At 60.3% G+C, this 57,671-nt stretch carries 47 protein-coding genes, 2 tRNA genes and 1 riboswitch (1 of these 50 cut by a window edge); of the genes, 21 read left to right on the top strand and 28 right to left on the bottom strand.

The genetic code is table 11. The features are described from left to right. The 6 genes in view from GC119_RS05315 to GC119_RS05340 are tightly spaced (at most 53 nt apart) and all read right to left on the bottom strand, a layout consistent with a single transcriptional unit that may run on beyond the window. Positions 1-149, bottom strand: partial view of a helix-turn-helix domain-containing protein gene (locus GC119_RS05315; RefSeq protein WP_193215624.1) — the beginning only. Its footprint begins 1,711 nt before the window's first position; only the first 149 of its 1,860 coding nucleotides appear in the window; the start codon lies at positions 147-149; the stop codon falls past the left edge of the window. 43 nt (positions 150-192) lie between these two features. Next, a complete protein-coding gene (locus tag GC119_RS05320; RefSeq protein ID WP_226829278.1) occupies positions 193-1,497 on the bottom strand; it encodes a DUF445 domain-containing protein in 1,305 nt (434 codons plus the stop codon). Positions 1,498-1,550: 53 nt separating this feature from the next. Further along, the gene (locus GC119_RS05325; RefSeq protein WP_151952634.1) at positions 1,551-2,459 is read right to left on the bottom strand and encodes an energy-coupling factor transporter transmembrane component T family protein; all 909 of its coding nucleotides are present in this window, start codon (positions 2,457-2,459) and stop codon (positions 1,551-1,553) included. Then, positions 2,446-3,912, bottom strand: coding sequence for an ABC transporter ATP-binding protein (locus GC119_RS05330; RefSeq protein ID WP_151952635.1), 1,467 nt, complete (start codon positions 3,910-3,912; stop codon positions 2,446-2,448). The genes GC119_RS05325 and GC119_RS05330 overlap by 14 nt, the downstream gene beginning before the upstream one ends. Further along, on the bottom strand, positions 3,909-4,601 hold the full coding sequence (locus tag GC119_RS05335) for an ECF transporter S component (RefSeq protein ID WP_151952636.1): 693 nt from the start codon (positions 4,599-4,601) through the stop codon (positions 3,909-3,911). The genes GC119_RS05330 and GC119_RS05335 overlap by 4 nt, the downstream gene beginning before the upstream one ends. Before the next feature lie 14 nt (positions 4,602-4,615). After that, entirely contained in the window at positions 4,616-5,362 is a 747-nt protein-coding gene (locus GC119_RS05340) for an ECF transporter S component (protein ID WP_151952637.1), read from the bottom strand. Between the two features lie 25 nt (positions 5,363-5,387). Next, positions 5,388-5,513, bottom strand: a riboswitch (TPP riboswitch). Positions 5,514-5,676: 163 nt separating this feature from the next. Here GC119_RS05340 and GC119_RS05345 point away from each other — a divergent pair. Both GC119_RS05345 and GC119_RS05350 read left to right on the top strand, forming a co-directional pair. Next, complete coding sequence (locus tag GC119_RS05345) at positions 5,677-7,248, top strand: AbgT family transporter (RefSeq protein ID WP_151952638.1); 1,572 nt, start codon at positions 5,677-5,679, stop codon at positions 7,246-7,248. A gap of 30 nt (positions 7,249-7,278) precedes the next feature. Further along, positions 7,279-8,433 carry a M20 family metallopeptidase gene (locus GC119_RS05350; protein WP_151952639.1) on the top strand — a complete coding sequence of 385 codons (1,155 nt, stop codon included), beginning with the start codon at positions 7,279-7,281 and terminating at the stop codon, positions 8,431-8,433. Positions 8,434-8,540: 107 nt separating this feature from the next. Here GC119_RS05350 and GC119_RS05355 read toward each other — a convergent pair whose 3' ends face one another. From GC119_RS05355 to GC119_RS05410, 12 genes are all read right to left on the bottom strand, one after another. Further along, a complete protein-coding gene (locus GC119_RS05355) occupies positions 8,541-11,693 on the bottom strand; it encodes a DUF3427 domain-containing protein (protein ID WP_151952640.1) in 3,153 nt (1,050 codons plus the stop codon). Beyond that, complete coding sequence (locus tag GC119_RS05360; protein WP_151952641.1) at positions 11,690-12,106, bottom strand: (deoxy)nucleoside triphosphate pyrophosphohydrolase; 417 nt, start codon at positions 12,104-12,106, stop codon at positions 11,690-11,692. Before GC119_RS05360 ends, GC119_RS05355 begins: the two co-directional genes overlap by 4 nt. A gap of 32 nt (positions 12,107-12,138) precedes the next feature. Then, on the bottom strand, positions 12,139-12,900 hold the full coding sequence (locus GC119_RS05365) for a sulfite exporter TauE/SafE family protein (protein ID WP_151952642.1): 762 nt from the start codon (positions 12,898-12,900) through the stop codon (positions 12,139-12,141). A gap of 126 nt (positions 12,901-13,026) precedes the next feature. Next, a complete protein-coding gene (gene shiA, locus GC119_RS05370) occupies positions 13,027-14,322 on the bottom strand; it encodes a shikimate transporter (protein ID WP_151952643.1) in 1,296 nt (431 codons plus the stop codon). 419 nt (positions 14,323-14,741) lie between these two features. After that, positions 14,742-15,200 (bottom strand): 50S ribosomal protein L9, encoded by a 459-nt coding sequence (rplI, locus tag GC119_RS05375; RefSeq protein WP_070575975.1) that lies wholly within the window; start codon positions 15,198-15,200, stop codon positions 14,742-14,744. A gap of 17 nt (positions 15,201-15,217) precedes the next feature. After that, a complete protein-coding gene (gene rpsR / locus GC119_RS05380) occupies positions 15,218-15,457 on the bottom strand; it encodes a 30S ribosomal protein S18 (RefSeq protein ID WP_019174237.1) in 240 nt (79 codons plus the stop codon). A gap of 73 nt (positions 15,458-15,530) precedes the next feature. Then, on the bottom strand, positions 15,531-16,145 hold the full coding sequence (locus tag GC119_RS05385; RefSeq protein ID WP_070575978.1) for a single-stranded DNA-binding protein: 615 nt from the start codon (positions 16,143-16,145) through the stop codon (positions 15,531-15,533). Positions 16,146-16,186: 41 nt separating this feature from the next. Next, entirely contained in the window at positions 16,187-16,477 is a 291-nt protein-coding gene (rpsF, locus tag GC119_RS05390; RefSeq protein WP_019174235.1) for a 30S ribosomal protein S6, read from the bottom strand. A 118-nt stretch (positions 16,478-16,595) separates the two neighbouring features. Next, the gene (locus GC119_RS05395) at positions 16,596-17,867 is read right to left on the bottom strand and encodes a hypothetical protein (RefSeq protein WP_151952644.1); all 1,272 of its coding nucleotides are present in this window, start codon (positions 17,865-17,867) and stop codon (positions 16,596-16,598) included. A 3-nt stretch (positions 17,868-17,870) separates the two neighbouring features. After that, complete coding sequence (locus GC119_RS05400; protein WP_151952645.1) at positions 17,871-20,153, bottom strand: transglycosylase domain-containing protein; 2,283 nt, start codon at positions 20,151-20,153, stop codon at positions 17,871-17,873. Positions 20,154-20,424: 271 nt separating this feature from the next. After that, the gene (locus GC119_RS05405) at positions 20,425-22,137 is read right to left on the bottom strand and encodes an AMP-binding protein (protein ID WP_151952646.1); all 1,713 of its coding nucleotides are present in this window, start codon (positions 22,135-22,137) and stop codon (positions 20,425-20,427) included. A 46-nt stretch (positions 22,138-22,183) separates the two neighbouring features. Continuing rightward, complete coding sequence (locus GC119_RS05410) at positions 22,184-23,701, bottom strand: CCA tRNA nucleotidyltransferase (RefSeq protein WP_151952647.1); 1,518 nt, start codon at positions 23,699-23,701, stop codon at positions 22,184-22,186. Positions 23,702-23,782: 81 nt separating this feature from the next. On the opposite strand from GC119_RS05410, the gene GC119_RS05415 reads away from it, so the two are divergent. The 7 genes from GC119_RS05415 to GC119_RS05445 all read left to right on the top strand — a co-directional run bounded on the left by GC119_RS05415 (position 23,783) and on the right by GC119_RS05445 (position 33,170). Continuing rightward, a complete protein-coding gene (locus GC119_RS05415; RefSeq protein WP_070575992.1) occupies positions 23,783-24,268 on the top strand; it encodes an NUDIX hydrolase in 486 nt (161 codons plus the stop codon). Then, positions 24,265-26,529, top strand: a complete 2,265-nt coding sequence (locus GC119_RS05420; protein ID WP_151952648.1) for a DUF6049 family protein — start codon at positions 24,265-24,267, stop codon at positions 26,527-26,529. The genes GC119_RS05415 and GC119_RS05420 overlap by 4 nt, the downstream gene beginning before the upstream one ends. A gap of 120 nt (positions 26,530-26,649) precedes the next feature. Beyond that, positions 26,650-28,278, top strand: a complete 1,629-nt coding sequence (murJ, locus tag GC119_RS05425) for a murein biosynthesis integral membrane protein MurJ (RefSeq protein ID WP_083304226.1) — start codon at positions 26,650-26,652, stop codon at positions 28,276-28,278. A gap of 53 nt (positions 28,279-28,331) precedes the next feature. After that, on the top strand, positions 28,332-30,596 hold the full coding sequence (locus tag GC119_RS05430; RefSeq protein ID WP_151952649.1) for a hypothetical protein: 2,265 nt from the start codon (positions 28,332-28,334) through the stop codon (positions 30,594-30,596). Between the two features lie 123 nt (positions 30,597-30,719). Beyond that, positions 30,720-31,649, top strand: a complete 930-nt coding sequence (gene trxB / locus GC119_RS05435) for a thioredoxin-disulfide reductase (protein ID WP_226829304.1) — start codon at positions 30,720-30,722, stop codon at positions 31,647-31,649. Positions 31,650-31,651: 2 nt separating this feature from the next. Further along, positions 31,652-31,972, top strand: coding sequence for a thioredoxin (gene trxA, locus GC119_RS05440; RefSeq protein ID WP_151952651.1), 321 nt, complete (start codon positions 31,652-31,654; stop codon positions 31,970-31,972). 73 nt (positions 31,973-32,045) lie between these two features. Next, entirely contained in the window at positions 32,046-33,170 is a 1,125-nt protein-coding gene (locus GC119_RS05445; RefSeq protein WP_151952652.1) for an N-acetylmuramoyl-L-alanine amidase, read from the top strand. A 560-nt stretch (positions 33,171-33,730) separates the two neighbouring features. Here GC119_RS05445 and GC119_RS05450 read toward each other — a convergent pair. From GC119_RS05450 to rpmH, 8 genes are all read right to left on the bottom strand, one after another. Then, entirely contained in the window at positions 33,731-34,909 is a 1,179-nt protein-coding gene (locus tag GC119_RS05450; protein ID WP_151952653.1) for a ParB/RepB/Spo0J family partition protein, read from the bottom strand. Then, complete coding sequence (locus tag GC119_RS05455; protein ID WP_070576012.1) at positions 34,902-35,801, bottom strand: ParA family protein; 900 nt, start codon at positions 35,799-35,801, stop codon at positions 34,902-34,904. The genes GC119_RS05450 and GC119_RS05455 overlap by 8 nt, the downstream gene beginning before the upstream one ends. 95 nt (positions 35,802-35,896) lie before the next feature. After that, positions 35,897-36,520 (bottom strand): 16S rRNA (guanine(527)-N(7))-methyltransferase RsmG, encoded by a 624-nt coding sequence (gene rsmG, locus GC119_RS05460; RefSeq protein ID WP_151952654.1) that lies wholly within the window; start codon positions 36,518-36,520, stop codon positions 35,897-35,899. Beyond that, complete coding sequence (locus GC119_RS05465; RefSeq protein WP_070776731.1) at positions 36,517-37,020, bottom strand: protein jag; 504 nt, start codon at positions 37,018-37,020, stop codon at positions 36,517-36,519. Before GC119_RS05465 ends, rsmG begins: the two co-directional genes overlap by 4 nt. Positions 37,021-37,026: 6 nt before the next feature. Continuing rightward, positions 37,027-37,971 (bottom strand): membrane protein insertase YidC, encoded by a 945-nt coding sequence (yidC, locus tag GC119_RS05470; protein ID WP_070576016.1) that lies wholly within the window; start codon positions 37,969-37,971, stop codon positions 37,027-37,029. A gap of 23 nt (positions 37,972-37,994) precedes the next feature. Further along, positions 37,995-38,255 (bottom strand): membrane protein insertion efficiency factor YidD, encoded by a 261-nt coding sequence (gene yidD / locus GC119_RS05475; RefSeq protein WP_264291071.1) that lies wholly within the window; start codon positions 38,253-38,255, stop codon positions 37,995-37,997. A gap of 94 nt (positions 38,256-38,349) precedes the next feature. Continuing rightward, positions 38,350-38,688: a ribonuclease P protein component gene (rnpA, locus tag GC119_RS05480; RefSeq protein WP_070576398.1), complete on the bottom strand. Its 339-nt coding sequence runs from the start codon at positions 38,686-38,688 to the stop codon at positions 38,350-38,352. A gap of 1 nt (position 38,689) precedes the next feature. After that, the gene (rpmH, locus tag GC119_RS05485) at positions 38,690-38,827 is read right to left on the bottom strand and encodes a 50S ribosomal protein L34 (RefSeq protein WP_083304228.1); all 138 of its coding nucleotides are present in this window, start codon (positions 38,825-38,827) and stop codon (positions 38,690-38,692) included. Between the two features lie 473 nt (positions 38,828-39,300). Between rpmH and dnaA the strand changes: the two genes are divergently transcribed. The 11 genes from dnaA (at position 39,301) to GC119_RS05540 (ending at position 52,622) form a co-directional block, all read left to right on the top strand. After that, positions 39,301-40,866: a chromosomal replication initiator protein DnaA gene (dnaA, locus tag GC119_RS05490; protein WP_151952656.1), complete on the top strand. Its 1,566-nt coding sequence runs from the start codon at positions 39,301-39,303 to the stop codon at positions 40,864-40,866. Between the two features lie 464 nt (positions 40,867-41,330). After that, the gene (dnaN, locus tag GC119_RS05495; protein WP_176745919.1) at positions 41,331-42,476 is read left to right on the top strand and encodes a DNA polymerase III subunit beta; all 1,146 of its coding nucleotides are present in this window, start codon (positions 41,331-41,333) and stop codon (positions 42,474-42,476) included. A gap of 10 nt (positions 42,477-42,486) precedes the next feature. Further along, positions 42,487-43,698, top strand: coding sequence for a DNA replication/repair protein RecF (gene recF, locus GC119_RS05500; protein WP_151952657.1), 1,212 nt, complete (start codon positions 42,487-42,489; stop codon positions 43,696-43,698). Then, the gene (locus GC119_RS05505; protein ID WP_151952658.1) at positions 43,695-44,201 is read left to right on the top strand and encodes a DUF721 domain-containing protein; all 507 of its coding nucleotides are present in this window, start codon (positions 43,695-43,697) and stop codon (positions 44,199-44,201) included. Before recF ends, GC119_RS05505 begins: the two co-directional genes overlap by 4 nt. Before the next feature lie 229 nt (positions 44,202-44,430). Next, positions 44,431-46,428, top strand: coding sequence for a DNA topoisomerase (ATP-hydrolyzing) subunit B (gene gyrB, locus GC119_RS05510; protein ID WP_070576031.1), 1,998 nt, complete (start codon positions 44,431-44,433; stop codon positions 46,426-46,428). A 159-nt stretch (positions 46,429-46,587) separates the two neighbouring features. Then, a complete protein-coding gene (gene gyrA / locus GC119_RS05515; protein ID WP_226829306.1) occupies positions 46,588-49,158 on the top strand; it encodes a DNA gyrase subunit A in 2,571 nt (856 codons plus the stop codon). Then, complete coding sequence (locus GC119_RS05520) at positions 49,155-50,183, top strand: DUF3566 domain-containing protein (RefSeq protein ID WP_151952660.1); 1,029 nt, start codon at positions 49,155-49,157, stop codon at positions 50,181-50,183. The genes gyrA and GC119_RS05520 overlap by 4 nt, the downstream gene beginning before the upstream one ends. Positions 50,184-50,313: 130 nt before the next feature. Continuing rightward, positions 50,314-50,387 (top strand) — tRNA-Ile (locus tag GC119_RS05525). 161 nt (positions 50,388-50,548) lie between these two features. Further along, positions 50,549-50,621 (top strand) — tRNA-Ala (locus GC119_RS05530). Positions 50,622-51,016: 395 nt separating this feature from the next. Continuing rightward, the gene (locus GC119_RS05535; RefSeq protein ID WP_193215625.1) at positions 51,017-51,634 is read left to right on the top strand and encodes a hypothetical protein; all 618 of its coding nucleotides are present in this window, start codon (positions 51,017-51,019) and stop codon (positions 51,632-51,634) included. Between the two features lie 154 nt (positions 51,635-51,788). Next, the gene (locus GC119_RS05540; protein WP_151952662.1) at positions 51,789-52,622 is read left to right on the top strand and encodes an aldo/keto reductase; all 834 of its coding nucleotides are present in this window, start codon (positions 51,789-51,791) and stop codon (positions 52,620-52,622) included. Between the two features lie 119 nt (positions 52,623-52,741). Here GC119_RS05540 and GC119_RS10940 read toward each other — a convergent pair whose 3' ends face one another. Both GC119_RS10940 and GC119_RS05555 read right to left on the bottom strand, forming a co-directional pair. After that, complete coding sequence (locus tag GC119_RS10940; protein ID WP_193215626.1) at positions 52,742-56,020, bottom strand: type ISP restriction/modification enzyme; 3,279 nt, start codon at positions 56,018-56,020, stop codon at positions 52,742-52,744. 231 nt (positions 56,021-56,251) lie between these two features. Then, positions 56,252-56,992 carry a CBS domain-containing protein gene (locus tag GC119_RS05555; RefSeq protein ID WP_193215627.1) on the bottom strand — a complete coding sequence of 247 codons (741 nt, stop codon included), beginning with the start codon at positions 56,990-56,992 and terminating at the stop codon, positions 56,252-56,254. Positions 56,993-57,084: 92 nt separating this feature from the next. On the opposite strand from GC119_RS05555, the gene GC119_RS05560 reads away from it, so the two are divergent. Continuing rightward, positions 57,085-57,600, top strand: a complete 516-nt coding sequence (locus GC119_RS05560; RefSeq protein WP_151952664.1) for an aldo/keto reductase — start codon at positions 57,085-57,087, stop codon at positions 57,598-57,600. Positions 57,601-57,671 lie beyond the last annotated feature (71 nt).

The raw sequence follows: 57,671 nt of genomic DNA on the forward strand, positions 1-57,671 counted from the left end.
TTGTCGATCTGAGAACGCAGTCGCTCAAGTTCTGCTTCGACCTCATCGCGAAGTCTGTCGTCTAAGCCGTACTGCCTCAAACTGCTCGGACGCCAGCTGTTTTCAGCTTCCGAAGCGCCGGCAACATAGCCGCCCACGGCTTTCAGCATCTCTGCCAGGACTTCTGCGTCGGCAGACTGCAGGCGTCCCATCTCACCCCCCAATAAGCACTGCAACAGTGTGGATGAGCAAGCCCGCCAGGCAGCCGATGACGGTGCCGTTGATGCGGATGTACTGCAGGTCTTTGCCCACGTAGAGTTCGATCTTTTCGGCTGCCTCGCGCGCATCCCAGCTGGCGATGGTGTCGGAGATGACGCTCGTGAGCTCACCGCCGAAGGACTCCGCTCCGTCGGCAACGGCCACGGCCAGAGTGTGGTTCCACTTGTTGGCAAAGGCTTCGTCGTCTGTCATGCGGGCGGCGAATTCGGCCAGTCCTTCGCGCAGCTTCTGCTGGACCGTGCCGTCAGCTTCGAGCACGGAATCGCGCAGAAGGCGGGATGTCGATTCCCACATGGCAACAGCCGAGGTGACCACCGCCTCGCGCGAGAGCATGTCAGCAAGTGTTGCCTCGAACCGCTCAGCAAGAGAAGACTCCTCTTGCAACTGTGTCCCTAGCCCGGTCAGCCACTCGTTGAGCGCTGCCCGAGCGCGGTGGCTGCGGTTGTCGCGCACATCGGCAATCCAGCCGACGATTTCGCGGTGCAGTTTGTCCGACACCATGCGGTTGGCGAACCTGGGCACCCATTCGGGGGCGCGCTGGCTGACGATGTCATCGACCACCTGCGGGTTGTACAGCAGCCAGGAGTGCGCTTCCCCGGCAACGAGGTCGACCAGGTGTTCGTGCGCACCATCGGCGACGATTTCCTGCATGAGTCGGCCCAGCACGGGTGCTTTGCGCACCTGAATAAGCCGGGGAACCAAGACATCGCGGGTGAGGTCGGCAACGGCCTCGTCATCCACCCGATCGAGCACATACTGCAGGGCCATACCGGCACGGCAAACCACTTTGTCCTGTGAAGAGGGCTTGCTCAGCCATGCACCGACTCGCTGTGTGACACGGGCGGATTCCACTTTGGGTGCGACGGTGTCGTAGGTGAGGAAGTTCGAAGCGACAAAGGCCGACAGGCTTTCGCCCAGCACGTCCTTTTTGCGCGGAATGATCGCGGTGTGCGGAATCGGCAGGCCAAGCGGGTGGCGGAAGAGTGCGGTGACGGCAAACCAGTCTGCGAGCGCACCGATCATGGCTGCTTCGGAACCTGATTTGACGAAGCCCCACACGCCCGTGCTGTCAGTGAAGATGACGGTGGCCAGCCAGATGAGTGCGGCGGCTACCAACAGGCCGGTGGCCAGGGTGCGCATGCGTCGCAGCGCTATGCGACGATCTTCTTCTGTCACGGGTGTGTTCTGCTGTGTGCTCACACGCTCATTCTTCCAGTAGTCGCCGGGGTGCTCAGTCACAGTCGCCCCTGCCGCTCACGGCAAGCCGAACCGCTGACCCAGCCCCACCCACCTCACGTGAGAATCAGGTTCCACGTCCCTGCCGCTACAGCCGCACCAATGGCAGCGGCACTCATAAGAACCCCGACCGCCACGATCACAGCGTCCCGCGCATAAAAGCGCGACTGGCGCAGCTGGGTGCGACGGCTGGTGCCGAAACCTCGGCCCTCCATGGCCATCGCCAGGCGGGTGCCGCGGCGGATTGCCTGGACGAGCAGCGCGAAGGCCACCGGGACCACCCCGCCCAGCCGGCGGAGCAGCGTGTCGGGGCCGACACCTCGGGCGCGGCGGGCAAAGGACAGCGTCTGCCATTCGGCAGTGAACAGCGTGACCAGGCGGGTGGCGGCGAGCGCTGACATGACGAACCGCTCCGGCAGGTGCAGCTTCTGCACCAGGGCGTCGGCCAGGTCGGTGGGATCGACGGTCGATGCGATGGCGATTCCGGGCAGGGCGAGCGCCAGCACGCGCACGCCGATCGCGGTACCGGATGCCAGCGATCCGGTGGTGATGAGCAGCGGGCCGATGTGCACCAGTACGTCGCCGGTTTTCTCCGCCAGGATTGTTGTGGCCCATGCGGCGATGAGGGCCGCGCCGGGCAGGAACCACAGGCGTTTGAGCATCGCGCCGATCCGCAGGCCCGTCAGCGGCAGCAGGAGCACCTGGAGGGCCAGCATGACGGATGCGCTGACGATGTCGATGCTGAACAGCACACCGCACATGAGGATGAACGCGAGCGCCGTTTTCGACAGCGGGTTGGCGCGCACAAACGCGGTGCGCCGGCGGATGGGCACCAGCAGGTCCACCTGGACGGGGGCTGCAGACCTGGGCAGGATCACGGCACGAGGCGCCGCCGGACTGCCCGCCACACCCTCACCGGGGGTGGGGGTTGGCTGGGCGGCGGTGTTGTGGTCAGGCGAATTCACAGCGCACCGCCCCGAGTGTGTTGATGAAGGCTTCGTCGTGGCTGACCGTGACGACCGCTTGGCCATCGCGCAGTTCGTCGATGACGAGTTCGGCGAGCGCTCGCCACGTGCGGGCGTCTTGGCCGAAGGTGGGTTCGTCAATGATGAGTATGCGCGGCCTGGCCGCAAGCATTGCGGCTACTGAAAGGCGGCGCTTTTCACCGCCGGAGAGCTGCTGCGGGTGAATGTCAGCCAGATGTTCCAGGCGCAGCGCGGCCAGGAGCTGTTCGGCGCGGTCGTCTGCCGCTTGGGGGTCCCAGCCAGCGCGCTGTGGGCCGAAGCGCAGTTCGTCCAAGACAGTGGCCCGCAGGAACTGGTGTTCGGGTTCTTGGAACACCATGCCGATGCGGGGCACGAGTTCGCGGGAGCTCCACCGGAAAGGGTCACTGTGTTTGGGTGGGCGGACGGTGCCGCCTAGGGTCGTCAGCTGCTGGGCTGCGGTGAGCTGGCCGTATGCGGGTTTGAGCAGACCGGACAGCGTGAGCGCAGTGGTTGATTTTCCTGCACCGTTGCGGCCGGTCAGGGCGAGCGCTGTTCCGGCGTGGATGTCGGCGGTCAGTTCGGCGACCGGTTCGCCGCCTTCGCGCTGAACACCCAGGCCGTCGGCGCTCATGAGTGTTTCGCCAATGCTCGGCGCGTACGAGGCAGGTAGGGCGGCATCGGGCAGCCACAGTCCGGCTGCCTCCAGTGAGGAGCGCAAGGCTTGGTCGCCCAGGATGGCGTCAGGGCTGCCGTCGGCGAGAACACCGCCTGGACCCAGAACCACAATCCGGTCGACGTGTTCGGTCCACACCGGCAGGCGGTGTTCGACGATCAGCATGGTCGCACCCGTGGCTTCTTGTGCGGCGATGATGGAATCGCGCACGGATTCGACGGCTGCCGGGTCGAGGTTCGCGGTGGGTTCATCGAGTACCAGCAGGCCCGGCTGCATCGCGACGACTCCGGCGATGGCCAGGCGCTGTTTCTGCCCGCCGGACAGGGCTGCCGTCGGGTGGGTCAGTGGGACGTCGAGGCCCACAATGTCGAGGGCTTCGGGGATTCGGCGGGCGATTTCGTCTGCGGGAATGCCGACATTGGCCATGCCGAAGGCCACGTCGTCGCCGACTTCGGCGAGGATCACCTGCGAATCGGGATCCTGCAGGACAAGCCCGGAGATTCCGCGGGCGGGGTCCGGTGGGAGGCCGTCAACAAGGAGTTCGCCGTACTGTTCGCCGGATTCATCCGGCAGCACACCGGCTACGGCGTGGAGGAACGTTGATTTTCCAGCACCCGAACCGCCGACCAGCAGAACTTTCTGCCCGGCTGAGATTTCCAGGTCGAGGTCGGAAACGGCTGGTTCGGCTCGGCCGGAGTGGTACCAGGTGAACCCGCGGGCGGACACTGCCGCGGGTCGGGATGACGAGGTGGTGGTCACTTATCTGCGGGACTTTCGCTTTCTGAGGGGCTCCCCCGGTGACCCGCCCCTTCGGGTGAGGATGCGGCGTGAGGTGGGCGGCGCCTCGGGCGCGGGTCGGTGCCGGATGCGAATCCGGTCAGCACTCCGGTCCGTCGGACGGCGCGGTAGACGAACCAGCCGCCCAGACCGGCGAATACGGGCCCTGAGACCAGGGCGCAGGCGGCGAAGACCAGCTGCCATTCGAAGGCCCAGCCGGCGTTCCAGAAGATGTTGTCGGTGATGGACACCGAAATGGCCGGTGCGAGGCCTGCGAGTACGGAAATGCCGAGGGTGTAGCGGCGGTAGCGGGTCAGGGCGAAGACGAGTTCGGTCATGATGCCCTGGCACAGGCCGGTGAACAGGATGACCGGACCGAAGACGGAACCGAGGAGGGCTTCGGTTGCTGCGGCGATGAGTTCGCACACGATTGCGGCGCCGGGTTTGCGGATGATGAGTGCTCCCACGGGCCCGGCCAGCAGGTAGAGGCCGCCGACCAGGCCCGTGGTGGGTGGGAACACGAGGTTGAACGGGACGTCGATGATGGGCCGCAGGGACGTCCACGCGAAGTACACAGCACCGAGTGCCACGGCGAGTACTGCCGCGACGATGATGTCAACGGTGCGCCATTTCAGGCTGCGTGTGGGCGTGGTGTGTGCGGTGTGGGTCATCGGGGTCTTTCAGTTCATGTGCGGTTGGGGGTTGTGTGCTGGCGGGGTGTGGTGCGAGCTGTCCGGTCTGTCCGAGCCTCGGTTCGCCCGGAGGCGAAGGCTGAGAGTGCGCCGGTGGGCACGATTGCCCGCCACAGCAGCCATGCACCCAGTCCCGAAATGATAATGCTGGATGCGATTCCGCAGGCGGCGTAGACGACCTTGAACGTCATAGCCCATTCGGCGAAGTACATGACGATTTCCCCGACAACCAGTGTGATGCCCGCTCCGAGGCCGGATAGGAGCATGACGGGCAGGTTCCATTTGCGGTAGAAGAAGGCCAGGAACACGATTTCGGCGCCGGCTCCCTGCAGGAGGCCGGAGATGATGGCGGTTGCGCCGAAGTGGGACCCAAGTACTGCTTCGACGGCGGCGGCGAGGGTTTCGGCGATGATGGCCGCACCGGGTTTGCGGACGATGATTCCGGCGAGTGGCCCTGCAAGCACCCAGATGCCGCCGAACAGGCCGACCAGCGGTGGGAATGCGACGGTCCAGAGTTCGAAGACGCCCCAGATGGCGGCGACTGCCCAGAAGACGACGCCGACAGCCACAGCGATGACGACAGTGACGATGATGTCAACGGTCCGCCAGCGCAGGCCGCTTTTTGTCTGCGGGCGCTGTGAGTGCGGGTTCTGTGGCTGGGCTGACGAGGCGGTGGTTGGGTTGGTGTGGTTTCGTGGGTTGGCTTGGTGTCCGGTTTGGACACGGTTGTCCTGTGTCATGAGTCCTCCTCAAGGCAAGGAGGGGTCAAGAGTGTGCTCGACTTCCTTCGCCGGTGCTAACCGGGCAGGTTCGAGGGTCTGCGGCATCGCACTCTCAGCGCCCTTGTTCGGATCTCTAGGTCTGATCCGAGGCGCTCCCCTGTCGTACGGGCGCAACTTTAGCAAGGACAGTGCGCTGGCGCTCAGGTTTGGGTGGTCTGAACGGCGGCATAGGGAGGCTTCAACTGAACGGAAAGAATATTTCATTTCATTAGCAGCAGGCCGACGGCTCCGGTAGGCTTTCCGCAATCCGTCCGCCAAAGCGAAGGAATACGATGTCGTCATCAGCGCAGACAGACACCGAAAGGCAACGCGGCACATGGCTTGTCAATCTATTGACTGGAATTGAGCGGGCCGGCAACAAACTGCCCCACCCCTTTTGGCTCTTTCTGCCCCACCCCTTTTGGCTCTTTGCCGGGCTTGCGGTCATCACCCTTCTGCTGAGCGCCCTTCTTTCGAAGCTGGGAGTCAGCGCGGTTTCACCAGCCGACAACAAGGAAGTCGCCGTCGTCAACCTGCTCAGCCCAGACGGCATCAACAAGATGATCACGGAAGCCGTGCCGAACTTCACCGGCTTCCCTCCCCTTGGCCTGATCATCATCGTGATGCTCGGAGTGGCAGTCGCCGAACAGTCCGGCCTCATCTCCGCTTCCATCCGCGGCGTGGTCGCCAGAGTTTCGCCGAAATGGCTGACATTCGTTCTTGCCCTTGCCGGGGTCACTGGTTCGGTTGCCTCCGATGCCGTCTACGTCGTGCTCATTCCGCTTGGCGCCGTCACGTTTAAGACAGCGGGACGTTCACCTGTGCTGGGTGCGGTTGTGGCATTCGGGTCGTGCAGTGCCGGCTTCAACGCTTCGCTGCTTGTCACCGCCACTGACGCAATTCTGGCTGGGCTTTCCACCAGTGCCGCTCAGCTGATCGACGAATCCGTCACCGTTTCGCCCGTTGCCAACTATTTCTTCTCAATAGCGTCTGCGATCGTCCTTGCTCTGATCGTCACACTGGTCACTGAGCTGCTGCTGGTTCGCACCACGAAGGACATGATCGATGACGAGCCTGACGAAGATGCTGCCTCAGCGGATGATTTCCGTCTTAGCCCGGCCGAGAAGCGCGGAGTCATTCTGGCCTTCATCGTCGGCTTCGTCTTCCTCGCGGTCTACCTTGCCGCCCTCCTGTGGCCGAATTCCATCTTCCATGGCGAAGAGGGAATTCTCGACAGTCCGCTGCTGAGCGCCATTGTCGTGCCCATCGCGCTGATGTTCGCGGTTGTTGGTGTGGTCTACGGTCTTGTGACCCGTTCCATCACGAAAGCGCAGGACATTCCGGAGATGATGGGCAAGGGCCTTCTTTCCCTGGCCCCCGTCATGGTTCTGTTCTTTGCCGCTGCGCAGTTCGTGGCCTATTTCAAATGGTCGAATATTGGGCCGATCATTGCGATCAAGGCGTCTGAACTTCTGCAGCAAGCACAGATGCCGACGCTGGTGATGTTCGCCGGGCTGGTGCTTCTGGTGGCGCTGCTGAATCTGCTGATCACAAGCGGATCCGCGCAGTACGCGCTGATGGCCCCGGTTATCGTCCCCATGTTTATGCTGTTGGGCGTGTCGCCCGAAGTCACTCAGATGCTGTTCCGCATCGGCGATTCGCCGACCAATATCATCAGCCCCATGAGCCCGTACTTCGCCTTGGCGCTCGGCTATGTACAGCAGTACTATTCGCGCGCCCGGATCGGCACTCTGCTTTCTCTGACCTTGCCGCTGTCTGTGGCGATGCTCGTGGGCTGGTTTGCTTTCTTCGCCCTCTGGTATGCCCTCGGCCTGCCGCTGGGCCCCGGTGTGCCGGTTCGCTGATCTTCGCTGCCTGTGAAAGGAGATAACTTTATGTCGCACGTACGTGCAGTGCATGATTTTGTCGAAAAGAACATCGAATCTGTCCTCGATGACCTCGACCGGCTTGTCAGTCTCGAAACACCGAGCAGCGATCGTCGACTGTTGGACAGATTTCTCCGGGAATTTGAGCCTTTTGTCGAGCAGCGCCTTGGCACGCCAGCCAAACGCCAGCTCCACAATGGCGGGGATCGGGGTGACGTCCTTGATCTCACATGGGAAGGGTCGCCCGGCGTTGAGGGCACGTTGCTGTCAGTCTGCCACTACGACACTGTTTGGCCAGAAGGCACACTTGCTGATTGGCCGCTGACCCGTAAGGGCGACGTTCTGACCGGCCCGGGCGTTCTGGATATGAAAGCCGGAATTGTGCAGACCATATGGATGGTCACCGCGCTGCGGGAATTGGCGATACCGCATCCTGCAATCCGCCTGCTGCTGACCGGCGATGAAGAGATCGGCTCTTCTGCCAGCCGTCCGCATATTGAAGATGCGGCATCCGAAAGCCTTCTGACCTTGATTGCTGAGCCAAGTGCCGGAGGGGATATCAAGGTACAGCGAAAGGGAACGGTGATGGCCGACATCACGGTTCAGGGAGTCGAATCGCATGCTGGCCTCGATCCAGAAAAGGGCGCAAGCGCGATCCATGAACTCGCCCGGCTTGTTGGCCGAGTAGCGGACCTTGCGGACCCGGAAAAGGGAACGACCATCAACGTTGGGATCATCAACGGCGGTTCCGGCAGGAATGTTGTTGCCGGTACAGCACGGTGTGAAGTCGACGTTCGCGTACAGGACGCTGATGAAGAAGACCGTGTTGTAGCGGAGCTGGAAGACCTTGCGCCATACGACAGCCGCTGCACCGTCACAACGGAGATTGATCGCAATCGCCCGCCGATGAACCCGAGTGAGCGGGTCAACGAGCTGGTCGCTGTCGTCGAAGCGATCGGCAATGAGCTGGGCAGCACGATTTCGACAAAGCCCGTGGGCGGAGCTAGCGATGGCAATTTCATTGCAGCCTTGGGGCTTCCGGTGATCGACGGCCTTGGCGGGATCGGTGCCGGGCCGCACGCTCGGCACGAGCACATCACCGTGAGCGGACTGCCCCGACAGACGGCTGTCATGGCCGGATTGGCAGCGCATTTGACCAAGTGACCCGCACTGGTGGTCACTGTTTGGCGCCTGTATTAGAAACGGCAGGTGAGATGCAGGCGAGCGCTGGACCGCTCATCTACTGGGGGTGAGTGCCGCCTCCACAAAGCCTATTGAACGGCCTTAGCGATTTCATAGAGCCGCGCTGGCATTGGTCGTTCAAGTTCCCACACGATCTGCATGGGTTTTTCGCCCTCGTGACTGACGTACCGCGCATTACCCAGGCAGGTGTACGGTTCGGTGCCGATCTCACCGACCTTGGCTTCACGCACAAACAAAACAACGTTCGAACCATCACGTTCGTGGTTGATGTACCTCTGTCCGGTAGGTGATTCCGCCCGCGTCAGGCTTTGCGATTCCCAGTGGAAAAGCGTTTCCGTCAATGCGTAGTCGCGGTACATGGTGCTTGGCGAATAGTCAGCTGCCGACTTGTTCAAAGTCACCAGAAGGATGTCGGTTTTCAGTTCAGGAACCCATTTGACGCCTTCACGAATGCTGCCGGGTTTTTCACTGTTTATTGACCCCACTCCAAGGCCTGCAAGCAGTTCTTCGCGTGAGTAGGTTGCGTGACTGCGTACCGGTTGAGTTTCCAGACCACCACTTAAGGGTTGTGGCACTACCCGCGAACGGGACTCTTGGAACTCAATGATCTGATCCAGTTCGTCACGCACATAGTCCGCCCGCAGGAGTCGTTCGAGGCCTACTTCGATGCCCTCCGAATGCCCGCTTGGCCAGAACGAGTAATAGAGCATGATTGCCAGCGGGTCCCGCGCAAGCTCGGGTGTTACGGCGTCTGCGTTCAGAATTCGACGATAGCCGCGGAACCTATCGGGGTCATCAACGTGCACGAAACTGCGCATCCGTTCAAGCAGAAGCTGTTCGGCAACACTGGGGTTAAAGCTGCGTCGCGTGTTAGCCCACGCTTCGTACTGCCTCCATGAGTTAGGCCCAGAAACACCTTTGTACGTGCGTTTGGCGCTGGCTTTATACACAGTCGAAAGACCACGATCCGTCCGGTCGAGGTACTCCTTCAACCGCAGGCCTTGCTGTCTTTCGATTTCCGAAGAGTGTTCGTGAACATCCACCAGGAAGGCACCGATCTTCATGTCCAACTGACTCTTGAGGTTGTTCACAACCTCTTCCTGGACCACTGAGTCGAGCACGATCTGCGATCCCGCCGGCAGAAACGGAAAGCCTTCTTTGGCTGATTGTTGGAGACTCTTTCGCCCTTGACCCGTGAGAGCACGTAGTTTGATGTCGAATCGGAAGTCCTTGTGCTGATGACCGACGAAATCGAGGACCGTGAGGACAGATTTACCTTGAGTTCGGCGCAGTCCGCGGCCCATCTGCTGAATAAAGATGGTGGCAGACTGGGTTGGGCGCATCATGAGGATGGTGTCGATCGCGGGAAGGTCGAAGCCTTCGTTGAAGACGTCGACAGCCATGAGGCAATTGAGTTCGCCATGGGCTAGTTTGTCGATCGCTTCAGCCCGAATAGTCGGATCCGTATGTCCGGTGACCGCTTCGGATGGGATTCCAGCTTCGTTAAAGACTAGCGCCATGTACTCGGCATGTTCTACAGACACACAGAAGCCCAAGGCTTTCATGGTGCTCGGGTCAGAGACGATGTCGTTAGTTGCCGCAATGATCTTCCGTGCGCGGGCGTCATTGCCCGTGTATACCTTGTTTAGGCCGGCAACACTGTATCCGCCGGCCGTGAACTGGACGCGAGAAACATCGACACCATCAGCGACGCCGAAGTAGTGGAACGGCACCAGGAGGTCGTTGTCGAGCGCTGTCCACAGTCTGAGTTCGCTAGCGATGCGGCCGCCGAAATAGTGCGCAACGATGTTTTGCCCGTCCGCCCTTTCGGGGGTCGCGGTGAGGCCTAGAAATTCGCGGTACTCAGTGAAGTGGCTAATGAGCCTGCTGTACGAAACTGCCGACCCGTGGTGGAATTCGTCGATGATAATGACATCAAAATGGCCTGGGTCGAAGCGAGAGAGCTGTTCTTCTTTTGAGAACGACTGAATCGACGCGAACACGTGGTCCCATGTGGTTGGTAGGTACCCGCTGCAGAAAAGTTCACCGAAGGAACCGTCGCCTAGGACATCGCGGAACGTTCGTAGGGATTGTTCGAGGATTTCTTGCCTATGGGCAATGAACAGCAAGCGCGGACGCGGCCCGTCGGTGTCTTCGCACTGTCTGCGGTAATCCAGTGCTGCAACCACGGTTTTACCAGTACCAGTTGCAGCGACCACGAGGTTCTTGTGGATGCCTAGAACTTGGCGTTCGTGTTGGAGGTCATCCAGGATGATGGCCTGGTGAGGGTAGGGCCGAACGTCGAGCGAACTGGCCAACAACGAAACCGGGGTTTTGTTCGTTGAACTTTCGTTGAGCGCCTTTTCGAGCCGCTCACCGTCAGCTTCTGGGTCATATGGTTCGAACATCGGCGACTGCCAGTAGCTTTCGAAAGTCGTTTCGAACTTTTCGACGAGTTCCGGTGTCTGTACTCGCGAGGCACGAACATTCCATTCCAGACCGTCGACCATTGCCGCATGGCTCAGGTTTGAGCTTCCGATGTACGCGGTGTCATAACCAGTTTTCCGGTGAAAGACCCATGCCTTGGCATGCAGCCGGGTTGTCTTGTTGTCGTAGCTGATGTGGACTCCGGCCCCACATTTGTTGACCAGGAAATCGAGCGCCTTCTTTTCGGTGGCACCCATATAGGTGGTTGTGAGTACGCGAACCGGCACTCCTCTACGCCGCAGATCAAGCAGTTGGTCTTCAAGAACACGGATACCGGACCACTTGATGAACGACATGATGACGTCGACCCGATCTGCACTCTGCATTTCGAGCCTGATTTCGGGCCCAAGCTGTGGATCGCCCTTAGCGTTGGTAAGAAGTGCGACATCCGACAAAGGCGTGCTCGGCGGATTAGGTAGTGCATGAGGAGGCCGGGCCACACCTCGCAACTGCCTAGGTTTGTGATTCGTAGACAGCTGGCCGTCCTGTGGTAGCGACCGAATGCTCGCGAGGATGGCGTTCACGAACTCAACACGCTGCTCCGTTGTCTTCAGTGCCTTTAGTTCCTGTTCCACGTGCTGCGCAACATAGCGGGACAAAACGTGCGGAAGGTCAGCTTCATCGATATTGTGCACAGCGTTTCTAAGCTCGTCTTCATGTTCTTGCAGAACACGCTCAAGCCCCGTGGTCACAAGGCTTTCGTACAGGCCTGGCTGTAGTTCCGGAACGTTCATGACTGGCCTTTCACCGGGAACCCGTTCTGTTCAATTGTTCGCAAAGCGGGAAGATCGGGCTTTGCCCACGTGACAGTCGCAAATTCTTCGGGCGCCAGCCACTGAAAAGCATCGTGGTCCGTGCTCGAAGAAATATCTGCTGAGGTTGTCACCCAGTAGCAGGCAAGGTCGATGTTATTGGTGCCGACAGGGGTCACTTCGCGTGTGACGAGGTCGCCGACTACCGCATCGGTCAATCCGAGCTCTTCTTTGAGTTCGCGCGCTAGAGCCACCCGAGGGTCTTCTCCGAGCTCGACCTTTCCACCAGGGAATTCCCACCGCCCACCGGCAGACTTTTCCGGTTTCCGCCGGCACGCCAAGACTTGGCGTTCACGGTGAATGACTGCCCCGACTACACGGATTGATGTGCTCATGCTCACACAGTAGCCGCAGGCACTGACATAAGTTAGACCGCCGACAGAATCTGCTCGCCCAGCACGAACACCGCCATGGCCAGGACAAACACTCCGAAGCCCTTCTTGAGCTTCTTTTCGGGCACTTTGCCGATGAACGACGCCCCGATCATCGAACCCACAATCGACAAACCCGTGAACACCAGCGTGAACACCCACGGGATCTCCGTCTGCCCCACATGACCCAGCAGACCGGCCGCTGACTGCAGCGCAATGATGTACACACTCGTGGCCACCGCAAAGTTCATACCCAGACCGCCCACCAGGGCGAGCGCTGGCACAATGAGGAACCCTCCCCCAGCACCAACCAGACCGGCAATCACACCGATCATCGTGCCCAGCACAACCACCAGCCACACCTTTGGACGGCGTTCAACAGTGTCACCTCGACGGCGGCGAATCATGCCGACACCAGCAGCGAACATCACGGCCCCGAAAATCAGCATGAGCACAGTCCCCGGCAAGTACCCCGACAGCTTCCCGCCGAAAAACGAACCCAGCATCGAACCGAGCGCAAAAACCGTCCCGATCTTCCACTGCACCCTATGGCTGAACGCATGCCGCACCGCGCTGATCAGCGACGTTGTTCCCACAATGAACAAAGACATCGCAATGGCCTGCTCCGTTGGGAAACCCGCCGCATAGGTCAGGATCGGCAGCGTGAGAATCCCGCCCCCACCGCCGAACAGCCCAATCGTCACCCCGACAATCAAAGCCAGGATCAACGCGACAACGATCGGCGCAGTCACAGTCATATCCGCTGCATTCCACTTCCCAACGACACCGGCAGGTCACTCCCAGGCTACGCCCCTCACGAGGTGGAGGTTCAGCAACCGGGCAGCGGCACCTCGTTATTCATCTGGCCGGCACCGGTCAGCCACTCAATCAGCTTCACGGTGGGTGCGCGCAACCCAAATGCCGCACAGGCCCGAAATGAGGCAGCCAGCCAGCAGGTAAATCGCCACACCAAGCCACGAACCATTGCCCAGGGCGACCAACCAGGTGGCAACAAACGGCGTGAAGCCACCGGCAATCGCAGCCGCCACCTGGTAAGCGGTGCCAGCACCGGAGTAGCGGAATTCAGCCGGGAACATTGACGCGAACAGCGGCTGCTGAACAGCTACAACAGCATCGTGGGCGATGTTCACCAGGATGATCGCGCAGATGACAATGCCGATGAACGCACCCTTATCCAGGGCGAAGAAGAACGGGAACGCGAAGATTGCACCGACAACCACACCGAACAGGTACACGCGCATACGGCCAAACTTGTCAGCGAGATAGGCAACCAGCGGGATCGTCAGAATGCCCAAACCGCCAACGAACAGGTTGACGTTGAGCATGGTCTGGCGTTCAAAGCCCAAATTGTCGACAGCGAAGGCCAGGGCGAATGTCGTCACAACGTACATCGAGAACAGCTCAATGAAGCGCAGACCGATGATCTGCACCAGCTGGGCCGGGTAGCGGCGCACCGCCTCCAGCAGCGGCAGACGCTTAGGTTCGTCCTCCTGCTGCAGGCGCTTTTCGACCTGAATGAACTCTTGGGATTCGGCGACCCCTGCGCGAACCCACAGACCCAAAGCCACCAGAATCGCACTGAAGATAAACGGGATGCGCCAGCCCCATGCCGTGAACGCCTCGTCAGACAGGACGCTGTTGAGAAGCGATACCGCCGCGGTCGACAGCAGCAGACCCACCGAGTAGCCGATCTGCACACCGGAAGAGAACAGTGCGCGCAGACCCCGCGGAGCGTTCTCAACGGCGAGCATCGCCGCGCCACCCCACTCACCGCCAACAGCCATGCCCTGCACGCAGCGCAAAACCACCAGCAGCAGCGGAGCCACCCAGCCGATCTGCGCATATGTGGGCAACAGGCCGATGAGGGCTGTGGCAACACCCATGATGGTCATAGTCCACACGAGCATCCGCTTACGGCCAATGCGGTCACCGAAGTGGCCGAAGATGATCCCACCCAAAGGCCTGAACAGGAAGCCCACACCCAGGGTTGCAAAAGCCGCTAACCGCGATGCGATGGGACTTGATTCGGGGAAGAACACCTGGCCCAGCACCGTTGCCGCGACCAGACCGTACAGCAGAAAGTCGTACCATTCGACAACCGCGCCGACGAATGAACCCAGTGCGGCCCTGCGGCTCTGCGCTGCAGACGGAGTGCTCATAGTTGCCCTTCCCTTTTCTGTTAACCGGCTCATTGTGGCAGACATCACGCCTTGGTGTGGGCAAGTGTCCGATTAGTGGGCGTTGGCGGGCTTGCGGGTGGTGGCGGCCCTTCCGACGGCCAGACACACGAAAGCTTGGACTTACCGGCGGTGGTGGCGGCCCTTCCGACGGCCAGACTCACGCAGTAATGCAAAGTCACGCGCTAATGCAGCGCTTTAACGCGCAAAAGCGCATTAAAGCGCAAGTCCAGCCCAGCAACGCCACCCAACCAGCCCAAACCCAACCCACCAACCCCACACAACGCAGAAGCCGGGACCAACACCCAACGGTGTCAATCCCGGCTTTTGCTTTAAGCCAGCAGGCTAGGGCAAGCCGTTAAGGCCAAGTGCTCCGGCCCACCCGGCTGAAAACCTGAAAATCAGGCCTTGCCGATCACGTCGAACTTGGCGTTCGCGGTGATTTCGTCGTGCACGCGGACGGTCGCGGTGTAGGAACCGGCCTCCTTGATGTGCTTGGGCAGGGCGATCTGACGGCGGTCGAATTCGTGACCGACGGCTTCCTTCAGTGCGTCAGCAACTGCGGTGGTTGTGACGGCACCGAACAGACGGCCGCCCTTGCCGGCCTTCATTTCGATGCGAGCGGTGGTCGCCTCAAGCTTTTCCTTAAGGGCGATTGCCTCTTCGCGGTCAGCAATCTGACGAGCCTGACGTGCCTTGCGCAGTGCTTCAACCTGCTTTTCGGCACCTGCGGTCCAGGGCTGAGCCCAACCGCGGGGCAGAAGCAGGTTGCGAGCGTAGCCAGCGCGAACGGTGACGACGTCACCAGCAGCGCCGAGGCGGTCAACTTCCTGATTCAGGATGAGTTTGATGTTTGCCATTTTCGTTACCCCTCCGATCAGCGAGCTGAGCTCGTGTAGGGCAGCAGCGCCATTTCGCGGGCGTTCTTAACAGCCTTGGCGATCTTGCGCTGTTCCTGCACAGTCACACCCGTGACGCGGCGAGCACGGATCTTGCCGCGGTCGGAGATGAACTTACGCAGAGTTGCAGTGTCTTTGTAGTCGATGTAGGAGGTCTCACCCGCACCCAGCGGGTTAGCCTTCTTCTTCACCGGCTTCCGGATTTCCGGCTTTGCCATTTTTAAACTCCTGTTGAAAATATGCGTCGAAACAGACGGCGCAAAAGCTAAGCGCTAGAAGTCAAGCAGCGGATCAGAACGGGGGTTCGCTTTCAGTGGGGCTTCCCCAGCCGCCACCGCCCTGATTCTGGTTGGGATCGGATGCGGCCCAGGGGTCATTCTGCTGGCCGCCGAAGCCGCCTTGCTGACCACCGCCGTAGCCGCCCTGGCCACCACCGGGCTGTCCGCCCTGCTGGCCCCAACCGCCGCCGGTCTGCTGGCCGCCATAGCCCTGACCGCCGCCATAACCGCCTTGCTGACCGCCGCCCTGGAATCCACCAGAGCGTTCGACCTTGGACACCTGTGCTTTTGCGAAGCGCAGGCTGGGGCCGATTTCGTCGACGTCGAGTTCCATAACGGTGCGACGCTCGCCTTCCTTCGTGTCGAAAGAACGCGACTTCAGCCGTCCCTGAACGATCACGCGGGTGCCGCGGCTGAGTGATTCAGCTACGTTTTCAGCGGCATCGCGCCACAGGGAGCAGCGCATGAAGAGGGTTTCACCGTCGCGGAATTCGCCGGCTTTGCGGTCGAACATGCGAGGAGTCGAAGCGACCGTGAAGTTGGCAACCGCAGCACCGTTGGGCGTGAACCGAAGTTCAGGGTCCGAGGTGAGGTTGCCGACGAGTGTGATTACTGGATCTCCGGCCATTCTGACTCCTTAGCTGAGCGCTGTCTGTTGTTCGAAAGTGATTACTGAGCTTCGGGACGAAGGATCTTGGTGCGCAGAACAGCCTCGTTGAGGCCGAGCTGGCGGTCGAGTTCGTGTGAGGTTTCCGGCTTCGCGGTGAAGTCGACGACTACGTAGTAGCCTTCGGTCTTCTTGTTGATTTCGTAGGCGAAGCGACGGCGGCCCCACACGTCCACGTTGTCGACCGTTCCGCCGTCAGCGGCAACGACCTTGAGCAGGTTTTCAACAGTGGAGTCCACGGAACGCTCTTCGAGTTCCGGTTCCAGAATGAGCATGAGCTCGTACTTACGCACGTGTAACCCACCTCCTTTGGTCTGAAGCGGCCATGGTCTTTCCATGGCAGGAGGGTATGTGCAGTGCTTCCGTCATAGCCCAGTTCTACACTGAGCCCATGACACAAGCCGTTCCATCTTAGTCGTTGACTCTGATTTTGCGCCACTTTGCGGCAAGCAGCCACACCAACAGGCCTGCGATTGCCATCCAGCGCAGCGCCGTGAATACAAACAGCCATCCCGGTGCGAGCCCCTTGCCGGGGTCGATTGCATCGGCGTCTGACAGGTTGACCGCGATGAACAGCGCGGCCTCGGACAGCATCCAGAAGAAATGCAGGACGAGGCTGTGCACGGCTGCCGCTGCAAACGGCACCAGCCACAGGGCCTCCCCCACACCGGCACGAGGCGCCGTCAACAGTGCCGCTGCCAACAGCATCGCTGTTATCGACAAGGGGTCGGCGCGGGTGCCTCCACGCAGGAAGAGCACAAGAGCCGCGATCGCCACCGCCGCAATGAACACGATCAGCGCCGACGTGTTGAGAACTGCACTCTCAACACGGTAGGCCGCCAGCGAGTAGAGCGAGCCGCGGTCAATGCCGTCGGTCAGCCACACCTGGATTCGCCCGATGATCCTGCCGTCGACCACTACCAGCGCCCCCAGGGCAACCATGAACAGTCCCGTGACGGTCAGAGCCGACTGTGTGAAGCCGCGCAGCATCGCGGAAATGCACCATCCGATGACCACGACAACAGCCAGCGGGCTGATGACAGCGGCCAGAGCGAACATGATCGCCACCACCGCCAGAGGCACCAGCGGCTTGCGCTCCGACCCCTTGGCAGAGTGCCCCTTGCCAGACGGCTCCTCGGCATCCGCCACACGGCCTTCCCCAACCAGCACGAGCGCCCACAGGACCAGAGCCAGTCCGACCGGGTCAAGCGACTGCCCAATTGAGAAGAACACCACGGGTGAAAGCGCAAACACGGCAAACCACGACCGGTCCCCCAGCAGCCGCAGAAGGGCAATACCCGCCAGCAGAAAAGCGGCGAAGTTGAGCACCAGCAGAATCGCCATGCTCACTGTCGGGGAGAAAGCGGCGCCGAATCCGAATACGAACCACTCGGCAGCAGGTCCGGTCAGCGCAGTGCCAGTGCGGCCCGGCGCTTGGGGCCACCCGGTGCCCAGCAGTCCGTTGGCGATAGGCGACGCACACATGCGGTAGGAGGCATGCGGCATGCCCCACCCTGCGGCAATACACGGCAGCTGACGCAGAATGCCGGTCAGGCCGACGCACCCCAGCAGGGCAATCGCCGCTGCACCCTGAAAACGCAGATACGCCCTGCCGGGGGCGCCGAGGAACTTTCCTCGACCGCCCCCGAGCAGGGGCGCTGCGACGTCAGCCGGTGTGAGCACGGGTCAGTTGCCGCCCTGCGAATCCGGCTTAGAGTCCTTCGGCGGGTCTTTCTTGGGCTTCTCCTGCCTGGGATTCTCCGGTTTCGGCTTCTCGCGCTCCTTGGGGTCCTGCGGGTTTGGCTTTTCGATTTCGTCCGGCAGCTCCGGCAGGGTTGGGCGTTCCAACTGTCGGCCCTCTTCGGGACTCGACTCTTCGTCCGGGGTGTTGATTTCCGGAGCCTTAGTTTCCTTTGGCTGTTTTTCGCTGCCGCCTTCATCCCGAGGCCCGGTCCGCGGGCGCTCGGTGTTGCGCGGCTGTTGGGGAACTTCGCGCGAACCGCCGCTCTTGTTCTCCGGCTTTTGGACATTCGGCAGTTCGCCCCGCTCGGGGAACTGCTCGACATCCATGCCCTTCATGGCTCCCTGCATGTATTTCGTCCACGCAATCGTGGGGTACGAACCACCGGTAATCGACCCGCGTCCGCCGTAGGACCCAATGTCAATGGGAACGCCCTTGTCGTCATACCGGAAGATCGACACGGCTGTCGCCAGCTGCGGGGTGTAGCCGACGAACCAGGCCGACTTCGAATCATTCGACGTACCCGTCTTGCCTGCAACGGGACGACCCAGGTTCGAGGCGTAGCTGGCAGAACCGCCCTGCACCACCTGGGTCAGCGCGTAGGTTGTTTCGGCCATGACGTTCTTGTCGAACTTCTTTTCGCCCTCATTTTCGGCCTCGTAGATCGTTTCGCCGTCGGGGTCGACCGTTTTGACCACAAAGTGCGGTGTGCGGTGAACACCCTCAGCGGCGAAGGTCGCAAACGCGCTGGCCATCTGCAGCGTAGTGGGGCTGGCGGTGCCGAGCACGTTCGAGGCGTTGGAGTCCAGGCCCTGCGTGTCCTCCGGCAGCCCGGCGCGCACGGCGACGTCCTTGGTCTTCTCCGGTCCCACGTCGATGTTGAGCTGGGCGTAGGCGGTGTTGATCGAGTTCTGGGTTGCCTTCAGCAGTGTGACCTGGCCGTAGGTCTTGCCGCCGTAGTTCTGCGGCGCCCATGTACCCCCGCCGGGCAGCTGGAAGGTCTGCGGCGAACCGGTGAACGAGTCATTGAGCCGGAAGCCGTTTTCCAGGCCCGCCACCAGGGTGAACGGTTTGAACGTCGAACCGGCTTGCGCGGTGTCCTGCGTGGATGAGTTGTGCATCCGTTTGAAGTAGTTCTTGCCGCCGTAGATTGCACGGATTTGGCCGGTCTTGGGGTCCACGGAGGACAGCCCTACGTGCATCCCGGATTTGAGTTTCGGCAGGTCTTCCACGGATTCGACCGCCGATTTCATCATCTTCTTGTCAATACCGGTGTGAATCTGCAGGCCGCCGCGGTCAATCTGTTCGTCGGTGAGGCCTGCGTTGGTCTTCAGTTCGTGGCGCACCGAATCCATCAGATAGCCGGTTTGGCCCTTGCGTTCGTTGTCTGATTTGGGTTTGTGGAACTTGGGCAGTTCCATCTGGTCTGCTTCTTCCTGCGTCAAGTAGTCCAGGTCGACCATGTTTTCGATCACGTAGTCGAAGCGGTCCTGCAGGCGCGAGGGATCTTCGGCCGGGTCTTTTGCCCCCGGCGTCTGAATCATCGCTGCGAATGCCGCAGCTTCTTCGACCGTGAGGTCCTTGGCGTCCTTGTCGAAGTAGGACTGTGAGGCCACCTCTACTCCATAGGCACGACGGCCCAGGTAGATGGTGTTGAGGTAGTTCGCCATAATCTGGTCCTTGGACAGTTCCTGGTCCAGCTTGATGGCGATGAACATCTCCTTGACCTTGCGCTTTAAGGAGAATTCGTTCGTCAGGTAGTAGTTCTTGACGTACTGCTGGGTGATTGACGAACCACCGCCGGCGTAGTCGTTGGTGACGATTCCGACCGCGGCGCGGAAGATGCCCTTGATCGAAATGCCGCGGTTTTCGTAGAAGCTCTTGTCTTCGGCGGCCTGGGCAGCGTGCGCCATGTTCGGCGAGATCTCGTCGGGTTTGAGGATCTTGCGGTTTTGGTCCTTGAAGGTGCCGATGACATCGTCACCGCCCTTGTAGTAGACGTACGAGGTCTGACCTGCGGCCTGAGCGTTCGGCTCTGGGATGGGTGTGAGCGCGTAGCCGACGGTGAAGCCGGCAATTGCCAGCAGGAGTGCACCGAGCAGGCCGAGGCCCCACAGGCGAGCGGACGGCAGCCATCGCGTCCAGCCCTGTTTGTTCCTCCTCGGATAGTTGAGGAAGCGGCCGGCACTGGAACTCTTTGCCGCTGCCTTTCGCTGAGCAGTGGACACAGTTTTCCCCCAATACGACAAATCAAATCATTTCAGTCAACCACAGTTCACTGTGAGTCGTCCTAAGAATGTGCCGAATTTCATTCTGCCGTGTCTTTTTCTGTGACGCACCTCAATCACGAGGCGCCGCCGGCTGCCGCACAGATCTCACCCGGGTGCTGCCCGAGTGGCAAAGCCGACGGCCGGTGCGCGGGGCACCGGCCGTCGGCACTCATCTGATCACGCGGGCGCTGTCACGCCCGGCGGTTCAGGGTTCTTCAGTAGAGGCGGTTCAGCCTTTGAGTCCGGGGAAGTCCGTGTCCGCCCATTCCTGAGCGGTGACGGTGGCTTCGCCGAATTCGGGGTGGAGTTCGAGTTCGCGGGTGCGCAACTCCACACGGCGGATCTTGCCGGAGATGGTCTTGGGCAGTTCCGTGAACTCAATGCGGCGGATGCGCTTGTAGGGTGCGAGCGTTTCGCGGCAGAACTTCAGAATCGATTCCGCCGTGGCCGCGGTGGGCTCCCACCCCGGAGCCAGGACGACATACGCCTTGGGCACTGCCAGACGCACTGGGTCCGGTGATGGAACAACAGCGGCTTCGGCAACCGCTTCGTGTTCGATGAGTGCGGATTCGAGTTCGAACGGCGACAGTCGGTAGTCGCTCGCCTTGAACACGTCATCGGCTCGACCCACGAACGTGATGTAGCCGTTTTCGTCTTTCGCTGCGACATCCCCGGTGTGGAAGACGCTGTCGTAGAAGGCTTCTGCGGTTTTGACTTCGTCGCCCCAGTAGCCCTGGGTGATGCCCACCGGGCGCGGGTCGAGAACAGCGCACACTTCGCCTTCGTCGCCGAGTTCGCCTGTGGCAGGGTCGCGCAGCACGATGTCATAGCCGGGCAGCGGGCGGCCCATGGATCCGGGAACCATTTCCTGGCCGGGGGAATTGCCCACCATGAGCGTGGTTTCGGTCTGGCCGAAGCCGTCGCGGATGTCGGTGCCCCATTCGGCGCGAACGCGCGAAATGACTTCCGGGTTCAGCGGTTCGCCGGCGGACATGGTCTTCTGCGGCGGGGTGGGCAGCAGGCTGAGGTCGGCGTGGATGAGCATGCGCCACACGGTCGGTGGGGCGCAGAAGCTGGTGACACCGACCCGTTCCATGGTCTTCATGAGCGCTGCCGCGTCGAAGCGGGCGTAGTTGTAAATGAAGATGCACGACTCTGCGATCAGCGGGGTGAACAGGTTCGACCACGCGTGCTTGGCCCATCCGGGTGAGGAGATGTTGAGGTGAATATCGCCGGGCTCCATGCCGATCCAGTACATGGTCGACAGGTGTCCCACCGGGTACGAGGTGTGGGTGTGGGCGACCATTTTCGCCTTCGACGTGGTGCCGGAGGTGAAGTACAGCAGCAGGAGGTCGTCGGCTTTTGTCACGCCGTCAGCCTGGAAGTCCTCCGAGGCGCCGGTCGAGTCTGCGTAGGCGAGGTCCTGTTCGCGCTGGGGTTCGCCGCCGACGACGATCCGCTTGAGGTCGACTGCGACATCGTCGAATTTCGAAGCCGAAGGGCCTTCGACGACAACGTACTGTGCTTTGCCGCGGTCGGCGCGGTCCTGCAGATCGATGGGGCCCAGCTGCACGGTGGTGGGCATCAGCACAGCACCGAGTTTGATTCCGGCGAGCATGGTCTCCCACAGCTCAACCTGGTTGTTGAGCATGACCATGACGTGATCGCCGCGCTTCACACCGGCTTCGCGGAGGAAGTTGGCCACCTGGTTGGAGCGACGGCGCAGCTTGTCATAGGAGTAGATGTTCTCCTGACCGTCTTCTTCGACGATCCACAGCGCGGGATTGTCGTTGCCGTCAGCTACCTGGTCGAACCAGTCCAGTGCGAAGTTGAACTCCTCAAAGCGCGGCCAGGTGAATTCCCGGCGGGCTGCTTCGAGGTCGGTCCGATACCGCAGAAGCGTGTCGCGAGCTTCGCGGAAAGTGGTGGTGACGTCGCCCATATGGGGTTCTCCTTCTGTGATCTGGGCCTCTTTGCCAGGTCTAAGACTAGCCCGCTTCCGGCTGTTCTGCCCACCAGGCCAGCAGAGCGGCCTTGGCCGTGTCGAAATCGGTTGGCCCGTTCTCCATCCGCAGCTCCAACATGTGCTTGTACGCCCGGCCTACAACCGGCCCGGGTGCGATGCCCAGAATCTGCATGATCTGCTGTCCGTCCAGGTCAGGCCGGATGGCGTCGAGCTTTTCCTGACGCTGCAGGTTTTCGATACGCCGTTCGAGGTCGTCGTAGGCCCGCGCCAAACGGTCTGCTTTGCGCCTGTTGCGGGTGGTGACGTCGCTGCGGGTGAGAATGTGCAGGCGGGTCAGCTGGTCACCGGCATCAGTGACGTAGCGGCGGACTGCAGAATCAGTCCAGCCGGCGTCGCCGTAGCCGTAGAAGCGCAGGTGCAGCTCCACCAGGCGGGCCACCCGTTTGGTGGTTGCGTTGTCGAAGGCGAGTGCGCGCATCCTCTTGCGCACAAGCTTCGCGCCGACAACATCGTGGTGGTAGAAGGTGACCGCGCCGTTGGGTTCAAAGCGGCGGGTGTCGGGTTTGCCGATGTCGTGCATGAGAGCGGCAAAGCGAACCGTGAAGTCCGGGACCGAAATCCGCAGCTGCGAATCGGCCGGCAGCGGTTCGTCCGCTTCGTCGTCTTCTGCCGCCGCGGCATCTGCTTCGGCCTGCTTGCGGGCGTAGCGCTCTTCGAGTTCAACGGCCTGGCGCAGCACCGTCAGCGAATGCCGGTAGACGTCCTTGTGGCGACCGTGTTCGTCCTTTTCTTCCCGCAGGCGCGCAACCTCGGGCAGAAAAACATCTGCAAGGCCCGTGACAACAAGCAGGTCAATGCCCTTCCACGGTGCTTTTCCGCAGATGAGCTTGACCAGTTCGTCTTTGATCCGCTCGGCCGACACAATGTCCATTCGCCCGGCCATATCAGTCATGGCTTCACGGACGTCATCGGCGAGCTCGAAGTCCAGCTGAGAAGTGAAGCGGGCCGCGCGCATCATGCGCAGCGGGTCGTCGCTGAAGGAGTCCTCCGCTTTTCCGGGAGTGCGAATCTTCCCGGCGGTCAGGTCGTCAAGTCCGCCAAAGGGATCGACGAAAACACCTCCGGGCAGGCGAACGGCCATCGCCCCGATAGTGAAATCGCGGCGCACAAGATCGTCATCGAGGTTGTCTCCGAACGCCACTGCCGGCTTGCGGGACTCGGAATCATAGGCTTCCGCACGGTAGGTGGTGATCTCAATCTGCCGACCCTTTTTGACCATCCCGATGGTCCCGAACTTCTTGCCGATATCCCACCACGTGTCCGCCAGGTCTCGGATCAGCCGCACAATGTCATCCGGCCTGGCGTCAGTCGTGAAATCGAGGTCCGGCATGTCCCGGCCCAGCAGAGCGTCGCGCACAGAACCGCCCACAAGAGCCAGTTCAAAACCGGCATCGGCGAAGGTCCGGCCCAGAGGACCGAGAACATCGTCCAGTTTCTCGAGTGCCTCAGCCAGTCGAAAGTGCGCTGTCGCTGCGTCCACGCAGACCTCCTTTTTTGTCCCGTACAAGGGTACCCGCGCTCTCACAGAACCCGCGGAGACCTGAACGGTAGGGTAGAACTCATGATTCGACCGCTCCCCAAACCGGGACCCTTCCCGGCACGCTCGCAGGCTGTGGAGGAAACCTCCGCCGGCGGGCTCGTGGTCGATTTCTCATCCCGCGGCCGTGAGGTCGCCGTCATAGCCCGCATCAACCGGGCCGGCAGGCTCGAGTGGTGCCTGCCGAAGGGCCACCTGGAAGCCGACGAAACAGCAGCCCAGGCCGCCCGCCGCGAAGTTGCTGAGGAAACCGGCATCGAAGGCAAGGTCATCGCACCCCTGGGCAGCGTCGACTACTGGTTCTCCGCCGCCGGATTCCGCATCCACAAAGTTGTTCACCACTTCCTGCTGCGTGCGGTGGGCGGGGAACTCACTGTCGAGAACGACCCCGATCACGAGGCGGTGGCAGCCGAGTGGGTTCCCTACGCTGATCTGAGCGAACGGCTGTCATTCGCCAACGAACGCCGCATTGCCCTCGCCGCCGGACGACTCCTTCGATACCCCTCATGAAGATCATTCGCCCAATCGCCGCTGCGACAGCAGCGGCCCTGACAGTCCTGCTGGGAACCGCTCCCCTGCCCACCCCAGCGCAGGCCCAACCCGCGCAGGAGCAGACCTCCGCCTCGGCAGAAGAACAGGGCACAAACCGTGCGAAAGAGCCCGGCATCGAGATCACCTCGATCACCCCGTGGCTCGATGACAAGGGCACCCTGTCCATCACCGGACACGTGCGCAGCGGAAAGAAGGAACTGAAACAGCCCACGCTTCAGGTGGGCATGTCCTCCCAGATTCTCAATTCCGCCGAAGCCGTCAACGGGTGGGCGCGCAGCCCCAACCCCCACCGGTCGCTGACGAGCATCGCCCCGGACTTCAAACCGGAAACGGGCGATGACCCCATCACCGCCAGCCCGCTGCCTGAGACCATCAAAGCCAACACCACGGCCCGCTTCAGCGTGACAATCCCGGCTGCAAAGCTCGGGCTGTCAGCCAAAGACCCGCTGTCCGCGTGGGGCCCGCGCGGCATCCGCGCAGCCGTGACGACACAAGCCGGCGCCTTCGAACAGCCGACAACCGCCTACACCACGTGGTACCCAGAACCGAAAATCGACCAAACGCAGCTCGGGGTGGTCATCCCCGCCACCATCACCCGCTTCGGCCTCGACGGGAAGTACGTGCCCCAAGAGCTTGAAAAAGCCGCCGCCGGAGGGGAGCTCAGCGACCTTCTTGACGCGATGAAAAAGGCACCGGACGCTGCGATCGCCGTCGACCCCCGCCTGCTGCTGAGCATCAGCAGCACCCTTGAAGCCCATCAGAACTCCGAACAGACAGAAGCCACCGGCGGAAGCGAAAATGGCGAAGCCGCACCGGGCGAATACAGAGAACTCGAAGCCTTCTGGAGCGAGTTCCGCGAAGAGCTGACCAAACACGACATCATCCCGCTGCCCTACGCTGATGCAGACCTGCGCAGCGTCCGGGCCGTCGGCGAAGCCAAACTGGCCGATTTGGCACAGGCCGCTTCCCGACAGATAGCAGAAGCGGTGCCAGAACTCGAAGGCAGCAACCGGATTCTTCGCTACGCGTGGCCGGCTGCGGCCGGAGCCGACAGCAAAACCCTCAACACGCTCCACTCCACCGGCCACGATGCCGTGCTGCTGAGCGAAGACCAGCTGCCGACCAGCGCCTCTCACACGGCGAATGCGCGCGCCCAGCTGACCATTGATGATCTCGGATCGAATATCCCCGTGCTTGTGACCAACCGTCACCTCAATCAGGCACTCGGCATCACCGCACCGACAAGCTCCGGGGACGAAGGACCTGCCGACAGCAAAAACAGCAGCACGCAGGCAGCATCCGCGGCAAGCCCGCAGTCGCCCAGGTCAGCTGAAGACATCAGCCGCGTTATTGCTTTGACCGCCGCAATCACCGCCGAACGTCCCTTCGATCAGCGCTCCATCCTCATGAGCCTGCCGCGCCGCACAGCAGAATCCGACTGGGCACAATTAGCCGCCATGCCACAGGACCTCCCCTGGCTGGATCCCATCAGCCTGCCCCAATTGGAAAAGACCGATAAATCCGACCGCGAAGCCTTCCAATCAGCTCAGACGACAACCCTGCCGGCCCCTACGATGGCGCCCCTGCCGGGCCTGTACAAAGACATCGGCGTCTTCGATTCGCTGTTCGCCGATCCGGGCGAAGCCCGCACAGCCGATTCGCGCATGCTTCTGACCTGCGCGTCTGTCGGCTGGAAGAACCAGCCGAAGCATCTCAGCGAATGCGTCGCAAGCGCATCCCAAGCCGCCGAGGGCTTCGGCGGTCGCATTGGCATTGAACGCGGATCAACCGTCCTTCTGGTCACCGGCGAATCAACGACAATCCCGATTACGGTGCACAACAATTCGACCCGCACGGCCAAACTCGCCGTCAACCTGCGCCCCGAAACGGCACAGCTGCAGGCCGAAACCTCCCCCACACAGACAATCGGACCCGGCGAACACGCTCGCTTCACCGTCCCCGTCAAAGGCATCGCCAATGCCGACGTGCCCAGCCGCGTCAACCTGGTAGCCGAAGACGGCACAGTGATCCCCACCGACGAACAGATGTTCGTGCGCGTCCGCGCCGACTGGGAGAACATCGGCACCGCAATCGTCGGGTCCGGTCTGGCGATCGTGTTCATCGTCGGCCTGTACTTCTCCGTACGCCGCGGACGGCCTAAGCTCCCCCAGAGCCAACTGGAAGCAGCCGTGGCACGAGCAGAAAGCCAAAACGACTAGTCTGCTGTGCTTGTGGCACCAGCACCTGGCGCCTCGGTCCCTTAAGCAACAGCGCAGACACACCACCCACCACACAGAAGCGCACAGCCTGACAACAGCGCACAGCCGAAGAGGAGTTTTGTGAGCACATCGAAAGCAGCGTCATTCGCCAAATCCTCCGCGATCATGGGAGCCGGGACGCTCGTCTCGCGCGTCCTCGGGCTGGCCAAGACCATGCTGCTGACCGTGGCCATCGGCGTCACAATCGGCGGTGCGGCCGACGCCTTCGACGTTGCCAACAAAATCCCCAACAACCTGTACATGCTCCTGGCCGGCGGTGTGCTCAACGCCGTTCTCGTCCCGCAGATCGTCCGCGCCGCCGAACAGCCCGACGGAGGCAAGGACTACACCGACAGGCTGCTGACCCTGTCGATCCTGCTTCTGGGTGGGCTCACGATCCTCGCCACAGCCCTGGCGCCCGTACTTATCTGGCTGTATTCGTCGTCAACCTGGTCGCCCGAGCAGACCTCACTTGCCGTCGCCTTCGCCTTCTGGTGTCTGCCCCAGCTGTTCTTCTACGGGCTGTACACCATGCTCGGCCAGGTGCTCAACGCCAATTCTTCCTTCGGGCCCTACATGTGGGCGCCGGTTCTGAACAACGTAGTGGCCATCGCCGGGCTGCTCGTGTTCATCTGGATGTTCGGTCCCGGCTCCGAAGGCCAGCACCCCGTGGGCGAATGGACCGGCCCCATGATCGTCGTACTGGCCGGATCCGCAACCCTCGGCGTGGTCGCGCAGGCCCTGGTACTCATCTGGCCGCTTAGGCGAATGGGCTTTCGCTACACACCCCGCTTCAACTTCCGAGGTGTCGGACTGGGAACAGCCGCGCGTGTCGCCGGTTGGACCTTCGGTGCGCTGGTCGTCGGCCAGCTGGGCTTCCTCGTGATTTCGCGCGCGGCTGCCCTCGGCACGTCTCAGGGCGGCGAAGTCAGCGCATCCAACGCCGCATACACCGTTTCCTACCTGATCTTCATGCTGCCGCACTCACTCGTCGCGGTATCACTGGCAACAGCGCTCTTCACACCGCTGTCGAAGTACGCCGCCGCCGGCGACACCCCCGCTGTCAAAGACAGCTTCCGCACCGGTGTGAACCTCGTAGGTCTGGTCAACATGTTCTTCACCGCCGCCTTCATCGCACTGGCCGGGCCCGCCGCAATGGTCGTCGGCGGAGCGGGCTTCGAACAGGCCCGAGCCCTCAGCCTGGTTATCATCGCCATGATCATCGGGCTGGTGCCCTTCAGCGCAAACTATCTGCTCCAACGAGTCTTCTACGCCTACGAAGACGCCAAAACCCCGTTCTGGATCAATCTGCCCCAGGTGGTGCTGACCTCCATCGGGGTGATCATGTCGGCTCTCGTCCTGCCCCGCCACCTGATCGTCGCCGGCATCGGCCTGTCCATGAGCACCGGCTACGTCATCGCGATGCTGCTGTCGTTTATCCTGTTGCACAGGAAGATCGGCAACCTCGGCGGCAAGACGATCGTGTTCGCCCACATCAAGTTCGGCCTCGCAGCAGCGGTGTCCGGCGTCATCGGCTCTTTCCTGCTGAGCAGACTCGGTGATTTCTGGGCAAGCCGTGGGACCGCCTTCCTCGCAGCCGCCGGCATCGGAACGCTCATGCTGATCATCTACTTCGGCATCTGCTGGGCGCTGCGCGTTCCAGAGCTGCGCTCACTCATAACAACGGTGCGAGCCAAACTCGGGCGCTGATCATGTTTTCAGGCTATGCCGGTTAGAATCGATAGCCATAGCACACACGGGAGGTGGGACAGCTGACAAGCGCAGACCGCGGCACAGTCGTCGCCGACCGCTACGTCATATCTGAAGTGCTCCGACCCTGGCTTCCCGACCATCCAGAAGTCGGCCAGGTCAACCTCGGCCTCGACGCCGTTCTCGACGCTCCCGTCATCGTGTACACCGCCCGCGAAGACACTGCGGCCGGGCTCTTCAGCACCGCCAATCGCGCGGCCCTGCTGGCTGATCCGCGCATTCCGGCTATCAAAGACGTCGGCATGCAGGACGACCTCGTGTACATCGTATGCGATCGCACAGGCGGCACACCCCTGTCGAAGATGCTCGCCAACGGTCCTCTGTCCGTCGACCAGGCCCGGGCCGTGATCGGGGAAGTCGCAACCGCACTGACCCACGCTGACAAAAGGGGCCTGCACCACCTGATGCTTGGGCCCGAATCGGTTGCCGTCACCCCCGAAGGCGAAGTGATTGTCCGAGGTGTCGGCATAGATGCAGCAGTTGCCGATGCTGTCGAAAGCCTCGAAATCGACCTGCTCACACCCAGCCGGGCAGCCCGCCGCGACGCGCTGGACATCATCAACGTCTTCTACTCTGCTCTCACCGGCCACTGGCCTGGCGACCACGACCGCGCGGGATTGCCCGCGGCCGGACGCAAAAACCGTCGAATCACACCCGTCGGGGCTTTTACAAGCGAACTTTCAGACGAACTCGAAGTGTTCATCTCCGGTGTTGTCGGCGGCACCGATCCCGGCCCGCGCTCCCCCAGCGAAATCGTTCGCTACCTGGACAAGTGGGACACGAGCCTGCTGACCGAACTGCCCCAGCTTTCACGCACCGAAAGCGAACTCTTTGCCGAAAGCGCCGGCCCTGCCCACCCGGAACCGGAGGAAGTCGAGCCCCAGGCCAGCGCTTCTGATGCGCAGATGGCCAACGCCTGGGCTCGTATCGGGCTCGTTCGTCCAGGTGTTTCCGGAGCCGCCGCCGGTCTCAGCGGCGTGGGCGTCACTCCTTACGACGACCGCATGAAAATGGCAAAGGCCACCCGCTTTCCGCTGTCACCAGACCAGCTGACCGGCAAACCGGAGTGGACGGCCGAGAACTCCCCGGCAAGCACCGCCAGTGCGCACGACCCGAACCTGACGGTGCCGATCGTGCACCGCGACGACTCAGAGCCGAGCACCCAGGCAATGCCGGTCATCCACGAACCCGAAGAGCCGCTTGCAGACGACGGCGACGGTTCGTGGTTCTTGGGCGGAGTTTTCCAAACCCGCGAACAAGAGTACGCCCGCCAGCGCGCCGAATACGACCACGAACGCCGCCTGCAGGAACACTCCCGCCGTCTCGCAGAATCTGCACAGGCAAAACAACACGCTGAAACCGCGAAGCAGCCGGTCCAGAAACCACAGGCTTCCGACGGCAAAGGCCAGGCGTCTGCAACCCAGACAAAGCCGGCCGCACAGTCAGCAGCGCCCGCCCAGCACACCGCAGACAAACGCACAGCGGAAGTCGGCGGCACCTCGACATCGGCCGGATCTTCCGAATCGGTCGGAACTTCGGCAAAAGGCACGGAGACGCTTGCAGCTGCAACCAGCGGCGCTGCCACCGGAAAGAGCGGCGCATCCAACACCTTCAACACGGCGAAAAGTCAGGGCAGCCAGGCTGAGTCTGCGAAGAAGCGCGGTGTCGTCTACGCAGCCCTGGCTCTCATCGCCATCGGCATCATCACTATCAGCGTGAGCATTTTCCGCATGTCCGGCAGCGACGGAGGCGACGCCGACACCGCAGCCCCACAGCCGGCCCCGCAAACCAATACAACAGCGCCTGCTGAAGAAGAGAAGAAGCCGGAATCGGTCAAGATCGAAATCACCAAGGCCAAGGCCCTGGACCCGCAGGGTGACGGCAAGGAGAACAACGCCAGGGCAGAGAACGTCCTGAAGAAAAAGGACAACTGGACTTCCGACCGCTACAACTCCGCGAAGTTCGGCGGGCTCAAAGACGGCCTCGGCCTACAGCTGACGCTGAAGGACGAACAGGAACTGACCAAGGTCATCCTCGATTCCAAGGCCAAGGGCGGTGCTTTCGAAATCCGCATCGGCAGCAGCCCCGAAGATGCCAAGACCGTCGGCAAGGGCAAATTCGGCAAGAACACCGAAGTCGAACTCGACGAACCCGTCAAGACCGACAGCTTCTACGTGTGGATCATCGAACTGCCCACCTACGAAGGCAATTCAAAGGCCGCCATCAGCCAGATCACCGCCTACGCCAACAAGGGCTGACCTGGCACCGGGCTCGTTTCACCCGCGGAATAACGGTCCGAACACCGCCGTTGCACCCAGGAGAAGACCACAGGCGCCGGATCAGCCGGAGCAACGCTTCCAAGGAGAACACCCGTGACCAATATGAAGCTCATCATCGTCGGCTCCGGGCCAGCCGGATACACCGCCGGCGTATACGCGGCCCGCGCCGGATTCGAACCGCTCATCATCGCCGGTTCTGTCACTGCAGGCGGCGAACTGATGAACACAACAGACGTCGAGAACTTCCCCGGCTTCCCCGAGGGAATCCTGGGGCCTGACCTCATGGAGAACATGCGCCAACAGGCCGAGCGCTTCGGTGCCGAAGTGCTCTACGACGATGTCAAGACCATTGACTTCTCCCCCGGTGCGCACAGCCTCACCACAGAAATGGGCGAAGAGTTCACTGCCGAAGCCGTTATTCTCGCCACGGGGTCGGCTTACCGCGAGCTCGGTCTGGACAACGAGAAGGCTCTCACCGGCAAAGGCGTGAGCTGGTGTGCCACCTGTGACGGGTTCTTCTTTAAAGACCAGCACATCGCAGTGGTCGGCGGCGGCGATTCCGCAATGGAAGAAGCCACCTTCCTGTCGCGCTTCGCCTCGAAAGTCACCCTTATCCACCGCCGTCAGGGTTTCAGCGCATCGCACACCATGGTCAAACGGGCTCAGAGTGATCCCAAGATCGAGTTTCTTCTCGACGCTGAAGTCACAGCCGTCCATGGTTACGACAAGCTCACGGGCGTCACGGTCCGCAACACCACAGACGGCTCAGAATCTCAACTCGACGTCACTGGCCTGTTCATCGCCATCGGGTCCGACCCGCGCACCAACCTGTTCAAGGGTCAGCTCGACCTGCACGACAACGGCTACATCAAGGTTGACGGCCGGTCTTCGCGCACAAGCGTAGAAGGTGTGTTCGCTGCCGGCGACGTCGTAGACTCTGTGTACCGACAGGCCGTTACGGCAGCCGGTTCCGGCTGTGCCGCAGCCCTTGATGCTGAAAAGTACCTGGCCGATCACGCCGATAAGGAGTAAACATGTCTCAAGAAGTCACCGACGCCGATTTCGAGGCGGAAGTCCTCAAGCACGACAAGCCCGTCCTTGTCGACTTCTGGGCCCCGTGGTGTGGCCCGTGCCGGCAGGTCGGACCAATCGTCGATCAGATCGGCGAAGAAAATGCTGAAAAACTCAAGGTCGTCAAGCTCAACACTGACGACAATATGAAGACGGCAGCCGAGTACGGCATCACCGGTATTCCGGCTATGTATGTCTTCAGCAACGGTGAAGTTGTCAAACAGATTGTCGGCGCAAGGCCCAAACCTGCACTCGAAGAGGAACTCGCCGAATTTATCGGCTGATTTTCGCAGCCCAGACCGCTTCAGGCGCCCAATGTAGAATCATTGGGCGCCTGACACTTTAACGGAAGAATCTATGGACACCTATTTTTCACACGGGGACAGCGATCCCATCATTGCCGTGACCAAAGGGCACCTTGGCCGACTGGGCTACGTTGTGGGCGCACCGGACAACGCCGTATTCGATCACACGTTCGAATCGGGTCTTCGGCAGTTTCAACAGGATCGCGGAATCGTAGTGGACGGTGTCCTTGGCAAAGAGTCTCTGGACGAAACTGAGCTTGCACGTTTTCGCTTGGGCGATCGAATTCTCAAGTACGATCCAAGCAGACCCCAGATCGGGGACGATGTGGCTGAGCTTCAGAAGCGTCTTGCCAATCTTGGCCTGCTCACCTCTTGGATCAGCTTTCGGTTTGAGGAGTCCACTGACACCGCAGTTCGCAGCGCGCAGCGCGAACTGGGGCTGAACCCCGACGGCATTGTCGGACCGAAGACCATCAAGGCCCTTATGGATGTGCACCGTGACCATGCCGTGGGCAACATCTATAACCTTACTGAACGTGCACGCGTCAAGTCCCTGGGCCCGTCCCTGGCTGGACAGGTGATTGTGCTGGAGTCCGCTGCGTCGACCCACCACTTCCCCACCGCCGAATTCTCTGCTGAGCAGCGAGAACTTCAACGCCGGATCAGTGACGATATTGCCCGCCGTGTTGACGGTCGTCTCACTGCACTTGGGGCCGCAGTCGTGCATGCCACGGACGACAACCCCAACATTGCCGACGAGCTTGGGTCCTCCGCGCTCATCTCGATCGCACTAGACAACAGCCCTTCTCCGCTGCCGAACGGGGTCGCCACCTACTACTTTGGTTCAACCAGGACACCCTCGATCTTCTCGCCCGTAGGCCGGGAACTCGCGAACCTGGTTTCACGTGAAATCGATTCGCGGACTCCCCTGCTGAACTGTCGCTCACACGCAAAGTCGTGGGAATCTCTTCGCAATCTCAACACACCGAAGATCTACGTCCTTGCAGGATACGTCAGCAGTCAACACGACATTGCACTTCTCGAAGACGCATCTGTGCGAGTCGATATCGCCGAAGCAATCGTCGCGGCGATTCAGCGGCTGTTCCTAACAGAGCAGAATGACTATGACACCGGCACGCTTGACCTCAGCAACGTCCCCTGGGCTACTCGCTCTTAAACTCAAGTCTCCGCCCCGGGTCCATCACGCCGGGCGCTTCCTGCCCGCTATCCCCAGGTACCCTGACCGTAAAATCCCGGGACATCGTTCACTCGATGTCCCGGAATTTTTACATTCAAGTTGCTTTTCTGCTCGCGTATCTTACTTTCAAATCTTCTCGACGAGGTGCTCACACAAAGCGGCAGCGCTTGATTAGTTGGGACGAATTATGTGGGAAAGCCCGGCCAAACCCGATAGCGGTATCTGCGCAACCACTTGTCGGAATACCACAGCGCAAGGGCGTGTGCTCATCCGTCGAATCGACCTGCAAAGTTAGCTGCCCGCAACCAGGCCGCGAGAATACCGACGTGTCCAATTAACGATTTCGCGATAGACCAGTGCATTTACGTCGATCGTCATCCGCAGCCCAGTTCTCAGCGGCCGCGGTTCACGGTGTCCTGCGAAGAGACACGCAGAATTGCGCGCTCAGGCCATTTCGACCGTTTGCACACAAATACGACTGAGGCCGGCACCTTTTGGTGCCGGCCTCAGTTCACACAGGGGTTTAGGTTCTTGGGACGTTAGGGCTGCTGCATCCCAAGAGCTTCAACAATTCGCTTGAGGTCATTCTCATCAGCGAACTCTACACTGATCCGACCTTTGCGTCGGCCCATAGAAATTTTGACCCTTGTGTCGAGCTTGTCGCCAATAGTTCGTGCAATCGACTCAAGTTCTGGATTCGGTTTCGATGTTTCACGTGAAACGGGCTTATCGTCTCCCCTATTCATGAGTACGACTGACTCTTCTGTTGCGCGAACAGACAGCCCTTCTGCGACGATGCGCTGAGCCAGTACCTCCATGTGCGCAGCATCCTCGAGACCAAGAAGCGCACGCGCATGACCCTGAGATAGAACTCCCGCAGCTACACGGCGTTGCACCAGACCGGGCAGCTTCAACAAGCGCAGTGTGTTCGAAATCTGCGGACGCGAGCGACCAATGCGCTCTGAAAGCTGTTCCTGCGTGCAGTTGAAGTCTTCGAGAAGCTGCTGGTACGCGGCTGCTTCTTCGAGTGGGTTGAGGTCAACGCGGTGAAGGTTCTCGAGAAGGGCATCACGCAGGAGGTCATCATCACGAACATCGCGGATAATGGCCGGAATTTCCTTCAATCCAGCTTCTTGAGAAGCGCGGAATCGGCGCTCCCCCATAATCAGCTGGTAGGAAGGCTTCTTCGGGTCAACAACGCGGACCACTACTGGCTGAAGGACGCCGACTTCCTTGATGGACGTGACCAGTTCAGCGAGAGCGTCTTCGTCGAAAACGTCACGGGGCTGACGTGGGTTCGGCGAAATCTGCTCAACAGGGATCAGGCCGAACGCGGCGCCCGGAACGTCTTGGAGGTCGGTTTCACGTGAAACATCCTGTTGCGTTTCACGTGAAACATTGTTGTTTGCTGCCGTGCTCGCTGACTTCGGCTTGGTTGCAGCCTTCTTGGCCCCAGATGCCGTTTTCTTAGCCGAATCTGCAGACGACTTTGGGGCGTTCTTCGCGGGCGCGGCCGACTTAGCTAATTTGGCTTTGGTCCGGGATTGCCGCATACCGGCAGCCGGGTCAACTATTGTTTCACGTGAAACACTATCCTTCTTTTCTCCATCCCCGGAAAAGAAGACATCGATAGGTCGTTCTTCGCTGACTACGTCCGGGATGAGCGCTCCAATTCCACGACCAAGGCCCCGACGACGCGACTTCGGTGCTTCACTCACTGTGCTTTACTCCTCGCTGTGCGATCTCTTGGGCGGCTTCGCGATAGGAAAGCGCGCCGGACGAACTAGGTTCATAGGCGATAACGGTTTGCGCAAAGCTGGGCGCTTCGGAAATGCGTACGGAGCGCGGTATGGATGTGTTGAGAACTTGCTTGGGAAAATGAGCTCGGACATCTTCCGCAACTTGGGAGCTCAGGTTGGTGCGCGAATCGTACATGGTCAGCAGGATTGTGCTGAGCTCCAAGGCAGGATTCAGGTGCTTTTGAATGAGCTGAATATTGCTGAGCAGTTGGCTCAGCCCCTCAAGCGCGTAGTACTCGCACTGAATGGGGATCAGGACTTCGTTTGCTGCAACAAAAGCGTTGACGGTCAAAAGTCCCAAGCTGGGCGGGCAGTCGATGAATACATAGTCGACGCGCGAGCCCTCTTCTTCCCTTTTCTGCAGATACGCGTCGAGAGCAACTGATAGGCGCTGTTCGCGGGCAACCCTAGAAACCAGCTCGATTTCTGCGCCGGCAAGATCGATAGTTGCCGGGACCACTGCAAGGGTTTCGAACTCTGGGCAGTAGGCGATGGTGTCCGCAATGTCCATGTCGTCGATGATGACGTCGTAGATGCTCGGAACTTCAGTTGAGTGATCGATGTCAAGGGCAGTACTCGCATTGCCCTGGGGGTCAGAATCGATGACGAGCACTTCGAGACCATGCTTTGCAAGCGCTGCTGCCAGGTTGACCGCCGTAGTTGTCTTTCCTACGCCACCCTTTTGATTGGCGACAGTGAAGATTCTTGTTGAGTCCGGTTTGGGGAAGGTCGCTCTCGAGAGACGGGCAGCACGCTGATTATCACGTGCAATCGCCGCACCCAAGGGAGTCGACTCATCCAAGATAGCCATTCGCCCTCCATTTGCGCCGTTGATTTTGTTTGCTTCCTATTCTACGCGTTTCACGTGAAACATCACGGCGGAGGATTAGAACACTATTCGAACAGTCAGCGACGAATGACTTCCACTACGCGCGTTGGCTGTTCCAAGACTCCTTCGCCCACATGTTTTATAACCGGAGTGTGGCAGCGGTGAACCTTCACTGCCTTCTTAGACTTGTAGATTTCTTCCTGCGCACGGTCCCCCTTGATCGCCAGCAGTCTGCCCTCCGGGCTCAGCAGTGGAGCACACCAGTCGATCAGCTGCGGCAGCGCCTTGACCGCACGTGCGGTGACGGCGGTGAACATTTCGATGTCCACAAGGTCTTCGGCCCTAGCGCGCACAATGCGCACGTTTTCAATCCCGAGGTCATCGACAACCATGGTGAGCCAGTCGACACGGCGTTCCATCGCCTCAATCAAAGTGAAGGAAATATCCGGGCAGGCAATAGCCAGGGCGAGCCCGGGCAGGCCAGCCCCGGACCCGACGTCGCCAACGGAATCACCGGGACGAAGCAGTTCCCTGACAACAGCGCAGTTGAGAATGTGCCGCGTCCACAGCCGGTCGACTTCGCGCGGTCCGATAAGGCCCCATTCAACACCTGTCGTGGCAAGGTGCTGGGCGTAGGCCTCGGCAATCGCAAGACGATCGCCGAAGACCTCTGCCGCGGCCTGGGGACGAGGTTCGGTCATGGCAGGCTGATGACCACGTGGCGCTTGGGGCCTTCGTCTGCAGATTCAGAGACCAGGCCTGCGCGTGAAACCTGGTCGTGGATGACCTTGCGCTCAAAAGAGTTCATGGGCTTAAGCGCAACGGATTCGCCGGTCTCCTTGACCTGGTCGATCTTCTTGTTGGCCAGTTCCTTCAGCTGGTCGCGGCGCCTGCTGCGGAAGCCGTCGATATCGAGCATGAGCCACGAGCGCTGGCCGGTAGCAGTCTGCACGGCAAGGCGTGTCAGTTCCTGCAGCGAGTTGAGGACCTCACCTTCGCGGCCTACCAGAATGTCGACCTCGGAGTCCTCTTCAGGTGGAACAATGGCAACCTGGGCACGGCCTTCAACGACGTCGATGTCGATATCACCGTCAAGGTCGACAATGTCGAGAAGTTCTTCGAGGTAGTCCGCGGCGATGTCGCCTTCTTCTTCAAGAAGTTCGGCGCGGGTGGGCTTCTTGTCTTCTGTCGAGTCAGTCATCGTCACTCACTTCTTCTTTTTCTTCTTCTGACGATTCTTGCTGATCGGCTGCTGGCGCTGGCCGCCCTTCTTGGCCGGTGCTTCTTCTTCGGCCTTCGGCTGCATGTGCTTGGGCAGTTCCCGGCCCTTCTTGGCGTAGCGGGCCTGCATTTCCTTCTCGGCCTTGGAACCGGGGGCGGGCATATTGCGGATGACGATGAACTGCTGAACCATCGTCCACGTGTTGGTGGCAAGCCAGTAGATGAGCACACCGAGCGGGAAGTAGATGCCGCCGACGGCGAAGATGATCGGAAACAGGTACAGGAGCATCTTCTGCTGCTGCATGAACGGGTTGTCCATGGCCTGCGCAGACATGTTCTTGGACATCATCTGCTTCTGCGTGATGAACTGCGTGGCAGCCATGATGATGATCATGACGGCGGTGAGCACCTTGACGCCGATGCCGTCGCTCATGAAGGTATCGCGCAGGTAGATGCCGAAGATGGTTGCGTTGTCCATCTGCTTGGCAAGCTCCTGCGTCATGCCGCCGATGGCGCCCATGTTTCCGGCTGCGATTTCCGGAACGTTGTGGATCACGCGGAAGAGCGAAAAGAACACCGGAATCTGAACGAGCATCGGCAGGCAGGAGGCCAGCGGATTTGTGCCGTGCTTCTTGAACAGCGCCTGCTGTTCTTCGGCCATTTGCTGCCGGGAGTACTGGTCGCGCTTGCCCTTGTACTTTTCGCGCAGTCGCTGCATATCCGGCTGGAGCAGCTGCATCTTCCGCTGCGCCTTGATCTGATAGACGAACAGCGGAATGAGGATCGCGCGGATCAGCATTGTCATTGCAATGATCGCAACGGCCCAAGTCCACCCGTTTTCAGCGGGCATGCCGATGGCAGTGAAGATGTCGTGGAACAGACTGAGGATCCACGCGATCACCCACTGAATGGGCTTCAGGATTGTGTCCATGAAGTTTTCGTTCTCCTAGGCGGTCAGTCGGCCGTGTCTATTGTGCCACCCTTCGCGAAGCGGGCCTTCATGGTGCGCGATTGCTTCTCCATGAACGACCCGGGCACATAGTCGAGGCCGCCGGGTGAAAGGGGGTTGCAGCGCAGCAGCCGCCACGCTGTGGCGATGGCGCCGCGGATTGCCCCGTGGACTTCAAAGGCGTCGAGCGCGTACTTCGAGCACGACGGGTAGTACTTGCATCTGTCGCCGTACAGCGGCGAGATCAGTTGTCTGTACAGCCGCATTAACCATACGAATGGCATACGAGGTGCCAAACGGAGTCCGTGAAGGACTCGACTGCCGCCGTGTGGCACGGGAGGCAGTGACGATGGGGTGTTCTCAGAGTCTTTGGTCAGCATTGATGCGCTGCAGTGCCGTCAGGGTGCTGTCTTTGAGCTGTGCATAGTCACAGTGCGCGGCTTTGGGCAGGGCGCGGATGACGTAATCGCCGGTCAGCTGTCCCATGAGTTCGCTGCTGATGGCGCGCAGTCGCCTTTTGACCAGGTTGCGGGTGACGGCGTTGCCTACAGCTTTGGAGACGATAAAGCCCACGCGCGGGGCGTGGGCCGTATCGAAGTCGGCGTGGATGACCAGCGCCTGGCTGCCCGCTTTTCGTCCTGAGCGGAAGATCCGCTTGAAGTCTTCGGGGCGCCGGATGCGGTTCCGTGCCGGAAGCACGTCAGGCTGAAAGGTTTGAGCGGCCCTTGCGGCGACGAGCGGCGAGGACGGAACGGCCTGCACGCGTGCGCATGCGAGCACGGAAGCCGTGGGTCTTGGCGCGCTTGCGGTTATTGGGCTGGAAGGTACGCTTGCTCACTTGTTTCTCCGTCTAGGTCAGTCTGTGCCCGAAGATCAGGCATGTGGCGCAGATCTTCCTTAAGAAAGCTTCAGGGGCTGTCTTGCTTCCTGCGCCTTCAGGCCAAGGGGAAGTTCACACAACTCAAACGGGCCCACAAACACAGGACGCTCCAGTTTAGCCTCTTCTTCCGGTTCGGGTCAAAACAACCACGGCTCGGACCAGCTCTCTCGTTCCGCATGCTGTCGCGGATCACAGCATGCATACACAGCCGCCCGTGGAGAACTTTGAAGTTACATTTCTGTAGTTCACTCCCCTGTTCACACGATGTTCACGGCCGCGTCCACAAATGACACGCGTGTAGTTATCCACAAACTTGTCCACCAATGTGCATATCTTGGCCTCAGCTATCGATTTGCTCCACATTCTGTGGAAAACTATGGGGACTGACTCGAACCAGTTTTCACATGTGTGGATAACCTTTGGGAAGGCCGATGAGCGACAAGACACGACTGCAGACAATCTGGCAAGAGGTGCTCACCGCCCTTATGGCCGATACCGCCATCCACGCCCGCCACAAGGGCTTCCTGGCACTCGCCGTTCCCACGGCACTTGTCGGAGACGAGCTCATCGTCCTGTCTGTGCGCAATGATCTGACTCGCAAAACCCTCGAAGTCGACCTGCGGGATCGTCTGCAGGAGGAGTTCTCCCGAGCACTGGGCAAGACGGTCACGTTTGCCATTGCGCTGGACGAAAACCTCGAACTGCCAGGCGACAATGAAATCGTCGAAGACGACAGCAGCTACGATCCACACCCCACTCCCCCACCGCAGCCGCCGCTCGGGTCCCAGCCGCCGGCATCAGCACCCACGCCAGCCGCGGCTGCTCCGCCCGCCCCCGCGCCGTCCGCACCTTCCGTGCCGCACCACGCGGGACCGGCAGAACAGGCACCCACCGCTGCCCACACCTCGGCCGATGAGGACAGCGGCTTCACCGCGGCAGCCAGCGGAGCGGCGGACCTCAACTCCAAGTACACGTTCGAGTCCTTTGTCATCGGCGCATCGAACCGGTTCGCCCACGCGGCTGCCCTGGCTGTGGCCGAAGCACCGGCCAAGGCGTACAACCCGCTGTTCATCTACGGAGAGTCGGGTCTGGGCAAAACGCACCTGCTGCACGCCATCGGGCACTACTCGATGCAGCTGTTTCCCAATCTGCGGGTGCGCTATGTCAGCTCAGAAGAGTTCGTCAACGACTTCATCAACACAATCGGTTCGTCGACCACGTCGAACTCACTGCGTCCGGCCTTCCAGAAGCGCTACCGCGAAGTCGACATCCTCATGATCGACGACATCCAGTTCCTGCAGGGCAAGGACGCGACCGTCGAAGAGTTCTTCCACACGTTCAATGCGCTGCACAACGAACAGAAGCAGGTCATCATCACCTCCGACCAGCCGCCGAAGCTGCTCAGCGGCTTCGAGGAGCGACTGCGTTCGCGCTTCGAGTGGGGGCTGCTGACGGATGTGCAGCCGCCGGATCTGGAAACCCGCTTTGCGATTCTGCGCAACAAGGCCCACGGAGAGAACCTGGATGTTCCCGACGATGTTCTGGAGTACATCGCATCGCGCGTGTCCTCCAACATTCGCGAACTCGAAGGCGCGCTCATTCGCGTAACGGCGTTTTCAAACCTCAATGATCAGGTCATCGACGTCGATCTGGCAGAAACCGTGCTCAAGGACTTCATCACGCAGGATGACACCCCTGAGATCACGGCCGTGGACATCATGGGCCAGACCGCCCAGTACTTCAGCCTGACCCTCGATGATCTCAAGGGAACCAGCCGTTCGCGCACGCTGTCGACCGCGCGCCAGATCGCCATGTACCTGTGCCGTGAACTCACGGATCTGTCGCTGCCGAAGATCGGCCAGGCTTTCGGCGGGCGCGACCACACCACCGTGATGCACGCAAATAAGAAGATCAAGACGCAGATGGCCGAGCGCAGGGCGCTGTATACGCAGGTCACAGAGCTGACAAACCGCATCAAACAGCAGCACCGGCTGTAACGGCGGTGAGATTCCACACCTGTGGAAAACCTGGTGGATAACGTGCGTTATCTGTTATCGAACCTCTGGAGGGAGCAACGGTGTTCGGTGGATGGCTGTGTAATCACATCGCTGTAACCAGCAGGCGTCCACTGAACCCCACCGATTCATGAACAGAGTTGTCAACGGGGTCTGTGTGGCGCTTGGTCGCATAGACTTTCGATGACATCGATGTAATTCCACAGAATCCACAGGACCTAATACTGCTTCTGTACTTACTCAAAGACTCAAGAGGGAACCCGCCGATTGCTCTGCGCAACGCTTGCCCACATCAACTTCGCTGAGTTCTGGTCACAGCGGCCTGCCCTCGTTGATTCGGCGTAAGATCGGCGTGTAATGTTGCTTTCTGCTTATGCCGTGAGTAGTGGCGCAAGCGAAAAGGCTGGAATCCTCGGCGCTGCTGAGAAGAACCGACCAGGAGAGATGTGAACGCTGAAGCTGCTCAGTCCGTGAAGTTCAAAGTGGACCGCGACGTCCTGGCCGACGCCGTCACCTGGACCACCAAGTCGATTCCGCAGCGCCCCGCGGTTCCGGTTCTCACCGGCCTTCTCATCTCAGCTCACGCCGATGGTTCGGTTGATCTTGCTGTTTTCGACTACGAAGTCTCGGCTCGCGCCCGTATTGGCGCCGATGTCGAGGCGGAGGGAACCATTCTCGTTTCCGGTCGCCTTCTTGCTGACATCGCTCGCGCTCTTCCGCCTCAGCCTGTCGTGTTCGAACTCGAAGGGACCAAGGTCAACGTCACGTGCGGGTCCTCGCGCTTTGCGCTCATGACCATGCCGGTGGAGGAATACCCCGCGCTTCCTGCCGTTCCCGAAACCACCGGCGTCATGTCGGCTTCGGACTTCCAGGGTGCTGTCGGGCAGGTCAACATTGCGACCTCGAAGGATGAAACCCTGCCGATTCTCACGGCCATGCGAGTTGAAATAGAAGGTGACCGTGTCACCCTGCTGGCAACTGACCGCTACCGCCTGGCGGTGCGGGAATTCACGTGGAATCCGCGCAACCCGCAGGTTGAGGCTGTTGCTCTGGTCCGCGGCAAGACGATGGCTGAGGCCGCGAAGGCCATGAGCGGTGACATTGAGATTGCCCTGGCGGAATCCGGTGGCAAGGAGATGTTGGCGTTCTCTTCCGAGGGTCGTGTCACCACGTCGCTGCTGGTCGAAGGCGACTACCCGAAGGTTCGTTCGCTCTTTCCCAAGGACGTTGCAATCTCGGCTGTCATGGAGACAAGCGCTCTGCGCGAAGCCGTGCGCCGCGTGTCGCTTGTTGCCGAGCGCAACAGCCCCATCAAGTTTGAGTTTGCCGACGGTTCGCTTGTGCTGCGCGCTGGTGCCGGTGATGACGCTCAGGCGACTGAAGCTCTGCCTGCAACCATTGAGGGCGGGGAAATCACGACCGGCTTCAACCCCGGTTACATTGCCGAAGGCCTTGCGCAGATCGACACTCCCTTTGTGCGATTCGCGCTCACCGAACCGAAGAAGCCGGTTGTCATTTCGGGCATGACCGAGGCTGACGGCGAAGAGGATACGTCGTACCGCTACCTCCTCATGCCGATTCTGCGATTCTGACGGCGGCCCCATGTGGGTCAGTCGGCTGATTCTGGACCAATTCCGCTCCTATTCGCGGCTCAATCTTGAACTTGCCCCCGGTGTGACGGTCTTTCTTGCCCCCAACGGTTGGGGCAAGACGAACCTGGTTGAGGCTCTCGGCTACGTTTCGACTCTGCGCAGCCACCGTGTGACAAACGATTTTCCCCTTGTGCGCACCGGCAGCGAACGGGCCGTTGTGTCTGCTCTTGCTCATCGCGGCAAACGGCAGGTCAGGGTCGAGGTCACGATCAAGGCCAAGGGCGCCAACACCGCCCGCATCAACAAGCAGGCCGTGCGGGTGCGCGAGCTTCTGGGCCTGCTGCCGGCGGTTGTGTTCGCCCCGGAGGACCTCGGTTTGGTCAAGGGGGAACCCGCTGAGCGGCGGGCCTACCTCGATGAGCTCCTGGTTGCACTCACTCCCCGCTACTCCGCTGTCATCGCCGATTTCGACCGAGCTTTGAAGCAGCGCAACGCCCTGCTGAAATCTCTGCGCAAGGCCCGCTACGAAGAGCGTTCGGGCGCGGGGGACGATCCTCTGCGACCCAGCCTGGGCCTTGAAGCGACCCTGGAGATATGGGATCACGCCTTTGCCCGCGCCGCGGCTGCCCTTGTCACCGGTCGGCTGGGTCTTCTTGACCGCCTGGCGCAGCCGCTGGCCGATGATTTCGCCAGACTGGCCGAAGACGCTCGCCCGGAAAGGCGCACAGCGGCGGCGAAGTACGCATCACGCGTTGACTATTCGGTCATCGACCGTTCTCTGCCGGGTGCGCAGCAGGCCATGGAGGACCTCATCCTCGATGAGCTTGGCAAGCGCCGCCGCGTCGAAATCGAAAGGGGTGTCACCCTCGTAGGCCCGCAGCGCGATGATCTTGACCTGCAGATCGGGGCAGCCCCGGCCAAGGGCTATGCCAGCCACGGCGAAAGCTGGTCACTCGCACTTGCTTTGCGTTTGGCCAGCTGGCGAGTGCTGCAGGCCAATCCAGACGAACCTGACGATTCACCCGTCCTCGTACTCGACGACGTGTTCTCTGAGCTTGACGAAGGCCGCACTCGCAGACTCGCCGACATCATTCAAGAAGCCCAGCAGGTCCTCATAACAACCGCGGTGGCCGGCCATATACCCAACAACCTCACAGGTGAGATCATCGATCTGACAGCAGGCACCTCGGAAGGTGAACAGGCGGGAGGACAGAGCGGATGAACCAGAAGCTGCCGGTCTCAAACGCCGCTCTCGAAGCGCTGGACCGGGTCAGGCGCATGGGTTCCGTCCAGGCGCGCTACAGCGGGTCCCTGCGCAGAGTGCCGCGGGGTATCCGCGAACCGCAGTACTCCGGGGCAGGCGAGGACCCCAGGGATCCCAAGAAGCTGTCGGCAGACCTGTCGGCATTGACGAAGGCCCGCGGGTGGACGACCTCGATGGACGTCGGATCGCTGCTGGGACGGTGGCCGGAGCTTGTCGGCGAGAACGTAGCCCAGCACTGTGTTCCCGAACTGTGCGAACCGCCGAAGCTCACGGTGCGCGCCTCCTCGACAACATGGGCGACACAGCTGCGGCTGATGCGCGACATGCTGTTGGACCGTCTGGAGCGGGAACTGGGGCGACGAGTGATTGACGACATCGAGATCATCGGCCCCAAGCAGAAGTCATGGAAGAAGGGCCGGTTGTCCGTGCCCGGCCGCGGTCCGCGCGACACCTACGGATGATCCGCGCTTTCAGGTGCCCTGCGAGCGGCGGCGTGGTGCCAAAACAGAACTTCGCAGCTGCGTGAATCTGTGGCGGCCCGCACAGGCCTCTGAGAGGTCTTCAGACGGCCCGCCCCTCATCGGCGGATCTGAAAATGCGCGGAAACGGCCATTGCGTGCCTGTCACCCGCTGTTTCAAGCCCGAACGCTGTAGACTTGGACGGAAATCTGCACAGATCCGAGGAGTTTCATGGCCGACGAGCACAAACCGCATTACGATGCCGGTGATATCACCGTTCTTGAAGGGCTCGAAGCGGTCCGCAAGCGGCCGGGCATGTACATCGGGTCGACATCCGAACGCGGTCTTCACCACTTGGTCTATGAAATCGTCGACAATTCGGTCGACGAAGCCCTGGCAGGCTACAACGACAGCATCGAAGTGACCATCCTCGCCGACGGCGGTGTGCGGGTGGTCGACCACGGACGCGGAATCCCCGTGGCCATGCACCCTTCGGAAGGCCGACCGACCCTGGAAGTCGTCCTGACCGTTCTGCACGCGGGAGGCAAATTCGGCGGCGGCGGCTACGCGGTCTCCGGTGGCCTGCACGGAGTCGGTTCGTCCGTCGTCAACGCGCTCTCGCTGCGCATGGACGCGGTTGTGCGCCGTGACGGCAAAGTGTGGCGACAGTCCTACGAACGCGGTGTCCCCACCTCGGACGTGGTGGAAGGCGAAGCCACCGACCAGACCGGAACCGACATCACCTTCTGGCCCGACCCGGAGATCTTCGACACCACTGAATTCAGCTTTGAGACCCTGCGGGCGCGCTTCCAGCAGATGGCGTTCCTCAACAAGGGCCTCAAGATCACGCTGACAGACGAACGCCAGCCCGAAATCGACGATGACGACGTCCAGCTGGAAGACGAAGAGGCAGAAGAGTTCAAGCCGCGTGAAGTCGTATTCAAATACGACAAGGGTCTGCTGGACTACGTGGCCTACCTCAATTCGGCCAAGAAGAGCGAAACCGTCCACGACGACGTCATCGCCTTTGAACACGAAGACAAAGAACAGGCGATCGCCCTGGAAGTGGCCATGCAGTGGACCACCGGCTTCCAGGAGGGCGTGCACACCTACGCCAACACCATCAACACCCACGAAGGCGGTACGCACGAAGAGGGCTTCCGCACCGCACTGACTTCCGTGCTCAACAGCTATGCGCGCGAACAGAGGCTGCTGCGCGAAAAGGACGCCAACCTCACCGGTGAGGACATTCGCGAGGGTCTGACCGCAGTCGTGTCGATCAAACTGGGCGAACCGCAGTTTGAAGGTCAGACGAAGACCAAGCTGGGCAATTCAGAGGCCCGCAACTTCGTCAGCCGGGTAGTGCGCGACGAACTGACCCACTGGCTGGAATCCAATCCCGCAAACGCGCGCGAAGTTGTGCGCAAGGCCGTGCAGGCTTCCCAGGCGCGCCTGGCTGCGCGCAAAGCCCGTGAAGCAACGCGCCGCAAGGGCCTGTTGGAAACCTCCGGCATGCCCGGGAAGCTGCGGGACAACCAGTCGAAAGATCCGACGATTTCGGAAGTGTTCATCGTCGAGGGTGACTCGGCAGGCGGTTCGGCGGTGCAGGGTCGCAACCCGATGACGCAGGCCATCCTCCCCCTGCGAGGCAAGATCCTCAATGTGGAGAAGGCCCGCCTGGACCGCGCTTTGGGCAATAACGAAGTGCAGTCGATGATCACGGCGTTCGGCACTGGAATCGGCGACGAATTCGACATCGAGAAGCTGCGCTACCACAAGATCATCCTCATGGCAGACGCAGATGTTGACGGCCAGCACATCACTACGCTGCTGCTGACACTCATCTTCCGCTATATGAAGCCGCTGATTGAAAACGGCTGCGTCTACCTGGCGACCCCGCCGCTGTATCGCATCAAGTGGTCCAACGCGGATGATGACTTCGCCTATTCGGATGTCGAGCGCGACAAGCTGCTGACAGAAGGCCGTGCAGCCGGCAAGCGCCTGCCCAAGGACCTCGCCATTCAGCGCTACAAGGGTCTGGGCGAAATGAACTACCAGGAACTGTGGGAAACCACGATGAACCCCGAAAACCGTCTGCTCAAGCAGGTTGAACTCGAAGACGCGCTCGTGGCCGACGAAATCTTCACCGTGCTGATGGGTGACGATGTCGAATCGCGCAAGCGCTTCATTCAGGAAAACGCCAAGGACGTCCGCTTCTTGGACATCTGATGCCGGGATGCGCCCCCGGGCATGAGTGCTCGGGCGGCGCAGTTTCGACACAGATCCGCTTAGGCTTCTATCAACGGAGGATCCGGTCAGGTGGCCGAAGAAGACAACAATAACGTAAACGCTGAAGAACAGCACCCGGTCGACGGCGCAGGCACCCAGGTGGCTGCCCGTGTTGAGCAGGTCAACCTCAATGCCGAAATGCAGCGGTCCTACCTGGACTACGCCATGTCGGTCATTGTGGGCCGTGCTCTGCCGGATGTCCGCGATGGCCTCAAGCCGGTCCACCGGCGTGTGCTGTACGCCATGTACGACGGCGGCTACCGGCCGGATCGCAGCTTCTCGAAGTGTTCGCGCGTGGTCGGCGATGTCATGGGCCACTTCCACCCGCACGGTGACTCGGCTATCTACGACGCGCTTGTGCGCCTGGTCCAGCCGTGGAACATGCGCTACCCGCTGATCTCGGGTCAGGGAAACTTCGGTTCGGCCGGTGATGACGGCGCGGCTGCTCCGCGTTACACAGAGTGCAAGATGGCTCCCCTGTCCCTGGAGATGGTCCGGGACATTGAAGAGGAGACCGTCGACTTCCAGGACAACTACGACGGACGCAATCAGGAGCCGGTCTACCTGCCGTCGCGCTTTCCGAACCTGCTGGTCAACGGTTCGGCAGGTATTGCCGTCGGCATGGCCACCAATATTGCGCCGCACAACCTGCGCGAAGTCGCAGCCGGTGCACAGTGGCTGCTGAGCCACCCCGAGGCCTCTAACGAAGAGGCGCTCGAGGCGCTGCTCGGCATCATCAAGGGTCCCGATTTCCCGGGTGGGGCCACAATTCTGGGCCGCCAGGGCATTGAGGACGCCTACCGCACCGGCCGCGGGTCGATTACGCAGCGCGCGGTTGTTGAAGTCGAGGAAATCCACGGACGCACGTGCCTGGTCGTCACTGAACTCCCCTACCAGGTCAACCCGGACTCGCTTGCAGCGAAGATCGCCAGCTACGTCAAGGACGGCAAGGTTGCGGGCATTGCCGATATGCGCGACGAATCGTCCGGCCGCACCGGTCAGCGTTTGGTGATTGTGCTCAAGCGCGATGCCGTGGCGAAGGTCGTGCTGAACAACCTGTACAAGCACACGCAGCTGCAGGAGAACTTCTCGGCGAACATGCTGGCACTTGTCGACAATGTGCCGCGCACTCTGTCGATTGACGCGTTCTTGCGCCTGTGGGTCAAGCACCAGATTGACGTGATCGTTCGCCGCACCCGCTTCCGCCTGCGCAAGGCCGAGGAGCGCGCACACATTCTGCGCGGCTACCTCAAGGCGCTTTCAGCACTGGACGAAGTGATTGCCCTCATTCGCCGTTCACCGTCGTCTGACGAAGCACGCACCGGACTGATGGAACTGCTCGACGTTGACGAAATCCAGGCAAACGCAATTCTTGACCTGCAGCTTCGCCGTCTTGCAGCGCTTGAGCGCCTCAAGATCGAAGAAGAAGCGCAGAAGATCGAAGAGCTGATCAAGGAATACAACCACATCCTTGAAACTCCGGCCCGGCAGCGCGAAATCGTGTCGGAAGAACTCGATGCGATTGTCGAACGCTATGGCGATGACCGTCGCACCCAGATTCTGGCCGGCTTTGACGGGGACATGTCGATGGAAGACCTCATCCCCGAAGAGCAGGTGGTCGTCACCATCACCCGCGGCGGTTATGCCAAGCGCACGCAGACCAACCTGTACCGTGCACAGCGCAGGGGCGGGAAGGGTGTTGCCGGTGCTCGCCTGCGCGGTGAGGACGTGGTCGAACACTTCTTTGTCACCTCGACCCACAACTGGCTGCTGTTCTTCACCAACAAGGGCAGGGTTTACCGCGCTAAGGCCTACGAACTTCCCGAAGCTCACCGGGATGCGCGCGGACAGCACGTTGCGAATCTCCTGGCTCTGCAGCCGGATGAAGAGATTGCACAGGTTCTGTCCATTGCCGACTACGATGCGGCGGACTACCTGGTGTTGGCAACCAAGTCGGGTTTGGTGAAGAAGACGCGGCTTGGCGAATACGATTCGAACCGCACCGGCGGTGTCATTGCCATCAACCTGCGCGAAACCCCGGACGGAGCAGTGGACGAACTCGTTTCGGCTCGCCTGGTCAACAGCGAAGATCACCTGCTGCTCATTTCGAAGAAGGGCATGTCCATTCGCTTCTCCGCGGATGACGAAACGATCCGCCCCACCGGACGCGCCACCTCGGGTGTTACCGGTATGAAGTTCCGGGATGACGATGCTCTGCTCGCCATGGACGTTGTCACCCCGGGAACCGATGTGTTCGTTGTGACCTCCGGCGGCTTTGCCAAGCGCACTCCCGTTGAGGAGTACCGCCTGCAGGGACGAGGCGGAATCGGCATCCGTGCGATCCGCTTCTCCGATCAGCGGGGGGAGTTGGTCGGCGGCCTCATTGTCGAAGATGATGATGAAGTCTTCGTCATTATGGAACGCGGCAAGATCGTCCGCTCCTCAGTCGCTGAGGTTCCGCAGACCGGACGCAATACAATGGGCGTTGTTTTCGCAAAGCCGGGCAAGCGCGACCGTATTATGGCAGTGACCCGCGGTTCCGGCCACGAAGACGAAGAACTTGACGAAGACGCAGTCGACGAAACTGTTTCGGGCACCTTGGAAGAGGACGCTCTCGCAGTGGAAGGCGACGTGCAGGACTCCGCCGCCAACGGGAGTGATGAGCAGTGAGCAACAGCGAAACGCCAAGCAAGGTCATTCGGACGTCGTCCGGATCAACACGCCTGACAGCATCCAGCGATGCCGATGAGGCCAAATCTGCGGCTGAAACCCCAGAATCAGGATCTCAGCGCAGCAGCTCGGAGTCGTCGACTGCCAAAGGGTCCGCCGGCAGTGCTGAAGGCTCGGCCGAAAAGCCGCAGTCTGCATCAAATCACGGTGCTTCGGGACCGGTGCATTCGACATCGAAGGGCGTGCGGATCGGCGGCAAAAAAGACGGAGCCGAATCTCGTGGCGCTGGCAGCAGTGGTGGCAGCGGCAGTAAGAGTGCCAGCGCCAGCAGCGGGGCCAGCACAAGCGGCGGTGCCACCACAAGCGGCAGTGGGGCAGGCACCTCGGCAGCTTCGGGACCCTCATCCAGCGGAACCGGGAGTTCTCGGCAGGGAGATTCGCAGACTGCGGTCATGAAGACCAGCGGCACGCGGACCACGGCGCAGGGTTCGCAGAACGCCACGCAGACCCAGTCGGTCAGTGCCTCCGGCGGAGCGGGTTCCCATGCAACCGGAGCGGCGTCTGGTTCAGGTGCAGCTTCGCACAGCTCCGCGTCTGGGCCCTCCTCCGTGCAGGCATCCTCGTCGCAGGGGCTGCGGATGTCCGGCAGTGCACAGCGCAAGGGTCCGCGCACCGTGAGACTGGCGGTGGCGAAAGTCGACCCGTGGTCGGTGATGAAGATGACTTTTATGCTGGCACTCGCACTGGGCATTGCCACAATCGTTGTGCTTTTCGTGCTGTGGCTGGTGCTTCACGTGACGGGCACGTTCGGAAATCTGCAGTCTGCGCTTTCTGAATTCGCCGGCGATGAAGGTGCTGACCAGCTGCTGGAGGTGTTCGGGTTGGGCAGAATTCTCAGCTTCGGCGTGATCATCGCCGTGGTCAATGTGATTCTCATGACCGCGCTGTCGACCCTGACGTCGATCATCTACAACATCGGTTCGAGTCTGGTGGGCGGTTTCCATCTGACGCTCACGGACGACTGATTTCCTCTTCACAGCGCAGGCCCCGAGTACGCTCGGGGCCTGCGTTTTTGTGGCCAGGTTGGGGCGATCGGGATCGATTTTGCATTGTGGCGAAGCTAGGGCTATAGTTGTTTTTCGGTTCACCCCGAAGGGGCCTATAGCTCAGGCGGTTAGAGCGCTTCGCTGATAACGAAGAGGTCCGTGGTTCAAGTCCACGTAGGCCCACGAACCAACTCAGATCGGAGGATTTCGTGAAGAGATGGTACGGTGCCGCGGCAACAACCGCAGCCGGACTGTTGACAGTCTTAGTTCTTCGCAAGAAGAGGCAGGAAGGTCACAGCACTTGGTCTCAATACACCGACAGGGTAGAATGAGACTCACCTCTTGGGGGTATGGCGCAATTGGTAGCGCATCTGCTTTGCAAGCAGAGGGTTAGGGGTTCGAGTCCCCTTACCTCCACAAATGAAATCCCGAAGCTTCGGCTTCGGGATTTTTTGTGTTTGGTGTTCTGTTGGGTTTCCACTCCCCGGCTGAAGCTCCTCTACTTGCTGCTGGTGGATCTCCACGGCTGGGCCAGAATGTGCGCTTTGGCCCGAAGATATTGTTTCAAACTCGGACCTGAAGATACGGGTTTCGAATTGGTTTATGCGCGGGACGCACCCGCTGTCTATCCTGGTGCAGGAAGAGAACGCAACCTTCTGGATTTGCCTTGGAGGTGGCATGGCAGACCTCGGTCGGCACGGTCCTGTTCTCGCTTTCTTCGAGTTGCTGCGATGTTGGTGGGGTTGTCGAACCGTGTGGTTCTGGAAGATGATTTGTGGCTATTGAGGGCTTTGCAGTTGAAAGGGCGATGGATGGCTGAGCAGCTGAGGCTTAAGGATGTGCAGTTCCCTTTGCAGGTGCGGGTGCGTACTGACGCGTGGGCGCCGGCGTTCGTGTTGGGGGTAGTGCTGTGGGTGGTGGCCGTGCCGATCATCCTGGGGGTGCCTTCGGCATTGTACGAATGGGGCGGTGCCAAGCTGCAAGCGCTGCGAATATTCGTGGTGGTTTCTTTTCCGGCAATGTGCCTGTTCCAGGTTTACACGTGGATGGCGTGGCGTCGTCCGCGGCATTTGACAGTGACTGAGGATGAGATTCGGACTCATTCGTGGCGAGTGCGCTGGAAGGATGTGCATTCGTTTTGGCTGAATATTCCGCCGTTGAGCAAGAATCCTGACAAGGACAGTCAGGTTTGCTTCGTGATTGAGGATCATGCCTGGACGAATGAGCTGCGCCGGGGGAATCGGTGGGACTCCGGTTATCCGTTCGGTTCCGGGGGGCTGTTGCCACGGCACAATGTAATTAGGACGCAGGCTGCCACGGATCCGCCTATCAATTCGCTGTTTGAGCTGTTCGAGGAGCTGTGGATGCAGGCCCACGGCGAGAACCCGGAAGACGGTGAGAAACCGGAGGACCCTGCCGCGCATTGGTGACATCACAGCTGTGCAGGACGACGGAGTGCGTCGTGGGCAGAGGACGAGGCGCCATGGTGGTTGCGCTGATCTGCTACCCAACTGCCCAATGCTGGCGGCTGGCTTGTGTGTGACGGCATAGACTCGAACTGAATGCCGATTCCCAGGAGGCACCGTGACGCTCACCATTCCCACCATCAACTTTTCCGACGGCACCCCCGTCCCGCTCGTCGGGCTTGGCACCTACGGTCTGCAGGGCAACCCTGGAGCCGAGGCCGTTGCTGCCGCCCTCCAGCAGGGCTACCGTCTGCTCGACACCGCCGCTCAGTACAACAACGAAACTGCTGTCGGCGAGGGCATTCGTCGAAGCGGTGTGGCGCGCGACGAGGTGCTGATCACGACGAAGGTGGCCGGCGGCAGACACGGTCGAGCAGCGACGCGCACCGCTGTCGACGAATCGCGTCGCCGCCTCAATGTCGACACAATCGATATCGTGCTCATTCACTGGCCGAACCTGTCGCGCGGGCTCACCGTTGAGACGTGGGCGACCCTCGTGCAGCTGAAGGAGGAAGGAGTCATCACCCGCATCGGTGTGTCAAACTTCCGTCCCGAGCAGCTCACCGAGCTGCACGATGCCACCGGGGTGTGGCCGGTGATGAATCAGATTCAACTTTCTCCTGCGCTGGCCCGCACTGAGGCTGTCCGCTTTCACGCTGAACACGGCATCATCACTGAGGCCTGGGGCCCGCTCGGTACGCGTGAAGGCCTTCTCGACCAGCTTGTCGTTCACAAGATCGCTGCCAAGCATGGCGTCGACCCCCGCCAGGTGGTGCTGAAGTGGATTGTTGATCGAGGCATCGTCGTGATTCCCAAGTCGAAAGATCCGCAGCGCCAGGCCTCCAATGCCACCTTCAATTTCGAGCTGGACGACGATGACTGCGCGCTGCTTGCCACACTCGATCTCGGAGAGGAACACGCCTGGGACAGTCGCGAGCACGAAGAATGGTGAGTTTCCCGACGAGTTTCACGCGCGGGCGGCTCGGTTACAGCACGTCCTGAACCCCGGTCTGACCGGACCTTCAGAGATAGCATCGCCCCGGTGGAACCGATCCATCGGGGCAATGTGTGTCAGAAGCTGAATGTGCTCTGTCCGTACTCTCGCTCAATCGTCTTGGGAACTCTTCTCTGATCGTCGGTCGGCTTAGGAAGCTCATCCGGCGTGAACAGGTCCGACTTGACGATGGCCTCAAGTAGCTCAATCTGCTGTTCGCCTAGTTCAACTGTTCTGGTGAGGATACGAAGCAGATCGAGAAGTTCGTCGTTCCACTCGTCTTCCCACTCGGTAGGTCGGATTCGATCAAGTGGCGTTGCAGCTTTTCCTGCAGCACGACCGATTCCTTTGCTGGTACGTGAACCCAGCCACTTGTCCAGAACGTTCATTCCCGAAACGTTGAAGTCCCATACCTCCGGACGAACTCCCTTGATGAGCCCGGTTCCGATGCGGAGGTGCTGGGAAGTGCGGTCGTAGCTGATCGACTTCGTTGACTCGGGAAGAGTCGTTACCGACTTCTCCCACGACAGCCCAGAGATCCTCGGCACCACGCCTTCAGGACGATTCTTGCTGACGAAACGTTCGCCGTATGTCTGCAACCACAACAGTTCTTCGCCAAGCACCACAGCACGGTCGAAGAGTTCTCGGCTCTTGGTCATCGGAACGCGAACTGGAGAAGATCCAAGCGGCTCCTCGAACATCCGGCTATACCCATCGTGTGCGACCAAAGCGAAACAGTAAGCCAGCAAGTCTTCGGGCGAAACTTCTCGGCCCAAACCGGCCTTTAAGTACTCAAGGAGACCATTTGAGATATTGGGTTGAAGACACTCAGCGTCTCGATAGAGAGGTATGACATCCTTCCCCCCACAGGAGCCGATGAACGAGTGGAGGTCGGGAACTGCAGTCGAAACTGTAGCTGCCGGACCGTCGCTGATTCGTTCAGACCAGGGTGAAATCATGAACAACTGTTTGGGAGACAGGGATTGCCATAGCGCCGGGCTGTCTGTTTTTGCGAGACGAGGGTCATCAAAAGTCCATTGTCTGTCGAATGACCGCCATCCAAGACGAACTAACGGTTGGGATTCGGCATCAACTGGAAGATCAGCAATCTTTGGTAGCGAAGACACCTTTGTGAAAATGTTTCTACCAGTCTTTGAGGTGACAAACTTCTCGGCGCGTTTCGACGCTGACTCGTCAGCGAGAAGTTCTCGCCAACGTTGAGATAACACGCCTCTTGAAGGTGCAACGGGCCAAAGGCGGTTGTACTTGATTCCCGGTTGACCCCAAGGAAATAGATCTAGTAGCTGAACGTAATTAAACCAACCGTGAGCGGCAGGTTTCGGGATAAACTCTTCGCCGTTGGGCGCAGACACCAGCGTCCATCCTTCGTCGTCCGAGTGGAGACGATCGATTTTGTCCAGCTCCGCGAACTTCTCTTCACGTGTTCCATGAACGCGGCGATAGTAGACGTTCGCTGCGTTACTGGCCTTACCTGACTTCACAAGAGTGACGATCGCTACCGGAGACTGGATATCAAAGATATTTTCTTCTTTCCGAGCACCGCGTCCCTCGCCGCCGAGATCGATGACCCAGATGTCATTCGCAGTGTCGACTGCGAGTTTTCGTAGCCCAACGAATGCCGGTCCATTCAACCACGACGACGCCGTGATGAACGAGATGACAGCTTGGTCTTCAGGGGCTTGTTGGAACGCTTTCCAGATAGCCCATCGCCAGAAGTACACGTACAGGTTGTACAACGATGCCTGCGCCGAGAAGATAACACCATTCTCTTTTGCCGGATTGATCACATCGTCGAACAGCGGACCGTTGTTGGAGTCGCCTGATTCAACCCATCCCCCCATACCGGCAGTACCACGATCGTAGGGTGGATTACCGATCGCCACAGTGATCCTCTGCTCCGCCTTGATCTTCCGAGCTTTCTCGGCAGCTTCAGCCAGAATTCGCGCGTCACCGAACAGGCCCCTGCGTGTGGGCATGTTTGGATCCTCCAACGTGTCAGTGAGGTAGACGCCGATGTCACTGTCTTGGAAGATCTGATTTACGTTGTGGACCAAGCGTTCACCGATACGCAAATGTGCGACCGCGAACGGACCTGGAAGGATTTCGAACGCCAGGAGGTTCTTCGTCAGATTGCGAGCCACTTGCTCAACGCCCGCCTTACCACGCTCATCATGGGCAACATCGCACGCTCGATCGATCACCGCCAGGGGGTAAGTGCCGCTACCGGCAGCAGGGTCGAGAGTGATAACTGATTTTGAACCAAACCCGAGTCTCTGTCTGAATCTACGGCGAAGGATGTCGTCAACGATCCTGACCTGGCAGTTCACCACACTTGTCGGGGTGTAGTAGACACCAGACCGATTGCGCGCCTCGGGGTCGTACTTCCCCAAGAAGTCTTCGTAGAACCACAGCCATGCCTCACCGCGCGAGTCTTGGGCCGACCTGATTGCCTTGGTGTCCATGCTCGAAATGAGGCGAACAATCGCTTCTAACTCCGGGTTGATGTATTCGATGAGTTCAGGGATTCCAAGCACGGGTCCGAGTGCAGCGGCCAAGACATTGCGGTTCCCGATGCTGAGAGTGTCTTTCGCCTCTAGCAGTGTCAAAACCCCGTCATGGTCTCGGTCCGCTTGACCGGTGAGTCCGGCAATTGCCATCGAGTAGGCGATCACCTGGGCGACATCGCTGGAGAACTGTTCGGACGAGGTGGTCATGTGGACTGTTTGGTCCCACGCCTCTTTTGCTTCAATCACCTCTCGACGTTTGTTCTCCAAGCCTTCGTCAAGGCGGAGGCGCATGAACTTGGCCAAAGGAGCCAAGCGTGATGCAAGCTGGCTGACCCTTTTGATCGGGGTCGGTTTCGTCGCCACGAACAACTCCAACATTCGTTGGAGCTCCCTCGGGTCCCATTTTTCGGGGTTGTCGATGGGGAGCTTTGCTGCCGAGACAAGCGAGCCGGTGCGGTAGAAGTATGCTTCTTGACCGTTCGACACGATCAATGCATCAAGCTCAGCGAGAAGCGACCACTGATCCTTCTCACGACCGCGCCACTTCTCTCCTACTAATGTGTGACCCGGAGCCTTCAGCTCAATCCATCCGCGCGGCTTCCCTTTCAAGGTCACAGCGAAATCCGGCCTAACGCCGTCCAAGTGTGCTTCACGGATCAGATCCATTTCACCGATCCCAAACCTTTCGGACAGGGCCTTGAACAGGTTGGATACCGGAACCGTCAGTTGAGCCTCTGGGTCAGCAGCAATGCTGTGTCTCATAGCACTTTGAACCTGGGTCGAGTAATCCGAAGCCAGTTTAAGAATCTGTTCGCCATCGACGGCCATACCAACACCTCGCCATTGTGAAGTTGTTCGTTTATCAACCCATTATTGACAGTTCGCTGATTGAAACGGTGGATCAGCACGCACTGATCTTCGTCACGAGCCTTCGTTACTCAACGGTGGACTCTGTCCGGATGACGAACTGGTGGGTAAGGAACTGATCACGTGACCTCAGCGGTTAAGTGAGGCGTAAGCCGCCGAACCACACCGCCGAACCACGCCGACCACTGTGAATCATCGACGTCTATTCTCTATCGACGTCTCCTTGAGAATCCTGGAGACGTCAAAGCGTGTGACCAGTCCTTGGAGCTGGCCGGTCTTTTTGCCATCGGTCGTGATCAAGCAGGCAACAGGTCCATCGGCAGAGCCCAAATCACTGCAGACTTCGTGGACAGGTGTGGTGGGTTTGTAGAACTTCTCCTTCTCGTTCTCCTCAGCACACTCTAAGATCTCTGCAACGGTGACTTTCTCAGCCATCAACACTCCGTCGATATCGATGTGCTTGCTGACCCAGCGCGCCATGGCATTGGTGGTGAACAAGCCGATGTACTGCCTACCGTCATAGACAGGCATCTGGGAGATGTTGTATTTGATGATCTCGGCAGCTGCATCGGCCAATGAATGATTGGAGGACAGCACATCAACGTCTTTGATCATGTGGTCCTTCACCTGTGGTGCCTGCCTGATCTGTTTCTCTAAAGTTTCGATGAGCTCGACTATGTCTTCGCGCGGTATCGCAACAGGTTTCCCCTGTTTGCGGTCACCGTGTTGAATTGCGTTACGGAGGTCGGCCAGTGTTCTCAGCAAACTGAAGTTATTCTGGACGACCGGATCTTTCCGATCCTTGGCAGTGCGTATTGCTTCACCGATGCCCTTAAATTCGCGGTTGTACCTTTTCGAGAGGATCTCCACAATCTCCTCGACAGCGGAAAGGAATCGATCAAGCAGTTCGTCGGACTCGAGGGTTGGCGTCACAACATAACCTTTCGTCAATGACATGTGGTCATCCCATTATCTGACTTACGCATCTGAACACTCGACCAGTGGAGATCCGTCTGGATCATTGAGTGTTCGGGTCTTGGCCTAACCCGTCGCGCGGACTCACCGTTGAGACGTGGGAAACCCTCGTGCAGCTGAAGGAGGAAGGCGTCATCACCCACGTGGGTGTGTCGAACTTCCGTCCCGAGCAGCTCACCGAACTGCACGACGCCACCGGGGTATGGCCGGTGATGAATCAGATTCAGCTTTCCCCTGCGCTGGCCCGCAGTGAGGCTGTCCGCTTCCACGCCGAACACGGCATCGTCACTGAGGCGTGGGGCTCGCTCGGTATGCGTGAAGGCCTGCTCGACCAGATTGTCGTTCACAAGATCGCTGCCAAGCATGACGTCGACCCACACCAGGTGGTGCTGAAGTGGATTGTTGATCAAGGCATCATCGTGATTCCCAAGTCGAAAGACCCGCAGTGTCAGGCCTCGAATGCCACCTTCAACTTCGAGCTGGATGACGATGACCGCGCCCTGCTGGCCACGCTTGATCTCGGAGAAGAACACGCGTGGGACAGCCGCGAGCACGAGGAATGGTGAGGTTTGTCCGCGAAGACCGCAGCCCGAGCGGCTCTGGCGATCGCATCGATCGAAGCACCTGCACAGACGGA

This window comes from Brevibacterium sp. Marseille-P9724, assembly GCF_902500275.1.
GTDB lineage: Bacteria > Actinomycetota > Actinomycetes > Actinomycetales > Brevibacteriaceae > Brevibacterium.

Coding starts and splice junctions, on each gene's coding strand:
- GC119_RS05420 (WP_151952648.1), top strand. CDS start 24,265: ATGAAGATCATTCGCCCAATCGCCGCTGCGACAGCAGCGGCCCTGACA.
- GC119_RS05355 (WP_151952640.1), bottom strand. CDS start 11,693: ATGAACGTTCCGGAACTACAGCCAGGCCTGTACGAAAGCCTTGTGACC.
- GC119_RS05445 (WP_151952652.1), top strand. CDS start 32,046: ATGGACACCTATTTTTCACACGGGGACAGCGATCCCATCATTGCCGTG.
- yidC (WP_070576016.1), bottom strand. CDS start 37,971: ATGGACACAATCCTGAAGCCCATTCAGTGGGTGATCGCGTGGATCCTC.
- GC119_RS05535 (WP_193215625.1), top strand. CDS start 51,017: ATGGCTGAGCAGCTGAGGCTTAAGGATGTGCAGTTCCCTTTGCAGGTG.
- rplI (WP_070575975.1), bottom strand. CDS start 15,200: ATGGCAAACATCAAACTCATCCTGAATCAGGAAGTTGACCGCCTCGGC.
- GC119_RS05415 (WP_070575992.1), top strand. CDS start 23,783: ATGATTCGACCGCTCCCCAAACCGGGACCCTTCCCGGCACGCTCGCAG.
- trxB (WP_226829304.1), top strand. CDS start 30,720: ATGAAGCTCATCATCGTCGGCTCCGGGCCAGCCGGATACACCGCCGGC.
- GC119_RS05465 (WP_070776731.1), bottom strand. CDS start 37,020: ATGACTGACTCGACAGAAGACAAGAAGCCCACCCGCGCCGAACTTCTT.
- yidD (WP_264291071.1), bottom strand. CDS start 38,255: ATGCGGCTGTACAGACAACTGATCTCGCCGCTGTACGGCGACAGATGC.
- shiA (WP_151952643.1), bottom strand. CDS start 14,322: ATGAGCACTCCGTCTGCAGCGCAGAGCCGCAGGGCCGCACTGGGTTCA.
- GC119_RS05385 (WP_070575978.1), bottom strand. CDS start 16,145: ATGGCCGGAGATCCAGTAATCACACTCGTCGGCAACCTCACCTCGGAC.
- rpsR (WP_019174237.1), bottom strand. CDS start 15,457: ATGGCAAAGCCGGAAATCCGGAAGCCGGTGAAGAAGAAGGCTAACCCG.
- GC119_RS05405 (WP_151952646.1), bottom strand. CDS start 22,137: ATGGGCGACGTCACCACCACTTTCCGCGAAGCTCGCGACACGCTTCTG.
- GC119_RS05505 (WP_151952658.1), top strand. CDS start 43,695: ATGAACCAGAAGCTGCCGGTCTCAAACGCCGCTCTCGAAGCGCTGGAC.
- GC119_RS05345 (WP_151952638.1), top strand. CDS start 5,677: ATGTCGTCATCAGCGCAGACAGACACCGAAAGGCAACGCGGCACATGG.
- GC119_RS05365 (WP_151952642.1), bottom strand. CDS start 12,900: ATGACTGTGACTGCGCCGATCGTTGTCGCGTTGATCCTGGCTTTGATT.
- GC119_RS05455 (WP_070576012.1), bottom strand. CDS start 35,801: ATGGCTATCTTGGATGAGTCGACTCCCTTGGGTGCGGCGATTGCACGT.
- GC119_RS05340 (WP_151952637.1), bottom strand. CDS start 5,362: ATGACACAGGACAACCGTGTCCAAACCGGACACCAAGCCAACCCACGA.
- GC119_RS05335 (WP_151952636.1), bottom strand. CDS start 4,601: ATGACCCACACCGCACACACCACGCCCACACGCAGCCTGAAATGGCGC.
- rsmG (WP_151952654.1), bottom strand. CDS start 36,520: ATGACCGAACCTCGTCCCCAGGCCGCGGCAGAGGTCTTCGGCGATCGT.
- GC119_RS05360 (WP_151952641.1), bottom strand. CDS start 12,106: ATGAGCACATCAATCCGTGTAGTCGGGGCAGTCATTCACCGTGAACGC.
- GC119_RS10940 (WP_193215626.1), bottom strand. CDS start 56,020: ATGGCCGTCGATGGCGAACAGATTCTTAAACTGGCTTCGGATTACTCG.
- gyrB (WP_070576031.1), top strand. CDS start 44,431: ATGGCCGACGAGCACAAACCGCATTACGATGCCGGTGATATCACCGTT.
- GC119_RS05350 (WP_151952639.1), top strand. CDS start 7,279: ATGTCGCACGTACGTGCAGTGCATGATTTTGTCGAAAAGAACATCGAA.
- recF (WP_151952657.1), top strand. CDS start 42,487: ATGTGGGTCAGTCGGCTGATTCTGGACCAATTCCGCTCCTATTCGCGG.
- dnaA (WP_151952656.1), top strand. CDS start 39,301: ATGAGCGACAAGACACGACTGCAGACAATCTGGCAAGAGGTGCTCACC.
- trxA (WP_151952651.1), top strand. CDS start 31,652: ATGTCTCAAGAAGTCACCGACGCCGATTTCGAGGCGGAAGTCCTCAAG.